Here is a 57671-nt window from a genome sequence, read left to right on the forward strand (position 1 = left end):
AGAACGCCAATCAGGCCCTGGCGCAGCAGATTGCCGACGCCTACAACGAGTATCAACGCTGGGCGCGCCTCAATGCGTTGATCGGCTCCGCCACCGGCGACACCTTCCGCAAGATCGCCCAGGCCTACAACCTTGACCTGCTGGTACACCACGCCAACGTGCAATTGCGCCAACTGGTGCGCCGCTACCGCCTCAAGCGCGGCGGCAGCATGCTCGGGTTGCTGGTGATGGACACCGAAATGGGCGACGAACTGCGTTCGGTGCATTCGCTGTCCGGTGGCGAGACCTTCCTGGTCTCGCTGGCACTGGCCCTCGGTCTGGCGTCGATGGCCTCGAGCACGCTGAAAATCGAGTCGCTGTTCATCGACGAAGGCTTCGGCAGCCTCGATCCCGAATCCCTGCAACTGGCCATGGACGCCCTCGATGGCTTGCAGGCCCAGGGCCGCAAGGTCGCGGTGATTTCCCACGTACAGGAAATGCATGAACGGATTCCGGTGCAGATTCAAGTCCAGCGCCAGGGCAACGGCCTGAGCACCCTGGAGGTGAAATGAACACCCTGTATTCCTTCCGCCGCTGCCCGTACGCCATGCGCGCACGCATGGCCCTGCGCTACTCGGGCGTGGCCGTGGACATCGTCGAAGTCAGCCTGAAGGCCAAGCCCGCCGAAATGCTCGCGCTGTCGGGCAAAGGCACGGTGCCGGTGCTGAGCGCCGATGGCCGGGTGATCGACGAAAGCCTCGACATCATGCGCTGGGCCCTGGCACAGAACGATCCCCAGGACTGGCTGCTCAAGGACGATCCTGACGCAGCGGCGCAAATCGCCCCCCTGATCGAACAGAACGATCAGGTGTTCAAGGTGCACTTGAATCGCTACAAGTACGCCGAGCGTTATCCCGAGCAGCCGATGGAGGTTTATCGCGGCGAGGGCGAGGTGTTTTTGCAAAGGCTGGAGACGTTGCTGGAGGAACGCGACTACTTGCTCGCCAACCATCCAAGCCTGGCCGATGTGGCGTTGATGCCCTTCGTGCGCCAGTTCGCCCACGTCGACCGCGACTGGTTCGCGCAGACGCCCTATCGGCGTTTGCAGGACTGGTTGCAGCGGTTTCTGGAGTCGGATTTGTTTACCGGTGTGATGCGCAAGTAAGCCACCGCACACTGTGGCGAAGGGCTTGCCCTAATGCCAGTCAGTCAAGGAGCAAAACCTGTGGGAGCGAGCTTGCTCGCGATAGCGGACTGTCAGGCAACGCAGATGTTGACTATGCGATCGTCATCGTCGGAACGCCGCCCGGAGCAAGCTCGCTCCCACAGGGGGTGTGGTGTTCGAAACGTTAACTGATCGGCATTAGGGCAAACCCCCTCACCACAAAAGCCCTTCATCGACAGCAGGCTTCAGGCCAACACCTCACACATCCCGATCGCCGAGCAATCCACCAGGAACGGCCCGAACACCACCCCTTCATTCCTGATCGGTGGATTGCCGGCCATTTTCGCAATTCTGACGCGTGGCTTTCAGTCGATTCTTGTATCGCCAGACGTGTACTCTCTCCAGCTTCTTTTCAGATCAAGACGAATTCCGGGCACAGGCTCTCGGGTCCGCACGATAACTCAACACTCGGTCGACCCCAAGGAAACGGGACGCCTCTGCCCCAGAGTCGGCCACGAATCTAACGACGTCCAATCGATGCCTTTTTTTAGTTCAAATCGACAGACGGGGCGGCTCATCAAAATCTGCGTCTGGATGGCCTGCTCAGCGTCAGCGGTACATCCCCACGGAACAGTGTCCAAGTCCCGTAGGAGTCCCGTCAATATATCCTGATCAAGGCAGTCGCCGAATCGAGCGACCAAAAGGTGTTTCGCGCGGCGAAATCGCATTCCGGTGCCGACCAGTTGCGCAGCCAAGTGCGATGCGCCATGGGCCGCCATAGCAATTTCGGGTGCATGCCGCACGATCATCCCCGGCATTCCCGATAGCATTGATCCCGCCGCCGCGACTTGCCGCAAGTCATCCGCCAGGTCCGAGCGTTTGAATAGGCAGGCTGCGATCAGGTCATCGCCGACATTGAAGACGCCCCGCCCGGCGAGTTCAGAAAGCGCCTCCTTTGGCCACTTGGCCGCCAGGAAAAGGGTGGCCTGCCGGAGCGATTCATAGCGACCGAACCACCGTCCGTTGTCCTCGGCCTCCTCATTCAGCCAGTGCGCATACCCGTCAATCAAGGTCCGACAATAATCGAATCCCCTGCGCAGACAACGTAACAGCAGACCGCGAACGATTCGGCTGCACGCCATCGCGGCGACCGTCGACGACATTGGCAGGGCGTGCAAGGCGACGTACTGCGCCCTGTCCTCGATCACCGCTCGATACCGTATCAGTGTGGTAAATATCTCCTTCCATTCCAATCCGTCGAAACGTTCGGCGAAGCCGTCCACGGCTTCGTTGGCGACATACGAAAAATCGTAAGAGGCGTCGAATAGAAAGCGCGTAGCGGCCACAAAGTGCCAGAGATGCTCGTAATCCCAGGGATCTGATCCTTGCGCGTTAAGGCGGATGAACAGTGTCCAGGTACCCAGCACTTGCTCGCGCCGGACCGTCAGTGCCGGGAACATCCAAATTTGGAAACGATCCAGAAATACCTCAAACGCCAGGATCCTCGCGATTTCGCCCCCGGGGCAATCAGGCGGCTCCGTCCACTCTACCGAGATCTGCCGCGGCGTGAACACGTAGCTCGCCTTGTGCGTTCCCATCGGAATCTGAATCTCGAGCAACTCTCGCTCGAAACGCAGAACCTTCGTCGAGCGACTGCTGAACGTCGAACAGAAGTGTTCTAGCGCTTGTACGCGCCGTGGTAGCCCCTGCGCGTCAAGCCGCAGCCCCGCCAGGGAGTATTGATGAAGGAGATTGTGAAGAACGTGCGGATTCTCGTACCGCAGCGGTGTTTCATGGGAAACCACAATGGCGTCAAACTCGAATCGCCAATTGCGGTCCTGTATCTCGAATGACTCGGGCATCTCGTCATCAGCCCATTGACGCAGCCAAATTTGAAAGCGCTGAAGCACTGCGGCATCGCGCTCAGACAGCGATCCTATGTTCAGGAATTCGATCCACCATTGCATCACTATGAGGTAGCGGCGGTAGCTGCCAGCGTCGCCCTCCTCCACCGAGCGCCATAGCAGCCCTTTCAATGAGGCGTCATACGCTTCGACCAGCGATCCTCTAATCTGCTCAGCGACGTTTTCCAGACCGGCTTCGTACAGCGCACCCCGGAGTGTCAAGTAAGTATCGTTGAGCTGCAGAGGAAGCCGCGCGGTCGTGCTGCCACCCGACACCATAGCTCTAAACAACGCTACTGACTGTCGGAATGCGTCCACTGGTTCGAGGACGGCGGGATTAACGAGAGCCTGCCGCGCAAGCAGGATCCCACTTGCGATCGGCAACTCCAAAGAGCGGATGGATACCATCGATTCGACAAACAAGCCATCTTCAAGATCGTGTGCCAGTGCATCGAGGTAGGAGACGGCGTCGTCCGGCTCATAAACCGGCAGTCGCTTACATTCCGTCCTGACGAAGGCCACGCTTTCAAGAATCAACACGGCGTTATCGCGCTGAAGCGCCTTCAAATGCACGGCAGCCGAATCGACCAGGCGCCGCAACGTTTGCGACGGTAGCCAGGACGTCGCCGCCTCACAGTCGAGCAGTGCCAGGACAATTCGAAGGTCACCACTCGCGACCAACGTGCGTGTCACGGACGACAGCGCGAACAGCGTGCGCAGTTCGCCCTGCGGCTCATTCCGTGACACCCGGAACGCACGTTCGTAGTCCCTCGCAAATTCAGTGAGCGCGCAGCATTCGCCGGCATACCCTGGATTCTTTGACCGCCAGATTGCCGCGAGCAGTGAGGGTGACTCCACTACTCCGTCGTCGCGTTGCATCCAGCTCGCCGACATCGGCTGCTCGCTACGTGCGAACAGCCGCTCCTTGACTTCACGCGCGACCGGCAAACGACGCAGCTGGGAAAGGACTTCGACGCAGTCTCGCGCCAGCTCGCCGCCAGGTGCCAGCACCTCATCGGTGAAAACAAGAGCGCAGTCGTCGGGCAACACCAACTCTCGGCGACGCTCACTCTGAATTGATCGCAGCAGCGTCGAGTCACCGAAAATGCAGGTGCCGCGGTCAAATACAACGCAGTCTGCTCCGGCTGACATGCGTCGAGTGTCCATCCTGACGCATGTAGTTTTCTGCTGGCGGAACATGATACCCGCGTGCTCCTCCGCACTGCCTTCGTCTACTAATACCACCGCCACGTCGGCCTGCTCGTGCGCGTTGAGTGCAAGATATCGGCGCCAGGCGCTCATGAGATCAGGTGCCACCAATGCGCGGCCCGAAGATTGTGCACCCAGCATCAACAAGCCGGCTTCCACGACATCGTAGCGACCGATCAATGTTTCACGGCATGCATCGGTCAACACATCACGATCGCGAAAGGCATCATCAGAATACGCCGGCCGCGCCTGCAGCAGATGCAACCGTTGCACCGTCGTCGCGCGCAGATGGCGTGCGCGCCATAACCTCAGGTCTGAGCAAGCAGGACGCAGCACCAAGGCCGTCGCCTGCGAGCCGGTATTCTGAGCGCTGGCGAAACCGAAACCGATCGTATGCGCGACGTTCATCAGTTGTGGGTTTCGCGGCATGACGGTGGTCACGGACACGAAGCCAAGTGTCGTCTCCAGGCCCCATTCGCAATCGATCGCAATGAAGTCGAACGTCTGCATCAGTTCATTACATACCGCCTCCATGTGATCAAGAACAGCTGTGTCCAGATACGGCGAATGATCGCGACCGACATCGCCACAGACATCGATCTTCAGTAGCTGTTGCACAAAGCATGGAATTGCCTCGACATGATCGTAACGCCCCGAGAGCGCAAGTTGGCGTCGTGCATGCTCGGTCGATCCACTCATGGCCACAGTGGCAATACACCGTATCAGCGCTTGTGGCTCGGGACATATCAGGCTTTCGTAGCCGCCGGCATTGACGTGATCCGTCAGGTCCTCGTTACCTGCACTACGCACGATCCAGGGCGCTGAACCACAAACGTCCTCCACGCTTCGCGCCAGCAGCGGAAAAGCCTCCTCCAAAGCGGCTGCGTAGATCGCTACCGCTTCATCCGCCTGTGCCAGGCCGCCCGCCACTGCGGTTGGCAATGGGGCAATCGGAAAGATAGGCAGGACAAGATTCCCCAGGGATTCGATCTTCCGGATGCGCAGGAGCCGATCCGCCTTGGGTCCGTAGAGTTGTTCTTCGTCTGTAGTCATGGTTTAGCACGCAAGATCCGATGATTGTGGTGGTGCGGCATGTAGCTGGGCCAGCAGTCTAAGCAGCCGATGATGAAGATTCTGATCTGCTCCACTCAGTCGCCCTAGGCGACTGGCAACTTCCGCCGCCACGATCATTCCGAGGCCGACAATTTCACTATGCGGTACACGAACCTCCGCCCCATAGGTTGGCAAGAACTTGAGTTGAAAGCTGCTCGTACAATACGTCCGCATGCAATTGACTGACTTTTTTATCGCTAATCAAGTGATAGCTTGAGGCCCTGCTCTGAAACAAGGTATGCAATAGCGCTGCTAACAAGTTGGCGCTTTTCGATACTCCCACGGCCAACACGGCTACGGGATACAACGGTATCTTGTGCGTCGTACCGAACAAAGCGTGAACACTGCGAATATAATTCGCGACCATGGCTGCTATTCCATCAAAATTTTTTATTCAATATGCAATATCTGAAAAGCACTACAAAGTCCTGGGAAGCGTACTACATCCAATCCTTACACAAACAATATTTAAAGTTTTAAATTTTCAGAGCTCAGTTTCTCTGCTACGGTAATTCAACTTGGACGAACAGAAGGCATCTCTTATCGATGGCAATTAGTTGTTATTCAGCAATTATCCAAGTGCAATGTTTGCCAGGATCGCACTACTCCCAGAGAGGGCAACTACGCGACTACAGTTGATTCGATGTAATGCGCGGATATAACTGATGATCAATTAAAAAGTGACCACACTCATGAAACCCACCTTCATTCGCCAACTTGTCATTCACACAATCTGCAATGTGATTGGCGCGCCGCCTGAAGAGGTTACGGCCCTCGACAGGGTTGAACTGAATACACGCGATTGGGAGCAGGTCTTCAGCCGGCTGGAAGCAACGCTCGACATCCAGACCGGTATGTTGACCTCGGCCGAGCGATCGTTTTCCATCTACGCGTTGACGTGTGTGCTACACACCAAGCTGACAGACGACATGATTACCTAACCGACACGTGATCGGAATCGTCGTGAGTCCTGACGCGCAACGTGACCTCATCCGGCCGGATCGCTGTTTACCGGTGTGATACGCAAGTAAGAACACCGATACTGTAGCGAGAGAGCTTCAGGCCAACACCTCACACATCCCGATCGCCGAGCAATCCACCAGGAACGGCCCGAACACCACCCCTTCATTCCTGATCGGTGGATTGCCGGCCATTTCGATGTTGCGGGCGATGTTGTGATTGGCTTCGATGGCCCGTGCCACCGAGCCCGCCGAGCCCTGGCCGATCCCCAACAGGGAGGATCCGTTGGTCATGAACGCCAGGAAGGCGATGACCCAGAGTCTGTGCCCTTTCATGCGCCGACGACTCCCGCGAGTTCCGCCTGATCAACGCTCGCGTTTTGCCCACGGTGTTCAAACTGGATGCCGGGATGAGCGACCTGGATCGGCGCTTCGAAGGTGACTTGCGACTGCGCTGAAAGACTGACCACCAGCACCATGGCAAGGTAAAGACTGATCGCCACATAGGCGCCGTGTTTGGCAGAAGTGAGAATTGCGCTGGCCATGATGTTCTCCGCAGGCATGTTTCAATGCCTACAGAATCGATCAAAAAAGCCTGGGTAACCACTCAGGGTTATCCATAGTGACCATCAGCTTCATTGATCATTAAGCCAGGCTATTTCAGCCTTCAATAGAACTAATCAGGGGATTCGCGGGCAGCATGCGTTATGCAGGAGCGACACCACTCTGATCGTTTTCAACACCTGCTATTCAACATCAGGCGCTTCGATCATCAGTGACTTCGCTCCTGCATAAAGGCAGGGCTGAACGTTCAGGCTTGGGTTTTGTGATCCAGCGCGGCGTAGAAGTTGGCGCTCTGTTGCAGGTATTTCTGGGTGTAGCTCTGGGTGTGGGCTTTTTTGTCGCTGATTTCAACGTTGGCGCTGGCTGGCAACGCAACGGTGGCGGAAATGGCGGAAGCGGCGATGACAGAGAAGATGTTGAAGTTCATGGCGGTATTCCTCGGATTCAGTTGGCTTGCTTGCCCGGTGGGGCCGTGAAGCAAACTTAACCCTCGAGGGTTCGTGCCTTGAAATGCTTTGTAGCAGTACCAGATATCAGCGTCATTGATAAAAGCAGGCAGGCCCCATCAACCGGGGCCTGCGGCTTATTGACGCAGCAGAAACCTGAGGTCGCTCGGCGCGTCCATCGGTAGTTTTTGCACGGTCTTGCCCAGCAGACCGGTCCTGGCGTCGCGCTCGACGACGACAATCTGGTTGCTCTTCTGATTGGCGATCAACAGGAATTTACCGCTCGGATCAAGGCTGAATTCCCGCGGATGATCGCCCTCCACCGCCCGGCGTTGCAGTTCACTGAGGTGACCGGTCGCCGGATCGATGGCAAACACCAACAGTTGATTGGCGGTGCCACGGTTGCTGACGTAGAGGAACTTGCCGTCAGCCGAGGCATGCAACGCCGCCGCAGCCTTGTCTGAAACTGGCTGTCCGGCAGCCAGATCGACCATTTGCGTCTGTTCGAGTTGGCCTTCGTGGTAGTCGAACACCGCCACTTGCGCGCTCATTTCCATGGTCAGCCAGGCGTGTTTGCCATCGGCGCTGAACAGCAGGTGGCGCGGCCCGCTACCCGGCGGCAGCTGCACGAATGCCGGGGTGGCCGGGGTCAACGGCAGTTCCGGATTGGCCCTGGGGTCGAAGCGGTAGGCAAACACCTTGTCGGCGCCCAGGTCATTGGCGAACACGTATTTGCCGTCCGGTGACGGGATGGTCGAATGCACATGGGCCGAGGCCTGGCGCTCGGGATTGACCCGGCTCGCCGGGTGGCTGCTCATCTGCACCACCGGTTTGAGCTTGCCGTCGGCCGTCACTGGCAATACCGCCAGGGTGCCGCCCGGATCTTCGGCCACCGAGTAATTGCTGACAAACAGATGGCTGCCATCGATGCTGAGACTGGAATGGGTTGGCTCGCTGCCCAGGCTTTGCACCTGGCTGATCAGGCTCAGCGCGTGGGTCTTGGGATCAATCGCAAAACTGCTGACGCGCCCTACCGGATCGGTTTGGCCCGGGCCGTTTTCATTGACCACGAACAGGTGTCGCCGATCCTTCGACAGGGTCAGCCACGACGGGTTTTCGCTCTTGATCACTTGCAGTGGGCTGGCATCGATCTGCCCGGTGCCGCTGTCGAACACCAGGCGGTAGATGCCCTGGCTTTGACCTGCAGTGTAGGAGCCCACCAGCAGCTGATAGTCATCGGCGGATGCCACCTGGACGCCCATGGCGCCGATGCTGCCGGCCATCAACAATGGCCAGAGGTTACGCATCGCCTTGGTCGTCATCTTCGTTGTCACCGCTGACGACATCGCCCAGGCACACCAAACGGTGTTCACCCGAGTCACCGGTGATCAACCAGCTTTGCAGCGAGGTATCGAAGGTCGCGGCCTGAATCTGCGCCGGGGTGAACTCCCAGTGTTTGGCCGCACGGCCATCCATGCATTCAATGTGCAGGTTATCATCCTCGTCGAGGGCGAATTCGAAGGCATGCAGCCCGTCGATCTCCACCATTCCGCAGTGTTCGAGGGCATTGAGCAAGGTGTCGGTTGGGGCAGTCATGGCAATCAGTCTTTGAATGGGAAAGACGCAATGATAGCTCATGCACCACCTCCCCTGTAGGAGCTAGCTCGCTCCCACAGGGATTGTGACTGGCAGTTAAAGTGCCTCGCGGGACGACTGCCCATCCACCAGTCGCTGGATGCGCAACGGATTGCCGTTCTTCAGCGCATCCGGCAGCAAGCTGTCCGGGTAGTTCTGGAAGCACACCGGGCGCAGGAAACGATCGATGGCCAGTGTGCCCACCGACGTACCGCGCGCATCGGACGTGGCCGGGTAAGGCCCGCCGTGAACCATCGAATCGCAGACTTCCACGCCCGTCGGATAACCATTGAGCAGGATGCGTCCGACTTTCTGTTCCAGCAATGCCGTCAGCCCGGCGAACTGCTCGAAGTCTTCCGGCTCGCCAATGACGGTAGCGGTCAACTGGCCGTGCAGGCCATTCAAGGCCGCCATCAGTTGCGCAGGATCCGTCACTTCAACCACCACCGTGGTCGGGCCGAACACTTCCTCCTGCAACACTTCATCGCCATCGAGCAGCAGACTGACATCGGCCTTGAACAGCTGCGGTTGCGCCTGATTGCCCTGCTGCGGATTGCCGGCCAGGTGCTCGATCCCCGGATGCGCGAGCAGTTTTTGCAAGCCCTGGCCATAGCTGCTCAGGGTTCCGGCATTGAGCATGGTTTGCGCCGGCTGGTCACCCATCAACCCGGCCACTTGCTGCACAAAGGCACTGAATGGCGCTGAGCGAATGCCGATCACCAGACCCGGATTGGTGCAGAACTGGCCGCAGCCCTGGACCACCGACGCCGTGAGTTCCCGAGCAACGGTATCGGCTCGCGCCTGCAACGCCTGGGGCAAGACGATCACCGGGTTGATGCTCGACATTTCGGCGAACACCGGTATCGGTTGCGCACGGGCCGCCGCCATGTCGCACAAGGCACGACCGCCCTTGAGCGAACCGGTGAAGCCCACCGCCTGAATCGCCGGATGCTTGACCAGTGCCGCGCCAACGCCCCCGCCATGGATCATGTTGAACACGCCGGCCGGCATCCCGGTTTTCTCGGCGGCGCGGATGATCGCGTCAGCCACCCATTCAGCGGTGGCCATGTGACCGCTGTGGGCCTTGAACACCACCGGGCACCCGGCGGCCAGCGCCGAGGCGGTATCGCCGCCGGCGGTGGAGAACGCCAGCGGAAAGTTGCTGGCACCGAACACGGCCACTGGTCCCAGACCGATCCGGTATTGACGCAGGTCCGGGCGCGGCAACGGTTGACGCTCCGGCAATGCCCGGTCGATCCGTGCACCGTAGAAGTCACCGCGACGCAGTACTTTGGCAAACAGACGCATCTGCCCGCTGGTGCGTCCACGCTCGCCTTGAATCCGGCCGGCCGGCAGCGCCGTTTCGCGGCAGACCACTGCGACAAAATCATCACCGAGGGCATCCAGTTCATCGGCGATGGCCTCGAGAAACTGCGCCCGCCGCTCCGCGCTCAGGCTGCGATAGGCCGGATACGCGGCCGCCGCCGCGCTGGCCGCCGCATCGACTTCCTGCGGGGTCGCCTGATAGAAATCATGGGGCAATGCCTCACCGGTGGTGGCATCGACACTCTGCAATTTGACGCTGCCGGCGGCGCTGCGTTGGCCGCCGATGTAGTTGTGTCCAAGAATCCGGGTCATGGGTAACTCCTCAAAGTGTGCCGACGGTGCCGGGTTCAAAAGCCGCTGCGACCGGAGCGATGCCATTGATCAATGGCGCGCCGAATTCGGCCTGGGTGATCTCGAACACGTCACCCGGTTGCGTGCGAACGCCGTCGGCAAAGGACAGGGTCGCCGTGCCGAAGAAGTGAATGTGCACATCCCCCGGTCGCAGGAACTGGCTGTATTTGAAATGATGGAATTCGAGGTTGGCGAGGCTGTGGCACATGTTCGCCTCGCCACTGAGAAACTCGTTCTGCCACAGCACTTCGCCGTCCCGCAGGATGCGGCTGGTGCCCGCCAGATGCTGCGGCAGTTCGCCGACCCGCAGTTCCGGGCCATAGCTGCAGCTGCGCAGTTTCGAGTGGGCCAGGTACAGGTAGTTCTTGCGCTCCATGACGTGATCGGAGAACTCGTTGCCCACGGCGAACCCCAGGCGATACGGCTTGCCGTCCTGACCAATCACGTACAGGCCGGCGATCTCCGGCTCTTCACCGGCATCTTCGGCAAACGGTGGCAGGGGAAACGGCTGGCCGGGCCTGACGACGATGCTGCCATCGCCTTTGTAGAACCACTCCGGTTGCACACCGGCTTCATCCACTGCTGGCTTACCGCCCTCCACGCCCCACTTGAAGATGCGCATGGTGTCGGTCAGCGCGGATTCGTCGCCGTTCTGCTGATGCATCTTGTCCCGGGCCGACGCACTGCCCAGATGGGTCAGGCCCGTACCGCTGACCAGCATGTGCGCCGGGTCCGCATGGTCCAGCGGCGGCAGGATGCGCCGTTGCGTCAGCAGTTCGGCATAGTCGTGGCTGATGCCCAGCCCCAGGCTTTGCACCTGTTGCTCAAGGCTTGCGCCCGCCTCGATCGCCGCCAATGCCAGATCGCGAACGGTGCGCGCGTCCTGCACTTCACGGACCAGGCCTGCCTCGACCACGCCGACACGGCGTACGCCGTTACTCAATTCGAACTGAACCAAACGCATGAATTTTTCTCCTGTTAACAATTCTTCAAAACACCTCAGAACCAATGTGGGAGCGGGCTTGCTCGCGAAGAGGCCGTCATACCCGACATCATCGGTGACTGACACTCCGCTTTCGCGAGCAAGCCCGCTCCCACATTTGGTCGGTGTGAACCCTCAAAATCAGGTTCGGGAAGCCCCACGTGCACTTGCTGCAAATTGATCGGCTGGCAGGACGTGCTTGCGTTCCAGCAGGCGATAGACGATGCCTGTCAGAATCAGGCCGAACACCATCACCCCCGACAGGAAGTACAGGCCCGACGCCAGGTTGCCGGTGTATTCCTTGAGCGCACCGATCACGAACGGACCGATGTAGCCGCCGAGGTTGCCCACCGAGTTGATCAGCGCAATTCCCGCCGCCGCACTGGCACCGGCAAAGAAACGGCCCGGCAACGTCCAGAACACCGCCGTGCAGGAAAACAGTGCGAACGCCACCAGACACAGTGCGGCCAGCTGCAGCACCGGCACCGACAGCCAGGCACTCAGGAACAAACCGATGGCGCCCAATACATAAAGCACTGCCAGATGGCCGTAACGATCATTCAAACGGTCAGAGCTGCGCGGAATGATCAACAGACCGACGATCCCGAAAATGTAGGGCACCGAAGACACGAACCCGGTCACCAGATCGCTGCCGCCGAACTGCTTGATCAGGGTCGGCAGCCAAAGACCCAGGCCATAGATGCTCAGGGTCACCGGCAGGTAGAACAGCGCCAGCAGCAGGACGCGCTTGTCCTTGAGCGCATGCAAGGGATTGCCGTGGCGGGTCTGGCCGTAGGCTTCGAGGTCCTTTTTCAGCTCGCCGCTCAGCCAGTCTTTTTCCGCCTGGTCCATCCACTTCACTTGCTGCGGGCCGTCGGGCAACCAGCGCAACACCGGCCAGGTCAGCAGGATCGCCGGGGTGCCGATGACGATGAACAACCACTGCCAGCCGTGCAGGCCGAGCACGCCGTCCATGCCCAGCAAGCCGCCAGACACGGGGCCGGTGATCATCATGGCAATGGGTTGCGACAGGATGAACAGCCCGAGGATCTTGCCGCGATGGCGAACCGGGAACCATTGGGTAATGTAGTACAGAACGCCCGGGAAGAACCCGGCCTCGGCGGCGCCGAGCAGAAAGCGCATCACATAGAAGCTGTTCGGCCCCTGGACGAAGGCCATGCCGATGGTGATGGCGCCCCAGGTGACCATGATCCGCGCAAACCAGCGTCGTGCGCCGAAGCGGTCGAGCATCAGGTTGCTGGGGATTTCCAGCAGGAAGTAGCCAATGAAGAACAACCCTGCGCCAAGGCCGTAGGCCGCATCACCCAGGCCAATGTCGGCGCCCATGTGCAGTTTGGCGAAGCCCACCGCGGAGCGGTCCACATAGGCGATCAGGTACAGCAGGATCAGGAAAGGAATCAGTTTCAGCGTGATGCGACGGATAAGCCGCAGTTCCTGGCTCATGAGATCGGTCTCCGATTGTTGTTGTTATAGAACCTCGGGGGACGCCTCTCGCGAACAATTCGCCAGGGCCATCCCTCCGTTTGAGCGGACTATATAGTAATACTATTTACGCAACAACACTTCCAAAGCGCAGAATTTGCGCTTATGTTACGCCTCAGCTCAAACAATATAGTCATACAATAAGAGAACCGATCATGTCTGATAAGAAACCCACCCTGCGTTCCGCCCAATGGTTTGGCACCGCCGACAAGAACGGCTTCATGTACCGCAGCTGGATGAAGAATCAGGGCATCGCCGACCACCAGTTCCATGGCAAGCCGATCATCGGCATCTGCAACACCTGGTCGGAACTGACCCCGTGCAACGCGCATTTCCGCCAGATTGCCGAGCACGTCAAACGCGGTGTGATCGAGGCCGGCGGCTTCCCGGTGGAGTTTCCGGTGTTCTCCAACGGCGAATCGAACCTGCGCCCCACCGCCATGCTCACCCGCAACCTGGCGAGCATGGATGTCGAAGAAGCCATTCGCGGCAACCCGATCGATGGCGTGGTGCTGCTGACCGGCTGCGACAAAACCACCCCGGCCTTGCTGATGGGCGCCGCCAGTTGCGACGTGCCAGCCATCGTTGTCACCGGCGGGCCAATGCTCAACGGCAAGCACAAGGGCAAGGACATCGGCTCCGGCACCGTGGTCTGGCAGCTCAGCGAACAGGTCAAGGCCGGCACCATCAGCATCGACGATTTCCTCGCGGCCGAGGGCGGCATGTCCCGCTCGGCCGGCACCTGCAACACCATGGGCACGGCCTCGACCATGGCTTGCATGGCCGAAGCACTGGGTACCTCCCTGCCCCACAACGCGGCGATTCCAGCGGTAGATGCGCGCCGTTATGTGTTGGCGCACATGTCCGGCATGCGTGCCGTGGAGATGGTGCGCGAAGACTTGAAGCTATCGAAGATCCTCACCAAGGAAGCCTTCGAAAACGCCATTCGCGTCAATGCCGCCATCGGCGGTTCGACCAACGCAGTGATCCACCTGAAAGCCATTGCCGGGCGCATTGGCGTGGAGTTGGATCTGGATGACTGGACCCGTATCGGTCGCGGCATGCCGACCATCGTCGACCTGCAACCGTCCGGGCGCTTCCTGATGGAAGAGTTCTATTACGCCGGTGGCTTGCCCGCCGTGCTGCGTCGCCTCGGTGAAGCCAACCTGATCCCGAACCCGAATGCCTTGACCGTCAATGGCAAGTCCATCGGCGAGAACACCAGGGACGCGCCGATCTATGGCGAAGACGAAGTGATCCGCACCCTCGACAACCCGATCCGCGCCGACGGCGGCATCTGTGTCTTGCGCGGCAACCTGGCACCGCTGGGCGCCGTGCTAAAGCCGTCCGCCGCCACGCCCGAACTGATGCAGCATCGCGGCCGCGCAGTGGTATTCGAGAACTTCGACATGTACAAGGCGCGGATCAACGATCCGGAACTGGACGTGGATGCCAACTCGATACTGGTGATGAAGAACTGCGGGCCGAAGGGTTATCCGGGCATGGCCGAGGTCGGCAACATGGGCCTGCCGGCCAAGCTGCTGGCCCAGGGCGTGACCGACATGGTACGTATTTCCGACGCGCGCATGAGCGGCACCGCGTACGGCACTGTTGTCCTGCACGTCGCCCCGGAAGCCGCTGCCGGCGGACCGCTGGCCGCCGTGAAAGAAGGCGACTGGATCGAACTCGATTGCGCCAGCGGCCGTTTGCACCTGGACATCCCGGACGCCGAACTGGCCGCGCGCATGGCTGACCTGCAACCGCCGCAGAACCTGATCGTCGGTGGCTATCGTCAGCTCTACATCGACCACGTGCTGCAAGCGGACCAGGGCTGCGACTTCGACTTCCTGGTCGGTTGCCGCGGGGCTGAAGTGCCGCGTCATTCCCACTAAAAAAAAGATCGCAGCCTCCGGCAGCTCCTACGGGATTCAGGTCAGACACATTCATTGTGGTGAACCGGATCTCTGTAGGAGCTGCCGAAGGCTGCGATCTTTTCAAGGGCTGGATCGCCTACCGTCCGCGCCTGCTATCATGCGCGACACCTATTCGCACAGGACCGCGCCGTTTCCCATGGATTACCGCAAACCCTCCGACCGCAAAAGCATGCACTCGCGCATCGTCCAGGAGCTGGGCATGCAGATCGTCTCGGGACGTTTCCTGCCGGACGACAAGCTGCCCGCCGAAGCGCTGTTGTGCGAAGAATATGCGGTCAGCCGACCGGTGTTGCGTGAGGCCACCCGGGTCCTGGTCGCCAAGGGCCTGGTGTATTCCCGCCCGCGGGTCGGCACCGTGGTCAAGCCGCGCAAGGACTGGCACATGCTCGATCCGGACGTGCTGCACTGGTTGATGCAAAGCAGTCCGCAGAATCAGTTTTTCGACCTGCTGACCAGCGTGCGCAGCATCATCGAACCGGCCGCTGCCGCCCTCGCCGCGCAATTCGCCACGGAAGCGGACATTGCCTCCATCGGTGAGGCCTACCAGCGCATGGAAGCCGCGCCGACGCCGGAGGCTCTGTTGCAGCCGGACCTGGACTTCCACAGTCGCATCGCCGATGCCACGCACAACGACCTGCTGGCCAACCTGTGCAACATGCTCTCGGTGGCCATCGCCGAAGCCTTGAAGCATTCCAACCAGCGGCCGAACCTGCATGAACTGGCGCTGCCCCGGCACAAGGCGATCCTGACCGCCATCGAAAACCGCGATGCCCTAGGCGCGCGGCATGCGACGCTGGTGCAACTCGATGATGCGCGCAGTGCGTTGAATGTGGTTTTGGGTAGCGATCCTTCGTAATGGCAAAGTCAAAAGATCGCAGCCTTCGGCAGCTCCTACGTGGGATTGCCTACACCGATTAATTGTGGGTGTATTCGATCAATGTAGGAGCTGCCGAAGGCTGCGATCTTTTGATCTTCGCCCAAATAAAAAAGCCGCAACCCTGAGGTTGCGGCTTTTTCATTTCAGCATGGATCAGTGGGCAAACAACGAATTGCCCTTCTGCCCCGCCAGTTTCTCGGGCTTGATCAGGAATCGCGCCAGTGCCGGCAACAGCCACAGCGCACCGAACATGTTCCACAGCAACATGAAGGTCAGCATCAGGCCCATGTCGGCCTGGAACTTGATGGCCGAGAAGATCCAGGTGCACACGCCGATGGCCAGGCACAGGCCGGTGAACAGCACCGCCTTACCGGTGGACTTCAGCGTCTGGTAGTACGCCTCTTGCAGCGGCAGGCCGGCACGCAGGAAGCTTTCCAGGCGACTGTAGATGTAGATGCCGTAGTCCACGCCAATCCCCACCCCGAGCGCCACGACCGGCAGGGTCGCGACTTTCACGCCGATGCCCATGAAGGCCATCAGGGCGTTGCCGAGTACCGAGGTCAGCACCAGCGGCAGCACGATGCACAATGTCGCCGCCCACGAACGGAAGGTGATCATGCACATGACCGCCACACAGATGTACACCAGGATCAGGATGGTCAGCTCGGACTTCTTGATTACCTCGTTGGTGGCCGCCTCGATCCCGGCGTTACCGGCGGCGAGGATGAACTCCAGGCCTTCCTTGTTGTTTTCCTTGGCGAACTCCTGCACCGCATGCACCGCGCGATCCAGGGTCTCGGCCTTGTGATCGTTGAGGAACACCAGCACCGGCGCCAGGGAACAGCTGTTGTTGTACAGGCCGTCGGCGCGGGCAATGGAGTTGTTCAGCACATCAGGATTGCGCGACAGGGTTTCCCATTTCAGGTTGCCCTCGTTCATGCCCTTGATCATTTGCTTGGACACGGTCACCAGGGAAATCGCCGACTGCACGCCCTCGGTGTTCTGCATCTTCCACATCAGCTCGTCGATCGGCGCCATGGCTTCATAGCGCGAGCAGCCTTCGGACTTGGTCTTGACCATCACCACCAACACATCGGAGCTGGTGGAGTAGTTGTTGATGATGAAGTTGTTGTCCTTGTTGTAGCGCGAGTCCGGACGCAGTTCCGGTGCACCCTGGTCGAGGTCGCCGATTTTCAGGTTCTGGCTGTACCACAGGCCGCCGCCAAAGGCGATCAATGCCAGCAGAATGGAAACCGGGGCAACCTTGGCGCTGGCGAAGTTCGACAGCAGGCGCCAGAACGGATGCTCGCGCACCGCGTCTTTCTTGCTGCGCTCGACCGCACGCTTGCTGATGCCGACATAGGAAATCGCCACCGGCAGCAGGATCAGGTTGGTGAACACGATCACCGCCACACCGATGGATGCGCCGATGGCCAGTTCACGGATCACACCGATATCGATGATCAACAGCGTGATAAAACCCACGGCATCGGCGAGGATCGCGATCATCCCCGGCAGGAACAATTGACGGAACGTACGGCGCGCCGCCGTGAGGGCGTTGTCCGCCTCGCTCGATTGCAGGGCGATCCCGTTGATCTTCTGTACGCCGTGGGAAATACCGATGGCGAAAATCAGGAACGGCACCAGCATCGAATAGGGGTCGAGCCCGAAGCCGAAGAAGTGCATCAAGCCCAGTTGCCAGACCACTGCCACCAGCGTCGTGCTCAACACGGCGACGGTACTGCGCAGGCAGTTGGTGAACCACAGCAGGAGGATCAGGGTGATGACGAAGGCGATGCCGAAGAACATGACCACCATCACCAGGCCATCGATCAGGTCACCGACTTTCTTGGCAAAACCGACAATGTGGATCTTCACGTTCGGGTTCTGTGCTTCGAACTTGGTGCGGATCTTGTCTTCAAGCTCGTGAGAGAACTGGCGATAGTCCAGCGCCAGCAGCTTGCCCTGGTCCTGCGGGTCCGGGTAGGACTCCAGCAATGGAATGTCGACGATGCTCGACTTGAAATCGTTGGACACCAACCGTCCGACCTGACCGGACTTGAGCACGTTGTTGCGCAGCAAGTCGAGGCTGGCCTGGGAGCCATTGTAGCTCTGCGGAATCACTTCACCGCCGGCGAAGCCCTCTTCAGTCACTTCGGTCCAGCGAATGCTCGGGCTCCACAGCGACTTGAGGCCGGAACGGTCGACACCGGAGATGTAGAACACTTCGTCGTTGATCTGACGCAAGGTCTCCATGTACTCCTTGGAGAAGATGTCGCCATCGGTGGCTTCCACCGAGATCCGCACGGTGTTGCCCAGGTTCGCCAGATCGTTGCGGTGCTCCATCATCTTCTGGATGAAGGGATGCTCCAGCGGGATCATTTTTTCGAAGCTGGTGGACGGACGGATCAGCGTCGCCTGCCAGAACAGGAAAATACTGACCAGCAGGCAGATCGTGATCACTGCCGGGCGGTTGTTGAAGATCAGGCGCTCGAGGAACGTCGCCTTGTCCTGGTGATGAGTACTCAAGGAAGTCATAGCTCCGCCTTCTTATTATTAACCCGGCTCATTTGCCCGACTCGGTGCCGCTCGGCGAGGTGACGCGAACGCCGCCCTGCCCGGCCAGAACCAGATTGCCATTGCCTGCCGCCGTCACTGCCGAAACCGAAATACGGTCCGGACGGTTGACCACCTTGAAGGTTTCGCCATTGTCGCTGCTGCGAATCACCGAGCCGCCGTTGCCGACGATCACGATGGAACCGTCGTCGAGCAGCGTACCGCCGGACAGCCCGAACTCCAGGTCGCCACGTTCAGCCTTGAGCTCGACCTGCTCCCAGTTGCTGCCAAAGTCCGTGGAACGGTAAAGGTTACCGCGCAGACCGTAGGCCAGCAGCGTATTGGGCTGCGCCGTGCCGATCACGCCGAACAGCGAGCCTTCGTACGGACCTTCGAGTTTCTCCCAGGTCTGGCCCCAGTCCGCGGAACGGAACATGCTGCCCTGCTCGCCGACGATGAACAGCCCGGCGTCCTTGACCGCAGCGATCGAATTCAGGTGGTACTGGTCTTCGTTGTCCAGGCGATCGCTGGCGTCTTCCCAATGCTTGCCACCGTCGGTGGTTTCCATCAGAGAGCCGTAGGCGCCCACGGCAAAGCCACTGTCAACGTCCTTGAACCAGACATCGAGCAGCGGCGATTCGCGTGTCAGATCTTCGAATTGCTTGGTCCAGGTCGCGCCGCCGTCCTCGCTGGCGAGGATCTGCGCGTCATGACCGACGGCCCAGCCGTGCTTGTCATCGACGAAAAACACCGACGTCAGCAGGGCCCGGGTCGGGACCTTGGCCTGGGTCCAGGTAGCGCCCTGGTCATCGGAATACAGGATGTGCCCACGATCCCCGACCGCCACCAGGCGCTTGCCGGCGTGGACGACATCGAGCATCAGGCTTTTGGCAGCCTTGGCGGATTCAATGGAATAAACAACATCGGATGCTGGCGCCGCCGCGGCCAGCGCAGGCGCCGACAGCATGGCAGAGCCCAACAGCGAGAGCGCTGTGGCCAGCAACGCGAATTTGCGTAGTGCCGGCGGGCGGCAGATACCCACACCCATGACAGGCTCACTCATAGACCTTCTCCCATTATTATTGTTAGGTCGTTCAACCTTTCTGGGCGCCGCAAGGGTGCGTGTCTGGTCCGGCTGTTTCAGAGCATAGTCCTGAAACCCGCAATCCAGAGCCCCTTCGGAAGCTGGCTTATCCTATCGGTGTTTTTTCATGTCTGACAATCGACGCCACGTTATGTTTTGTTAACCGGGGGGATGGGGGGTTGTTCTGAATGGTTGGGTATCAGGTGGGGTGATTGCGGTTTTGGGGTTTGGGGTTTGGGGTTTGGGGTTTGGGGTACATATCCGTTGCTGCGGTTACGGCCGCTATTGGTTCCGCCCTTACGGCGGGTCACTTTCGAAAAGCGCGAAAGTAACCAAAGCGCTTTGCCCCTTACGTTCGGTGCCTCGCTTAGGCTCGGCATGCCCTCGCTCCGGTCCTGCTCCGTGGACCCGCCGCCATCGGCCATCCATGGCCGGCGGCGGCTAACCCGGCATCCATGCCGGGTTGCCCACTGCGCAGAACCTGCGCTCGGCCTCTCGAGGGGGCAAGAAGATCAAGATCAAAAGCCAAAGCGAGGCGGCCTACCGGCCGGCCTGTTTGCGGGGTTCGTTCGCCTTTGAGAGTTGAGTTGGCTGACAGGCCGTCATCGCGAGCAAGCTCGCTCCCACAGGGGACGTGGTTGTACACGGATTTTGCGCCTGACACTGGTCAACTGTGGGATCGCCGCACCGCCGCTCCCACAAAAAAGCAAAGGCAGAACAGCCCACACCGCGCCGCCTCTCACCACTCATCAGGCCGAGCGTTAGCTCGCCTGCAGCTTTTGATCTTGATCCACCCGCCCCCTCGGCAGGCTGAGCGGAGGCGTTCATCCGGGGGTGGGCGCGCAGCGCCGTTCGGCGCAGCCGAACACATCGAGAGGAGGTCGAGCGAAGCCGACCGGAGGCGATGCCCCCGGATGAATGCCGGAGCGAAGGAACCCCGAGCCTTAGCGAGGGGCCGTACGTTCGGGGCGAGCGTTTTTTTTCTTACTTTTTTTNCGCCGTTCGGCGCAGCCGAACACATCGAGAGGAGGTCGAGCGAAGCCGACCGGAGGCGATGCCCCCGGATGAATGCCGGAGCGAAGGAACCCCGAGCCCAAGCGAGGGGCCGTACGTTCGGGGCGAGCGTTTTTTGGGTTACTTTTTTAGGCGCTTGTAAAAAAAGTGACTCGCCGTCAGGGCGAAACCATAAGCCGCCGTTACCGCAGCAACGGATATGTACTCAATCAACCCACAACCCTGGTCGGCCCGAAGGCCGCCAAGGTCACGAACAGACTCAGACCAAACTCTTGCTGACCACTTCAAACACATCACTGGACAACTGCCCCGAAGCCCGAATCCGCTCCAACTCCCCCTTCATCAAAGCCTGACGAGCACTGTCGTACTTGCGCCAGCGAGTCAAAGGCGCCAACTGCCGAGAAGCAATCTGCGGATTAAAGCCATTCAACTCGATCACCAGATCCGCCAGGAAGCGATACCCCGAACCGTCGGCCGCGTGGAAGTTGATCAGGTTCTGCCCGGCAAACGCACCGACCAGCGCCCGCACCTTGTTCGGGTTCTTGATGTTGAACGCCGGGTGCTGCATCAGCGCTTTCACACGCTCCAGACCGCCCGGCAATACACTGCCGGCCTGCACGCTGAACCACTGATCCATGACCAGCGGGTTGTCCTTGAAGTGCTCGGCGAAGCTGGCCAGCGCCTTGGCCTTCTCGGCTTCAAAGGGTGAGTTGACCAGCACGGCCAGCGCGGTCAGGCGCTCGGTCATGTTGTCGCACGCATCGAACTGCTCCAGGGTTGCCGCCAGAACTTCCGGCTTGCCGCTGAGCATCAGGTAGGACAATGCGATGTTCTGCAACGCGCGGCGAGCGAAGTGCTCGGCCTCGGCCACGTACGGAGTCTGCTTCGACAACTCGCGGTTGGCCTGGTAACGCAGCCACAGGCCTTCGAACAACGCATCGGCCAATTGCTTGCGGGCAAACTCGCGGGCGGTGTGAATCGCTTCGACGTCCGCCACGTCGCTGATTTCGGTCAAGTAGGCTTCGCTTGGCAGCGAGAGCATTTCGGCGACCATGGCCTGATCCAGCGACTCGTCCGAGAGCACCGTGCGCAGCGCCGACACCAGACGCTGATCGAGTACCAGCGCTTCGCCCTTCTGCTGTTGGCCGATCAACTCTTGCAGCACCTGCACCGACAATTGCTGGCCAGCATCCCAGCGGTTGAAGCCGTCGCTGTCGTGCTGCATCAGGAACATCAACTGGTCGCGGTTGTACGGGAAGCTCAGCTTCACCGGTGCCGAGAAGCCGCGCAGCAACGACGGTAGCGGTTGTCCGGCGATGTCGACGAAGGTGAAGGTCTGCTCGGCTTCAGTCACCGAAATGACCCGCGAGGTGCCTTGGGCGGTAGCTTCACCGGACAGACGCAGGGCAATAGCCGCGCCTTTGGAATCCAGCAGGCCCAGTTCGACCGGGATCACGAACGGCAGTTTTTCAACCTTGTCCGGGGTTTGCGGACAGCTCTGGCGGAACGTCAGGCTGTAGGTTTTCGCGGCGGCGTCGTAGGACTCGGTTACCGCCAGCCGCGGTGTACCGGCCTGGCTGTACCAACGCTTGAACTGGGACAGGTCAACGCCATTGGCATCTTCCATGGCCTTGATGAAGTCATCGCAGGTCACGGCCTGGCCGTCGTGGCGTTCGAAGTACAGGTCGCTGCCTTTGCGAAAGCCTTCGGCGCCGAGCAAGGTGTGGATCATGCCGACCACTTCCGAGCCCTTTTCGTACACGGTCAGGGTGTAGAAGTTGGAAATCTCGATAAAGCTGTCCGGGCGCACGGCGTGGGCCATGGGGCCGGCGTCTTCGGCGAACTGGTGGGTGCGCAGGTACGCCACGTCCTGGATGCGCTTGACCGTGGCCGAGTTCATGTCCGAGGAGAAACCGGCATCGCGGAACACCGTGAAGCCTTCCTTGAGCGACAACTGGAACCAGTCGCGGCAGGTCACGCGGTTGCCCGACCAGTTGTGAAAGTATTCGTGGGCGACGATCGCCTCGACCCGCTGGTGCGCGGCATCGGTGGCGGTTTCAGCCTTGGCCAGCACGGCGCTGGAGTTGAAGATGTTGAGGCCCTTGTTCTCCATGGCACCCATGTTGAAGTCATTCACGGCGACGATCATGAAGATATCCAGGTCGTACTCGCGACCGTAGACCTCTTCGTCCCAGCGCATGGACTTCTTCAGGCTGTTCATGGCGTGCTGGCACTTGTCGATGTTTTCCGGCTCGACATAAATGCGCAGCGCCACATTACGCTCGCTCATGGTGGTGAAGCTGTCTTCGACGCACCACAGGTCACCGGCCACCAGCGCGAACAGGTACGCCGGCTTCTTGAACGGGTCTTCCCAGGTTGCCCAGTGCCGGCCTTCTTCACCGGGACCGGAAGCGATCGGGTTGCCGTTGGACAGCAGCACCGGATAGCTGTGTTGTTCGGCGACGACCGTGGTGGTGAAGGTGCTCATCACGTCCGGGCGGTCGAGGTAATAGGTGATCTTGCGAAAGCCTTCGGCCTCGCACTGGGTGCAGAACATCGTGCCGGACTTGTACAGGCCTTCGAGCGCAGTGTTGGTTTCCGGGTGGATCCGGACGCTGGTGTCGACCGTGAAAGTGGTGCTGGTCGGGTGCAGGGTCAGGTGATTCTCGGTCAGCTGATACTGCGCCTCTGAAAGCGCCTGGTCGGCCAGGGTGACCGACAGCAGTTCCAGCTGCTGGCCGTCCAGCACCAGCGGCGGCAGGCCCGGACCACGCTCGGGGTTGCGGCGCATCACCAGTTGCGCATGGACCAGGCTGTGGTCCTCGTACAACTCGAAGGTCAGGTGTGTTTCGTCGATCAGGTACTCGGGCGCCTGATAGTCCTTGAGGTAGATCATCTTCGGTTGTTCGGTGCGCATGCTGGAGTCCTTACTGATGCACGGCGAGCTGATAAGCCGTGTATTTACGAATGTTGATCACGCCGGTATCGAAGATCAGGTATTGGCCCTTGACCCCCATCAGCGTGCCTTCGGCAATCGGGTTCTTGTCCAGGTTGAAGCTGACGATCTTCGCCGGGTACTGCTCGACCGGGTAGCGGATTTCCAACGGTTCGACGTCGGTCACCGGCTGGATCGCTTGCAAGCCAAATCGCTGCTGCAACCCGAGCAAGCCTTCAGCGCAGCTCTCGAACAGTCGATCGCGGACTTCGGCCAGGTTCACCGCCGCCGCATCGCCCTTGAGCAAAGCACGCCAGTTGGTCTTGTCGGCCACCTGACTGCGGAACAGGTCTTCGACGAAGCCGGACTGCTGGCGGGTCGAGACGCGCATGATCGGCAAGGCCTGGCTCGCACCCTGGTCGAGCCAGCGGGTCGGCAACTGGGTGGCGCGGGTAATCCCGACTTTCACCCCCGACGAGTTGGCCAGGTACACCACGTGATCGGTCATGCAGAACTTCTCGCCCCACTCAGGTTCCCGGCAAGTGCCGGCCTCGAAGTGGCAGCGCTCCGGGCTCATGATGCACACGTCGCACTGGGCCAGCTTGGTCATGCACGGGTAGCAGTAACCCTGGCTGAAACTGGTCTTGGTCTTGCGTCCGCAATGGGTGCAGTGGATCGCCCCCAGGTATTCCAGGCGCACCGTGGTGCCGATCAACGGATTGACCGGAACCTCGGTTTCGCCCAGACGGAAAGCGTATTGCACGTTCGGCCCGTCCAGGCGCGCCGACATTTTGCTGATTGCACCGCGGCCAATCTCGATCAATGGATGGCATCCGACTTGAACAGGATATTGGGCACTTGAATCGACTTCGAGCTGCATTCCTGCGGGCCCATGTAACCGGTGCGCTGGTCCTCGGGCAGGTTCTGGATTTCCCAGGCGATCATCGCCTGCAGCGACAGCTCGCGTTGTTCGGCGGTGAGCTTGCCACCGTCGGACCATTTGCCGATTTCCACGGCCAGTTTCAGGCTCTCGTAGATATCGGGAGTGATGTTGTTGATCATTTCGTTAAAAGAGGACATTGGGTCTCCGTCTCTTTATTGCATGTTCTTAAATTAGGCGGCCAGTTTACGGCGGTTATACAAACCGCCCAACAAACCGGTGAAGCATCCGATGAGTAACCCGCTGACGTGGGCCGCGTTGGCGATTTCGCCGAAGCCGATCATCGACACCAGCCCGGACAGGCACAGCAGCAACCACACCAGCATCATCACCAGCACGCCACGCGGCAGGCGATAGGCCGGGTTCGGCGCCAGCAGCTGGAAGATCCAGCAATGCCCGAGCAGGCCGTACAGTACGCCGGACAAACCGCCGAACAGGGTCGGGCCGCTGAACAAATACTGGGCGAAGTTGGACACCAGGCTGAACAGCAAGGTCAGGCCGATCAGGTTGATACTGCCCTGGCGCGACTCGATGCGCCGCCCCAGTTCCCAGTACCACATGCCGTTCATCGCCAGGTGCAGGATGCCGAAGTGGATCAGCATCGGCGTGACCAGGCGCCACCATTGCCCCGCCGCCAGGCTGTCGGCCAGTGGCGTGAAATGGATGTACTCGCCGACCACGCGGAATTCGAGGAAGGTCAGCCAGCGCAGCGTTTCAAGGTTGTCGCCGAGCAAGGTGACCGCGCCGACGATCATGCTCAGCAGCAATACCAGCGCAGTGGCCCTGGCGTATTTCAACTGCTCGACGAAGCCCGGGCGCTTGACGGTTTGCGCCACCGGAATGTCCAGTTGCTGGTCGGGATCGCCCGCCGGAAAACGTTCGTACAACGCACGCACGTCTTCGCTGATGTTGTCCGGCACCCACAGCACCTGCTCGCCAGCTTCTTCGCTGACCCGGTGGGGCACTTGCATGCGCTTGAGCAGGGTGACGAACCCGCTCAAGTCCACCGCCAGGGGCAGACGCAATACCGCTACAGCACTCATTGCAGCACCTCCGGCCGCTCGACATCGACCCAGACGAATTTTTGCGGATCCAGGCGGGTTTCCTGATCCAGTCGGTAGGCAACCAGTTTGCCGTACAGCACCGCGCTGTAATCCAGGCAGGCCAGGTTCGGCCGGATCGGTGCCGGCTTGCCGCTGCGCCAGTAATGGCCGACGAACAACAGCGGCTCATCGATGCCGTAGCGCAGCAAACTGTTCTTTTCAGTGGACGTCAACGGGGTCCGGGCCACGGGTTCGGGCAGTGCATCCGGCTGGAACACGATATCGCCGTAGGTTTTCGGATCGTCTTCCCAGAACTTGGTCCGGAAGAACGAGCGCACCAGGCCGTCGCCGCTGGTCATGGTCAGGCCATGGGGCAAGCGCATGTCCGTACCGCGCAACAGCCGGTCGAATACGGTGCAGGCAAAAGAGCCCGACTCCGCCGACGCCTGGACAAAATGCTCGTCGACGCAACCGTTGGGGAACAATGCCCGCAGCGGCTCGATCAACCCGGCGTCCCAGCAGGCGTGGACCACGCGAAAACGCCTGGCATCGACGAACAATGGCAACTGGTAGAACCATTGCTGGAAGTCGTGCCAGTCGCCCGGATGGTTTTCGAACTGGGTCAGGGTTTCGTGCAGCAAGCGGGCATGGCGCGGCGTGTGCTCGCGCACGAACTGCTTGCCGCTGCCGGGCAACGCCGGCGTCGCCCAGCCCAGCGCATTGAACTCGTGGTTGCCCATGATGCACAGCGCCTGACCGGCCTCGACCATGTCGTGGACGATGTGCAGTGCCTCGCGAATCCGCGGGCCGCGGTCGATGATATCGCCGACGAACACCGCCATGCGCGAGGCATGCCGCCAGACGCCACCCTGTTTGTGATAACCGAGTCGGTCGAGCAAGTGCTCCAGGGTCAGGGCGCAACCGTGCACGTCACCGATCAGGTCGTAGCTACGCGCGGGATCGAGCATCAGTCGCCTCCCCCCCCCAACTTGCTGCCCCAGCCGAGCTTGGTCCGGCAGACTTCGTAGTAATTGTGGTCCAGCGGGTGAATCAGCCGCAGTTTCTGGGCTTTCTTGCTGACGGTGATGGTGTCGCCCGGCGCGCAGGTGAAGTGGTTCTGCCCGTCGCACGAGACTTGCGGGTAAATCTGCATATCCTTGGACACGACGATTTTCAGCTCACTGTTGCCATCGACCACGATCGGTCTACCCGACAAGGTATGGGGGTACATCGGCACAATCACAATAGCGTCGAGCTTGGGATGCATGATCGGCCCGCCGGCGGACAACGCGTAGGCGGTGGATCCGGTCGGCGTCGCAACGATCAGGCCGTCGGCCTTCTGGCTGCAGACGAACTGTCCGTCGATGTACAGCTCGAACTCGATCATTCGCGTGGATTTGCCGGGGTGCAGCACCACATCATTGAGTGCATCGCCCTGGCCGATGGCCTCGCCGTGGCGACGGACTTCGGCCTGCAACAGGAAGCGGTTTTCCACCAGATAGTGGCCGTCCAGCACTTCGGCGACCTTGGTTTCCAGCTCATCGGGACGGATGTCGGTGAGAAAGCCCAGGCTGCCGCGGTTGATACCGAGCACCGGAATATTGTGCTTGGCCAGCGCACGGGCGGCACCGAGCAGGCTGCCGTCACCACCGACCACAATGACCATGTCGCAGACTTCGCCGAGCATCTTGCGCGACGAAGTTTGCAAGCCGTGCCCTGGCAGCACTTCGGCGATGGTGTCTTCGAGGATCACGTGCAGATGACGATCGAGCAGAAACCGTTTCAGTCGGCGGACGGTATCCAGCACCTGGGAACTGCCCAGGCGACCGATGATGCCGATATTGCGAAATTGCTCCATGGGGCTCCTGCGGGGATCTGCGTGGCGGCGAAAACCACGATTATGGGCGAAAGCCGCCCGTAGACAAAATCCTTTCAGCTTCAAGGGTGTGCCCGGGTTTCGGGCTATGCTCGCAAGATGATGCTATTTCCCGATTTGCTCCACCTGCCCCATCAGTTACGCCATCCCGAAGTGCGTGACCTGGCGTGGGTTATCCTCGCGCCGCCCATGCTGGACGATACCCCGTGGCCGCAGCGCCACCCGCTGGCCGGCAGCGACTGGGTGCAGGCTCCGGATCGGCTGGAACATTGGCTGCGGCAGCTGGACCGGGACAGTTATGGCCTGCTGCACTGGCTCGCCCAGGCCCGAACCCGGCGCCTGGGCCTGTACTACGAACGCCTCTGGCAATTCGCCGTGGAGCATGCTCCAGGCATTGAACTGATTGCCGCCAACCTGCCGATTCGCCGCGAGGGGCACACCCTGGGTGAACTGGACATGCTGCTGCGCGACCGCGACGGCGTGCACCACCTGGAACTTGCGATCAAGCTCTACCTCGGCCCGCAATCCGGCGACGGACACGACACCTCCCAATGGCTGGGCCCGGGCTGCCACGACCGGCTCGACCGCAAACTGGCCCACCTGAGCCAGCATCAATTGCCGATTTCCGCGCGCCCCGAGAGCCGTGAAGTGCTGGCGGCGCTGGATATCCAGGCCTTCAGTGCGCATTTGTGGCTGGGCGGGTACTTGCTGTATCCGTGGCCCGGTCAGGCCGCCCCGCCATCGGGTGCCCATCCGCAGCATTTGCGCGGTCGCTGGTTGCATCAAAAGGATTGGCCGGCGTTGTTGGCCCAGAGTCCGCCCGGTCGCTGGCAACCCCTGCCCCGCCACGCCTGGCTGGCGCCAGCGCATTATTCGGCCGAGCACACCTGGAACCCCGGACAGATGCAGGCGTGGCTGGATGAACTGGACCCCTTGGCGCCAGCACAGTTGCTGGTGCGCCTGACCGAGAATGCCAGCGGCGACTGGGAAGAGGCTGAACGTCTGTTTTTGGTGGCGGACCTTTGGCCGAATGTGCCGGGACAGGGTTGAGTCTTGCATTGCCTGATCCGGCCTCTTCGCGAGCAAGCCCGCTCCCACATTTGGGCCCCAGTCGAACACAAGTCTTGTATCCACCGAAGATCCCTGTGGGAGCGGGCTTGCTCGCGAAGGGCCCAACCCGACCTAAAGAGATAACCACCCGGCGCTTCGCAGGACAAAGCACCGGCCAATGACCATCAGACTTTCTTGTGCTGCTCGACCCATTGCCCATAGGCATTGATGAAACTTTGCAAGAACGGCTTGACTGATTCGGACAACTTGCCCGCCTCATCGAACGCCGAACCGGCGCCACCCAGATAGGCTTCCGGCTGCTGCATCATCGGCACATTCAGAAACACCATGGATTGACGCAGGTTGTGATTGGCACCAAACCCGCCGACGGCCCCCGGCGAAACACTGATAACAGCGCCGGGCTTGCCACTCCACGAACTCTTGCCATAAGGGCGAGAACCGACGTCAATCGCATTTTTCAACGGCGCCGGTACCGAACGGTTGTATTCCGGGGTCACGAACAACACCGCGTCGGATGAGCTCACCTGTTGTCGGAAAGTGCTGTAGGCTGCCGGCGGTGAAGCGCCATCGATGTCTTCGTTATAGAGCGGCAGATCGCCAATTTCGACGATGTTGAGCTTGAGATTGGCCGGCGCCAGCTCTATCAGGGCCCGTGCGACCTTGCGGTTGATCGATTCCTTTCTCAAGCTGCCGACCACGACGGCGATCGTATAGACGTTGCTCATAAGAGTTTCTCGACTGTCCGATAGGAAGAGCTTGTAGTTATAGATGACGATTCAAGCAGCGGGCGAGCGAAAACACCGTCCCTGACTATTTTTTTCCCGTAGGAAAACTTACCTCGCCCAAGCACGGTCTACAGTGCCGCAAATTGAGTGATTTATCTCCAGAGGTTCTAAGCAGATGGCAGCAGTACTCGTCGGTCAGTTCCATGCAAGAGACGCGCAAGGCCGTATTTATTCGGTGCACGAGTTCCAGGACTCCACCCCGGCGGTAGACGGTTCAGGCCCTGTCACCACCTACAAGCTGGCCATTGGCGACCGTGTCAACAAGGTCGACGACAATGAATTCATGCTGGTGCAAACCGGCGTGACCATTACCCGCGAACCGCAAACCGTCAGCGTTTCATAACCCGTCGTTATGAGCAGAAGTCATATGCGCGGACTTGGGGTAGGATTCAGCCACTGACTCCTCCACCTGCTGAACATGGACTTCACGCATGCGCTTACGCCATATCGAAGTGATCCAGGCGCTCTTGCAGACCGGTCACCTGGGCACCGCCGCCGAATGGCTGCAGTTGCCAGTGGCCGAAGTCGAGCGCTTGCTGCGCGACGCCGAGGATCAGTTGGGTTTCATGCTGTTCGCCAGCGTGCGCGGGCGATTGCAGGCCACCCGCGAAGCACGGGAACTGCAGGTGGAAATTGTCCGGGTCTACGACGCGCTCGAACCGGTGCAGCGCCTGGCCAACAGCCTCAGGCAATACCTGGCGCCGCCGCTGCGCATCATCTGCACCCCGCCCCTGGCCAACCAATTGCTGCCACACAGTATCGCAGCCCTGCGCCGACGCCTGCCCGACGCGCCTTGCACTCTGCTGAGCCAGCCCACCCGCGACATCGTCAGAAGCCTGCTGCTGCGTGAAAGCGATCTGGGCCTGAGCCTGCATGACCCCGATCACGCCGACCTCGATTGCCAGGTGATTGCCCAAGGCAAACTCCAGCTGCTCGCCCCCCATGGCTGGCTGCAACCGAAACAGAAATACATTTCACTGCAGGATCTGGCCGGTCAATCGATGATTGGCCTGGAGGGGCACGACCCGTTGAGCCCGGCGCTGGAAAACAAACTGCATGGCTTGCGGCCTGCCCCGGTGATCCAGACCCGGGTCCAGACGCATCAGATGATGCGCAGTATGGTCGAGGCCGGCGAAGGGCTGGCCATCGTCGACCCCTTCACCGCCCTCGGCGCCAAAGCCTCGGGCCTGGACGCCTGCCCGCTGGCACCAGCGATCCCGGTCAGTCTCTACGCCCTGACCCTGAAAAACGCCGAACCCTCTCCGGCGGTTCAGGCACTGTTGGCCATCGTCACGGAACAAGCCGCGGCGATGCTGACGAACTGAACGGGTTTTCCAGCGGATTTTCGAACAATCGATACCAGAACAGCGCCACTTCGGCGGTGTTCGGATCGATGCCGCGATAGCGCAGGTGGTCGATCCCGCCGATCACGTAACCGCAGCGCTCATAGAGCCTGCAGGCCCCCAGGTTGTTGTTCTGGGTTTCGAGCATGATGCCCGGGAGTTTCTTCTTGCGGCTCCAGAATTGCGCCACATCCAGCAGGGCCTTGGCCACACCATGTCGCCGGGCCGGTGCGTGCACCGCCAGTTCGTCGATATGGGCAAAGCCGTTCCAGTTGGTACTGACCACCAGGTGCCCCACGGGCTGGTCATCCAGATACGCCATGAAAATCGCGCTATCGGCGGCATCGCGATAGCTGCTGAATTCCTCGGGATCGATGCCGTAGCACTTGCGATAAGGCGTGATCGGGGTGACCTGCCACTGGGCCACCGGCGCTCCTATTTGTGCCGCACCGTAGGCCGCGACTTCAAAACTGAAATCACTGCCCCAGATATAGGCGGCAAAACCTTCGTCGGCAACCCGTACCGACAACCCTGGATAATTCGGATTTATTACCGGTTGCATGCTGGGAAAGGTCCTCATTCCTTGATGCAATCGACGGTGTAGCACCGTCCACTGCCCTGATCTTCATGTTGCAATCCGTGCACATCAGCGACGAACCCCGGAAAACTGCTATCAAACGTGCGGGCAAACGCCAGGTAATCGATGATCGAGCGGGTCGACTCGGTAAAACGCTCGCCCGGCATGATCAGCGGAATGCCGGGCGGGTACGGCACCAGCATCACCGCGGCGATCCGCCCGTCCAGCGCATCGATCGACACGGCTTCGACTTCACCTCGCACCAATTGATCATAGGCGTCCGCCGGCTTCATCGCGACTTCCGGCAGTACGGTGTACATGCGCTTGAGGTGCCTGGCGGTGGCATTGCTGCGATAACAGGCATGCAACTGATCACACAGATCACGCAGCCCCATGCCCTGATAGCGAGCGACATTCTCTTGCGCCACGCAAGGCAGGCAGTTGGCCAGACTGACGTTGGCGTCGTAGCTGCGCTTGAACTCCAGCAGCTCGGTGAGCAGCGTACTCCACTTGCCCTTGGTGATGCCCATGGAGAACAACACCAGGAACGAATACAGCCCGGTCTTCTCGACCACCAGGCCGCGCTCCCAAAGGAACTTGCTGACCACCGCCGCCGGAATCCCGCGCTCGCTGAGGGCGCCACCGGCGGTCAACCCCGGCATCACCAGCGTGACCTTGATCGGGTCGAGCAGCACATAATCGTCGGTCACGCCGCCAAAGCCGTGCCAGTCGGCATCGGGTTGCAGCAACCAGTCCTCGGTGACGACCCGCTCGATGCCTTGCGCCGTCGGCGGTTGCCAGATCGAGAACCACCAGTCATCCGCGGCAATGTGCTGGCGCAAATTGGCCAGCGCCCGGCGAAAACTCAGGGCTTCGTCGAACATTTCCTGCAACAGCGAACGCCCGGCCGGCCCTTCCATCATCGCCGACGCCACATCCAGCGAGGCGATGATGCCGTACTGCGGCGAGGTCGAGATGTGCATCATGAACGCTTCGTTGAAGCGATCCCGGTCCAGTTGCCGCGCACCGCCATCGCGCACGTGAATCATCGATGCCTGACTGAAGGCCGCCAGCAACTTGTGGGTCGAATGGGTGGTGAACACCAGTGGGCTGTCCTCATCACGGGAGGTGCCCATACCGTAGCGCCCGGCAAAGAACTCATGAAACGCCGCATAGGCGTACCAGGCCTCGTCGAAGTGCAACACCTCAACGCTATTGCCCAGTTGCTGCCTGATCAGCTCGGCGTTGTAGCAGAGGCCGTCATAGGTCGAATTGGTCACCACCGCGAGCTTGACCTTCGGTGAACGGCCCTTGGTCAGCGGGCTGGCGTCGATCTTGGCCTGGATCGATTCGCGACTGAACTCACTCAGGGGAATCGGGCCGATGATCCCCAGTTCATTACGCTCCGGACACAGGTACAGCGGGATCGCGCCGGTCATGATGATCGAGTGCAGCACCGACTTGTGGCAATTGCGATCCACCAGCACCAGGTCATCGCGGGCGACCACCGAGTGCCAGACAATCTTGTTGGCCGTGGAGGTGCCATTGATCACGAAAAAGGTGTGATCGGCGCCAAAATTGCGTGCCGCGCGGGCCTCGGCTTCAGCCAGGGGACCCGTGTGATCGAGCAAGGAGCCGAGCTCCGGCACCGACACCGAAAGATCCGAGCGCAGGGTGTTTTCCCCGAAAAACTGGTGAAACGCCTGCCCGACCGGACTTTTGTGATACGCCACGCCACCGCCGTGACCAGGGGTGTGCCAGGAGTAATTGGAATCGGCCGTGTGTTGCACCAGCGCCTTGAAAAACGGCGGCAGCAAGCCATCGAGGTATTTGCGCGCGGCGCGGGCCACCTGCCGGGCGAGAAAGGGCACGGTGTCCTCAAACAGATAAAGAATGCCGCGCAACTGATTGAGCTCGGCCATTGCATCGGCGGGCGCGTTTTCCAGGGTCACCTTTTCGCCCAGGGCGAAGATCGGCAGATCCGGCGCACGCACCCGCGCCAGACCGATCAGTTCGGCCATGTTTTGTAACAAATGGGAGTGGGTACTGGCGTCCTCGGAGGCAATCAACATGCAGGACAGGCCATGGTAAGTCGATGCCACCAAACGTCCTTCGGTGTAGTCCACCGCCGAAACGACGCTGAACCCTTCCTGCTCCAGCTCCCGGGCAATCCCCCGCACGCGGTCGCCGGCGACGCTGTCGGCCTTGATGTCGCGATGGACAATCAGCACCGGGAATTTCAAGTCTTTGTACATGAGGCTCAGTGTCCCGAGGCGGCAGACCAGAGCCTGCCAATCACCTCAGGGTAGAGTGTTGCAGAGAATGTGGCGAGTGTGATGCCCATGTTCGGTCACCGCACGCACCATTCTGTGGCAACGGAGAGCTTCCCTGTGGCGAGGGAGCTTGCTCCCGCTGGGTCGCGAAGCGGCCCCCGGCGTACTTTCTGACATACTTTGCATGCAGGTTTCACGTCGGCTTCGCCGCCGAGCGGGAGCAAGCTCCCTCGCCACAAAGAGTGTGCGTTTGAAAATGTGGGATTACGCCTGCGCTTCAGCCTCGGCCAGTTGCACCCACAACGCCGGGGCACCCGCGGATTTGCCGATGACTTCCAGGCGGGCCGCGTGGCGGGCCAGGTCGTCTTCGCTGGCGCGGATGATGCGCGTCGGCTGGCGGTTCGCCGGCAAACGGCGAATCTCGGTAGCCGAGTTGTCCGCCCCTTCACCGGAGCCATTGCCATCGGAGGCGTTGCCGGCCAGGGACAGACTGGTCTGCCCCCCGGTCATGGTCAGGTAGACGTCGGCGAGAATCTCGGAGTCGAGCAAGGCGCCGTGCAGTTCACGGCCGGAGTTGTCGACGCCATAGCGCTTGCACAGGGCATCGAGGCTGTTGCGCTGCCCCGGGTGACGTTCCCGGGCCATCATCAGGGTGTCGAGGATCGAGCAGTGCTGCGTGATGTCCGCGCGGTCCTGCTGGCCCATCAGAGCGAATTCGTTGTTGATGAAGCCAACGTCGAACGCCGCGTTATGGATGATCAGCTGCGCGCCCTTGATGAACTCGAAGAACTCTTCGGCCACCTCGGCAAAACGCGGCTTGCCCACGAGGAATTCGTTGGTGATGCCGTGGACGCCGATGGCGCCTTCGTCACTTTCGCGATCCGGTTGCAGGTACACGTGAAAGTGCCGGCCCGTCAGGCGTCGGCCGATCAACTCGACACAACCGATTTCGATAATCCGGTGGCCGTCGGTCACCGGCATGCCGGTGGTTTCGGTGTCGAGTACAACGGATCTGGTGGCCATCAGTGCTCAGCTCTCAATCGGTATTCGGGCAAAAGCCGCGATATTAACACGGTCCCTGTAGGAGCTGCCGCAGGCTGCGATCTTTTGAGCTGGCTTTTGATTTTCTGCGGCCTAAAAAAGATCAAGATCAAAAGATCGTCCGATCGCGGCCCGAGCTTTCGGCAGCTCCTACATGAGGTTGATCAGCCCTGCTTGTACCCACGCACTTCATCCACGCCACGGTTGGCCAACTGGTCGGCCCGTTCGTTGCCGTGATGGCCAATGTGTCCGCGCACCCATTTCCAGGTGACCTTGTGGCGGTTGACCTGCTCGTCGAGCAGCTTCCACAGGTCAGCGTTTTTCACCGGTTCCTTCGCCGCGGTTTTCCAGCCGCGCTTCTTCCAGTTGTCCATCCACTCGTTGATGCCTTTCATCACGTACTGGGAGTCGGTCACCAGCAGCACCTCGCAGGGACGCTTGAGCTCTTCCAGGCCACGAATCGCGCCCATCAGTTCCATGCGGTTGTTGGTGGTGTTGGCTTCGCCGCCCCAGAGTTCCTTTTCGACGCCCTTGCATACCAGCAGTGCGCCCCAGCCGCCAGGGCCCGGGTTGCCTTTGCAGGCGCCGTCGGTGAACAGTTCTACGCTATCGCTCATGCCAATCTATCCAGGAAAATGCGCTGGCCCGCCGATCGCTGATCGACGACGCCCGAAGCCGGGACAGGCCCGGCTGCAAATGAAAAGTGTGTATTACGGTTCGATGTTGCGCCGGTTGACCTTGGCCATCGGCAACGGGATCAGCTTGCCCATCGGTTCGCGCCGCTCCTGGCGGACAGGTCGCAGGCCCACCACGATCTTGCGCGCCACCAATAAATAGAAGCCGCCGCCCGACAGTTGCCAGTCACCGGCCTTGCGCTCCCAACCGGCCAGACGGGTCTGCCACGCCGGCGACGCAAGCGGCGGACGATAGCACCCGAAGCGGCGTTTCTCCAGTGCGAAGCCCAGCAGGTTAAGCCAGTCCGCGACCCGTGACGGCGAAATGCAGCGCGCCTTGCGCAGCGCATCCTGGGCAAACACATGCCGCAGTCCCCAACTGCTCCAGGGATTGATGCCAATGATCAGCAAATGCCCGCCAGGGCGTACGCTGCTGGCCGCCTCGCGCAGCAGGCCGTGGGGCGACAGGCAGAAATCCAGGCCATGTTGCAGCACCACCACATCGGCGGCATGCTCGCTCAATGGCCAGGCCTGTTCCTCACAAACGATCTCGACCCCCGGCAACGGCGCGCCAAGGCGCACATTGCGCTGCACCTGCGGGGCCGACGGCGGGGTCTGGGCCGAGGGACCGTAATGCACCAGATAGCCACCAAAGAACCGCCCGAGCTCGTCTTCGAGCATGCGCCGCTCTTCGTCCAGCAGAAATTGCCCGAGGGGACCGGCCAGCCACTCGCGGGCCGCGCTGATCAACGCCAGCCAGTCAGGATCGGCTTGTGCGAACGCTTTATCAGTCATTGCATTCTCCAACGCGCCAGGAAGTTCTAAGATGCGCCAATGTTTTCCGCTTGGCGAATCCGACGATGATACAGATCACTGCCCTGCCCGCCTTCACCGACAACTACATCTGGTTGTTACAAGACCACGGCAGCAAGCGCTGCGCGGTCGTCGACCCGGGTGATGCCGCCCCCGTGCAAGCCTGGCTCGCGGCCAATCCGGGCTGGGTACTGAGTGATATTTTGATCACTCATCACCATCATGACCACGTCGGCGGCGTCGAACAGCTGAAAAAAGCGACGGACGCGAAAGTCTATGGTCCGGCCAGCGAAACGATCCCGGCGCGGGACGTTGCACTCAAGGACAACGACAAGGTCAGCGTGCTCGGCTGGGACTTCGACGTCCTCGCGGTCCCTGGTCACACCCTGGGGCACATCGCCTATTACCATCACGGCTTGCTGTTCTGCGGCGACACACTGTTTGCCGCCGGCTGCGGACGCTTGTTCGAAGGCACGCCACAGCAAATGTACAGCTCGCTGACACGCCTTGCCGGCTTGCCTGACGACACGCTGGTCTACTGCACCCACGAATACACCCTCGGCAACCTGAAGTTTGCAGCGGCCGTCGAACCGAACAACCCGGACACCGCCGAGCGCCTGGCCAAAGTCACCCGCCAACGGGAATCAGGGATCATGACGCTGCCCTCGACACTGGCACTGGAAAAGCTCACAAACCCGTTTTTGCGCTCTGGCGAAACATCCGTTAAAGAAAAAGCGGACGAACGGACCAGCACCGATAACTCGGCGCCCGATATGGTTTTTGCTGCGCTTCGAGCGTGGAAAGACAGGTTCTAAAGGGGCTTCTCGAGATTGCAACAATTCTGAAAGGTTGACCGCACAGGGTGCGCTTTCTAGAATCGCCCGACATTTTTGCCCGGAACTTACTTCCAGCCAATGTCGTCACCTATTCGCAAAGCCATCAGTTCAGACGCATTGACCCGCTTGGCTCAAGCCATAGCGGTGGCTGTGTCCGCCACCCTGGCGGGCTGTTCCAGCCATGCGCCGCAGACCGATGCGGCGCACGCGCAGAACATCGCCGCGCGCGCCAAGCAGAAGCCGATCTGGCTCAGCGAAAAACCCAGCCCGCAAATTCCCCAGGACGTCTGGGAGCGCATGCGCCAGGGCTTCCAGCTGCAGGACGGACTGGGCGTCAACCCGCGCATCGAGCAACAGCGCCTGTGGTTCGCCAGCAATCCATCTTTCCTCGAAAACGCTGGCGAGCGTGGCAGCCTCTACATTCACTACATCGTCGAGCGCCTTGAAGAACGCAACATGCCGCTGGAACTGGCCCTGCTGCCAGTGATTGAAAGTGCCTACAACCCGATGGCCTATTCCCGGGCCAACGCGGTGGGTCTTTGGCAGTTCATCCCATCCACCGGGCGTTACTTCAACCTGCGTCAAACCCGTTTCTATGATGGTCGTCGCGATATCACCGCGTCGACCACCGCAGCGCTGGATTACCTGACCCGCCTGCACGACATGTTCAACGGCGACTGGATGCTTGCCCTGGCGGCCTACAACGCCGGCGAAGGCACCGTCAGCCGGGCCATCGAGCGCAACGAGCGCCTCGGCCTGCCAACCGACTACTGGAACCTGCCGCTGCCCGCCGAAACCCAGGCCTACGTGCCCAAGTTGCTGGCACTGTCGCAGGTGGTGATGGCGCCGGATGCCTATGGCGTGAACCTCAATCCGATCGCCAACGAACCTTATTTCAAGGTCGTCGAAATCAACCAGCGCATGGACCTATCCAAGGTTGCTGAAGTTGCCAACATCGACGAAGACGAACTGTTCCAGCTCAACCCGGCCTTCAAGCAACGCACCACCATCGACGGCCCGCAACACCTGCTGGTCCCGACCTCCAAGGCGCAACTGCTGACCAGCAGCCTGCAGACCATGCGCCCTGAAGAACTGATCAGCAAGAAATCGCTCAAGCCGGTCTTCGAAGGCGCCGACGCTCCCCAGGTCGCCAGCGTCAAGCGTTCCTACCGGGTCAAGCGGGGTGACAACCTGGGCTCCATCGCCAAGGCCAACAACGTCGACGTGAAGGACCTGCAACGCTGGAACAAACTGACCGGCAAGAACCTCAAGCCCGGCCAGACCCTGGTCATGCAGGACACCAGCAAGCGCAACTCCGGGCGCGTCAACACCGTGGTTGCAGCCAATACCAAGAAGCAGCAGACCAAGTACAAGGTCCAGCAAGGCGACTCGTTGTACATCGTGGCCAAGCGCTTCAACGTTGAGATGCAGCACCTCAAGCGCTGGAACCCGCGTGTCGGCCAGGCGCTCAAGCCTGGTCAGATGTTGACGGTGGCCAATCCGCATTAAAAAAACAGCCCCTCAATCCAGGGGCTTTTTCATACCTTCACAGTTTTGTGGGCAGCACAAAAACCTGTGGGGATTGTTGCTTGGCCAATACTGCGCATTAAGCCCCTGTCTTTTTCCTGTCCATACAAGCTGTTACTGTACGGTCCACAAAGCCCAAGCCGCCTGGATCGGATCCCCTATTTGAAGCGTCCCCTCCTCTTCCTGATCAGCCTGGCCTTGAGCTCCACCGCAAGCGCGACGATCAGCGAAAGCCATGGTTATGCGCAGTTCGGCACGCTCAAGTACCCGGCCCGATTTACCCACTTCGACTGGGTCAACCCGCAAGCGCCCAAGGGCGGTACGTTGCGGGTCATGGCGTTCGGCACCTTCGATACACTCAACCCCTACACCTTCAAGGGCACCAGCCCGGTCACCACACCGAGTTTCCTGCAATACGGCATCAACGAACTCAACGAGCCGCTGATGGTCGGCACCGGGCAATACGCGCCGTCGGGCGACGAGCCCGCGTCCAGCTATGGCCTGATCGCCCAGTCGGTGGAGTACAACGAGAACCGCAGTTGGGTGGTGTTCAACCTGCGTCCCGAAGCACGCTTCCATGATGGCACGCCGATCACCGCCTACGACGTCGCGTTCTCCTATCGCGTGCTGCTCAAGGAGGGCCATCCGCTGTACCGCACCAGCCTTCAGGAAGTGTCGCGGGTCGACATCCTCAACCCCCGGCGCATCCGTTTCGTGTTCAAGCGTGCCGGCAATCCGCTGCTGATCCTGCGCCTGGGTGAAATGCCGGTGCTGGCGCAGCATTACTGGAAAGGCCGCGATTTCAAGGCCACCACCTTCGAGCCGCCGCTGGGCAGCGGGCCGTATCGCATCACCTCGGTCACGCCAGGGCGGCAGATCGCCTTTGAACGGGTGAAGGATTACTGGGGCAAGGACCTGCCGGTCAATCGCGGCAAGTACAACTTCGACCGCATGGAGGTCGAGTTCTACCGCGACAGCGACGTCGCGTTCGAGGCATTCAAGGCCGGTGAATTCGATATCTATATCGAGCATCAGGCGAAGAACTGGGGCAGCGGCTACAACTTCCCCGCCATACGCCGCGGCGAGGTGATCAAGGCACAGATTCCCCATCAGATCCCGACCCAGACCCAAGGCTTGTTCATGAACAGTCGCCGTCCGGCTTTCTCGGACGCCAAGGTCCGCGAAGCCCTGGGGCTGATGTTCAACTTTGAGTGGACCAACCGCACGCTGTTCGGCGGCGCCTACCAACGCGCCATGAGCTACTACCCCAATAGCGAGTTCTCGGCCAGCGGTTTGCCGGTCGGGCATGAATGGCTGTTACTCAAGCCCTATCGCGAGCAACTGCCGGCCAGGCTCTTTACCGAACCGTTCAGCCTGCCGCAGACCGACGGCCGCAGCATCCCCCGGGAGACCTTGCGCAAGGCCCTCGGTTTGCTCGCCGAAGCCGGCTGGAAGCTCAATGGCCAGCATCTGCAAAACGCCGCAGGACAGCCGTTGCGACTGGAGCTGCTGCTGGTCAACCCGAACCTGGAACGCATCCTCCAGCCTTACGTCGAGACCCTGGCCAGTATCGGTATCGATGCGCGGCTGCGCACAGTCGACCGTGCGCAATACAAGCAGCGCCTCGACCAGTTCGATTTCGACATGATTCTGATGACCCTCAACCAGACGCTCAGCCCCGGCCTGGAACAATGGCAGTACTTTCACTCCAGCCAGGCCGGGGTCAAGGGCAGCAAGAACTTCGCCGGCATATCCAACCCGGTGGTCGACCACTTGCTCGAGCAGTTGCTGGCCGCCCGGACCCGCGATGAGCAAGTCGCCGCCGGCAAGGCCCTCGACCGCGTGCTGCTGTGGCAGCACTACATCGTTCCCAACTGGTACCTCAATTATCACCGTCTGGCGTACCGCAATCGGCTCGCCTTCGTCACCACGCCGCCCTACACCCTGGGTCTGAACGCGTGGTGGCTGAAATCTTCGGAGAAAGATCAATGAGACCCATCCGTGCCCTGCTCCTGCAGGCCAGCGGCCTGCTGTTCGCCGGGCTGGCCTGCGCAGCCCCGCAACATGCCGTGACCCTGTACAACGAGCCGCCGAAATACCCGGCCGATTTCAAACACTTCGACTACGTGAATCCGGACGCGCCCAAGGGCGGGATTTTCCGTCAAGCCGGTTTCGGTGGCTTCGACAGTCTCAACCCTTTCATCAGCAAAGGCGTGCCCGCGGACGATATCGGCAACATCTACGACACCCTGGCCAAACAAGGCCTGGACGAGCCGTTTACCGAGTACGGCTTGATCGCCCGCCTGATCGAGAAAGCTCCGGACAACGCCTGGGTGCGCTTCTACCTGCGCCCGGAGGCACGCTTCCATGACGGCCATCCGATTCGCGCCGAAGACGTGGTGTTCAGCTTCCAGATGCTGACCAAGGACGGCGCGCCGATGTACCGCGGCTACTACAACGACGTGGCCGAAGTGGTCGCCGAAGACCCGCTGACCGTACTGTTCAAGTTCAAGCACACCAACAACCGCGAGCTGCCGCTGATCCTCGGCCAGTTGCCGGTGCTGCCCAAGCACTGGTGGGCCGACCGCGACTTCAACAAGGGCAATCTGGAAATTCCGCTGGGCAGCGGCCCGTACAAGGTCAGCGAAGTGAAGGCCGGACGCTCGGTGCGTTACGAACGGGTCAAGGACTACTGGGGCAAGGACCTGCCGGTCAATCGGGGCTTCTACAACTTCGACGTGATGACCACCGATTACTACCGCGACAACACCGTGGCCCTGGAAGCACTCAAGGCCGGACAGTTCGACTACTGGCTGGAAATGACCGCGAAGAACTGGGCCAATGCCTACAACGTTGCGGCGGTCACTGAAGGACGACTGGTCAAGGAACAGATTCCCAACGGCAATCCCACCGGCATGCAAGGCTTCGTGTTCAACATGCGCCGCCCGGTGTTCCAGGATGTGCGTGTGCGCCAGGCCCTGTCACTGTTGCTGGATTTCGAATGGACCAACAAGCAACTGTTCAACGGTGCCTACGCGCGCACCCGCAGTTACTTCGAGAACTCGGAAATGGCCGCCACCGGACTGCCTGACGCCGATCAACTGGCGATCCTCGAACCGTTGCGCGCCAAGCTGGCGCCGCAAGTGTTCAACGAAGCGTTCCAGAACCCGACCACCGACGGCAGCGGCATGATCCGCGCCCAGCAACGGCAAGCCTATCAACTGTTGCAGGAGGCCGGCTGGCGCATCGTCGATGACAAGATGGTCGACGCCACCGGCAAGCCCGTGGTCATCGAGTTCCTGTTGGCCCAGACCGAATTCGAACGGGTGCTGCTGCCGTTCAAGCGCAACCTGAGCGACCTGGGCATCGACCTGGTGATTCGCCGGGTCGACGTCTCGCAGTACATCAACCGTGTGCGCTCCCGGGACTTCGACATGATCGTCGGCAGCTTCCCGCAGTCCAACTCGCCGGGTAACGAACAGCGGGAATTCTGGATGTCGGACGCCGCCGACAAGCCCGGCAGCCGCAACTCCATGGGCCTGAAAGATCCGGTGGTCGATCAACTGGTCGAGCAACTGATCAACGCCGATTCGCGCAACAGCCTGGTGGCCCACGCCCGTGCGCTGGACCGGGTGCTGCAATGGGGCTATTACGTAATACCCAACTGGCACATCAAGACCTGGCGCGTGGCGTACTGGAACCACATCGGCCATCCCAAGGTCTCGCCCAAGTACGACATCGGCACGGCCACCTGGTGGGTCAAGCCCGATATCAAGCCGGCAATAGAAGTCGAAACCACACTGCAGGCCGATCCTGCGGGCACGGAGTAATCAGATGCTGGCGTACATTTTTCGGCGACTGTTGCTGATCATTCCGACCCTGTTCGGCATTTTGCTGATCAACTTCGTGATCATTCAGGCCGCCCCGGGCGGGCCGGTGGAGCAGATGATCGCCAAGCTCGAAGGCTTCGAAGGCGCCACCAGCCGCATCGCCGGCGGGGGTGCCGAAGTCTCGGTGGCAGGCTCGGCCTATCGCGGCGCCCAAGGCCTGGACCCGGCGCTGATCAAGGAAATCGAGCACATGTACGGCTTCGACAAATCGGCGCCGGAACGCTTGTGGATCATGGTCAAGAACTATGCGTCCCTGGATTTCGGCGACAGCTTCTTCCGCGACGCCAAGGTCATCGACCTGATCAAGGAAAAGATGCCGGTGTCGATCTCTCTCGGGCTGTGGAGCACGCTGATCATGTACCTGGTGTCGATCCCGCTGGGGATCGCCAAGGCCACGCGACACGGCAGCCACTTCGACGTCTGGACCAGTTCGGCGATCATCGTCGGCTACGCGATCCCGGCGTTCCTGTTCGCCATCCTTTTGATCGTGGTATTCGCCGGTGGCAGTTATCTGGACTGGTTCCCCTTGCGCGGGCTGACCTCGAACAACTTCGATGAACTGAGCATGGGCGGCAAGATCCTCGATTACTTCTGGCACCTGGCGCTGCCGGTGACCGCGCTGGTGATCGGCAACTTCGCGACCATGACCCTGCTGACCAAGAACAGCTTCCTCGACGAAATCAACAAGCAGTACGTGATTACCGCCCGGGCCAAAGGCCTGACCAACCACCGCGTGCTGTACGGCCACGTGTTCCGCAATGCCATGCTGCTGGTGATCGCCGGATTTCCCTCGGCCTTCATCGGCATATTTTTCACCGGCTCGTTGCTGGTGGAGGTGATCTTCTCCCTCGACGGCCTCGGCCTGATGAGTTTCGAGGCAGCGATCAACCGCGATTACCCGGTGGTGTTCGGCACGCTGTTCATCTTCACCCTGCTCGGGCTGGTGGTAAAACTGATCGGCGACCTCACCTACACCTTTGTCGATCCGCGCATCGACTTCGAAAGCCGGGAGCATTGAGATGAACCTGTCCCCTCTCAATCGCCGACGCTTCGAACTGTTCAAGGCCAACAAGCGTGGCTGGTGGTCGCTGTGGCTGTTCCTGGTCCTGTTCGGCGCCAGCCTGGGCGCCGAGTTGATCGCCAACGACAAGCCGCTGGTGGTGCACTACGACAACAACTGGTACTTCCCGGCGCTCAAGCGCTACCCGGAAACCACCTTCGGCGGCGAATTTCCGCTGGAGGCCAATTACAAGAGCCCGTACATCCGCGAACTGCTCAAGGCCAAGGACGCCTGGGTGCTGTGGGCGCCGATCCCCTACAGCTACCAGAGCATCAACTACGACCTGAAAGTCCCGGCCCCGGCCCCGCCCTCGGCGGACAATCTGCTGGGCACCGACGATCAGGGCCGCGACGTGTTGGCCCGGGTGATCTACGGCTTCCGCATTTCGGTGCTGTTCGCCCTGACCCTGACCGTGTTCAGCTCGATCATCGGCGTGATCGCCGGCGCCTTGCAGGGCTTCTACGGGGGCTGGGTGGACCTGGCCGGACAGCGCTTCCTGGAGATCTGGTCCGGACTACCGGTGCTGTACCTGCTGATCATCCTTGCCAGTTTCGTGCAGCCCAACTTCTGGTGGTTGCTGGGGATCATGCTGCTGTTCTCGTGGATGAGCCTGGTGGACGTGGTGCGCGCCGAGTTCCTGCGCGGGCGCAACCTGGAATACGTGCGCGCCGCCCGCGCCCTGGGCATGCAAAACGGCGCGATCATGTTCCGCCACATTTTGCCCAACGCGATGGTCTCGACCATGACCTTCATGCCGTTCATCCTCACCGGCGCCATCGGTACACTGACCGCCCTGGACTTCCTTGGCTTCGGTTTGCCGGCGGGCAGCCCGTCTTTGGGTGAACTGGTGGCCCAGGGCAAATCCAACCTGCAGGCGCCGTGGCTGGGTATCAGCGCCTTTGCTGTGCTGGCCTTGATGTTGAGTCTGCTGGTGTTCATCGGCGAGTCCGCTCGCGATGCCTTCGACCCGAGGAAGTGAAATGAATCAGGACAATCTGATCGAAGTGCGCGACCTGTCCGTCGAATTCGTCGTCGGCAATCGCTGCCAACGGGCGGTCGAAGGCGTCAGCTTCGACATCAAGCGCGGCGAAACCCTGGCCCTGGTCGGCGAGAGCGGTTCCGGCAAGTCGGTCACCGCACACTCGATCCTGCGCCTGCTGCCCTACCCGCTCGCCCGGCATCCGTCCGGCACCATCGAATATTCCGGGCAGAACCTGCTGGACCTGAAAGAAAAAACCATCCGCCACATTCGCGGCAACCGGATTGCGATGATCTTCCAGGAGCCGATGACCTCGCTCAACCCGCTGCACTCGATCGAGAAGCAGATCAACGAGGTGCTGGGCATCCACAAGGGCCTGACCGGCAAGGTCGCGACCAAGCGCACCCTGGAACTGCTGGAGATGGTCGGCATCCCCGAGCCGCACAAGCGCCTCAAGGCCCTGCCCCACGAATTGTCCGGCGGCCAGCGCCAACGGGTGATGATCGCCATGGCCCTGGCCAACGAGCCGGAACTGCTGATTGCCGACGAGCCGACCACCGCGCTGGACGTGACCGTCCAGCTGAAAATCCTCGAATTGCTCAAGCAATTGCAGGCCCGTTTGGGCATGGCGCTGCTACTGATCAGCCATGATTTGAACCTTGTGCGAAGAATTGCGCATCGCGTATGTGTCATGCAGCAAGGTTGCATCGTCGAACAGGCATCGTGCGAAGAACTGTTCCGCGCGCCGCAGCATCCGTACACTCGGGAACTGCTGGCAGCGGAGCCCGACGGCAAGCCTGCAAGCAACGTGATCGGCCCGCCCTTGCTGGCGGTCGAAGACCTGAAAGTCTGGTTTCCGATCAAGAAAGGCCTGTTCAAGCGCACGGTGGATTACGTCAAGGCGGTCGACGGCATCAATTTCAGCCTGCCCCAGGGCCAGACCCTGGGGATCGTGGGAGAAAGCGGTTCCGGCAAATCGACCCTGGGCCTGGCGATTTTGCGGTTGATCGCCAGCAAAGGCGCCATCCGCTTTGAAGGCCAGCCGCTAGACTGCCTGACGCAGCAACAGGTACGGCCGCTGCGGCGGGAGATGCAAGTGGTGTTTCAGGACCCGTTCGGCAGCCTGAGCCCGCGGATGTGCGTGAGCCAGATCGTTGGCGAGGGCCTGCGGATCCACAAGATGGGCACCGAGGCGCAACAGGAACAAGCGATTATTGCGGCACTCAAGGAGGTAGGTCTGGATCCGGAAACCCGGCACCGCTACCCCCACGAATTTTCCGGCGGGCAACGGCAGAGAATCGCCATTGCCCGGGCATTGGTGTTAAAACCGGCGTTGATTTTGCTGGACGAGCCGACTTCGGCCCTCGACCGCACGGTACAACGCCAGGTAGTGGAGCTTTTGCGTTCACTGCAAAGCAAGTACAACCTGACGTATCTGTTTATCAGCCATGACCTGGCTGTGGTGAAAGCGCTGAGCCACCAGTTGATGGTGGTCAAGCATGGCCAAGTGGTCGAACAGGGAGACGCGCAAAGCATTTTTGCCGCCCCCCAACATCCGTATACACAGCAGTTGCTGGAAGCCGCTTTTTTGGCTCCGGCCACTGCGCAATAACCTGAAAGAGGAGCAACACATGGGTTTTCTCGCCGGTAAGCGCGTACTGATCGTCGGTGTCGCCAGCAAGCTGTCCATCGCATCCGGCATCGCTGCCGCCATGCATCGCGAGGGCGCTGAGCTTGCCTTCACTTATCAGAACGACAAACTCAAGGGTCGTGTCGAAGAGTTCGCACAAGGCTGGGGTTCGAACCCTGAGCTGTGCTTCCCGTGCGACGTGGCCAGCGATGAAGAAATCGCCAAGGTCTTCGAAGCACTGAGCAAGAAGTGGGACGGCCTGGACTGCATCGTGCACTCCGTCGGCTTCGCCCCGGGCGACCAACTGGACGGCGACTTCACCGAAGCCACCACCCGCGAAGGTTTCCGCATCGCTCACGACATCAGCGCCTACAGCTTCGTGGCCCTGGCCAAGGCCGGCCGCGAAATGATGAAAGGCCGCAACGGCAGCCTGCTGACCCTGTCGTACCTGGGCGCCGAGCGCACCATGCCGAACTACAACGTCATGGGCATGGCCAAGGCTTCCCTGGAAGCTGGCGTACGCTACCTGGCCGGCTCCCTGGGCCCGGACGGTACTCGCGTCAACTGCGTATCGGCAGGTCCGATCCGCACCCTCGCCGCTTCCGGCATCAAGAACTTCCGCAAGATGCTGGCCGCCAACGAAGCGCAAACCCCACTGCGCCGCAACGTCACCATCGAAGAAGTCGGCAACGCCGGCGCCTTCCTGTGCTCGGACCTGGCGTCCGGCATCAGCGGTGAAATCATGTACGTGGACGGTGGTTTCAACACCACGGCCATGGGCAGCATCGAAGAGTAATCTTCGGTCAGCCCATAAAAAACCCGCCTGTTTTGGCGGGTTTTTTATGGGCACCACAATCAAAAGATCGCAGCCTTCGGCAGCTCCTACAGAGATCTGTGTAGGAGCTGCCGAAGGCTGCGATCTTTTAACCTTCAGAGCAAGCAGTTCGCAAACAACCGCTGAATCGGCTGATTACGCTGGCTGTAACGCTGCAACAAGACAATCTCTCGAAAGAAGGTCAGCTCGCCCAATCGGATCACCCTGACCTTCGCCCCATGCTCAAGCCACAACCCGGCCTCCGGCAACAGGGAAACCCCCAAGCCACACTCGACCATTTTCACGATGGCCTCCAGTTCATCCAGTTCCAGCGCCACCTTTACCTCGATCTGCCGCTCCCGCAGAAACCGCGTCACCAGCCGCCCGCCGAATGAATTGCGGTCGTAGCGCACATGAGGGTGCTCGGCGAGCAGTTGCAGCGGATCACCTGGGGCAGGAGCCCGGTCTGGGCGGTGGCCACTGCGCCGACTTTCAGTTCGCCACGGTACTCGCTGACATCGTCACTGACGGCCATGCGGCTGAAGGTCTCGAGCATTTCCCTGGCCATCGGCAACGCTCGCTGCCCCGCCGCATTGAGCAGCGCCTGGCGGCCGGTGCGGTCGAACAGACGGATGCCAAGAGCCTGTTCCAGATTGCGAATCTGCGCGCTCACCGCCGACTGTGTCAGGCCGATGTGCATGCCGGCGGCGGCGAAGGTTCCGTAACGCGCCACGGCGATAAAGGTTTTCAGTTCTCGCAGCATGGCGACCTCGATTGATCGAAATAATTTGAGCTCGATGCAAAAATTATCGTCTTTCAATCAAGAATCACAGGACTAAACTCGACACATTCCCAGCCACACCGAGGTAAGCCTGATGCAACTGTCCCCTTTTCACTTGGCCATCCCGGTCTACGACTTGGCGGCCGCCCGACAATTCTACGGTTCAGTGTTTGGCCTGGAAGAAGGTCGTTCAAGCGAGCATTGGGTGGATTTCAATTTTTTCGGCCATCAACTGGTGATTCACCTGGCACCGAAAAACCCCGCGCAAGAAGCCGCGCACACCAATGCCGTGGATGGTCACGATGTACCGGTGCCGCATTTTGGCGTGGTGCTCGGGATGGCCGAGTGGGAGGTGCTGGCCGAGCGGTTGAAGTCACTGGGGACGCGCTTCGTGATCGAACCGGGGATTCGTTTTCAGGGGCTGGTGGGCGAACAGGCGACGATGTTTCTGTTTGATCCTTGCGGGAATGCGCTGGAGTTCAAGGCGTTCAAGGACATTGGGCAGTTGTTTGCCAAGTGAAAGTTGTGGTGCCTGTTCGGGCCTCTTCGCGGGCAAGCCCGCTCCCACAGGGATTGAGTGAACAATACTGGCCTGTGTGGGAGCGAGCCTGCTCGCGAAGAGGCCCGCTAATACAACACCGCCCTAACGGCTCATCACCCGCTCGGCCTCCTCAAGCAGTTCCTCGATTGAGTCATGAACAATGGGGTCATATTCGACCTGGGTAACGCTGAACCGAATGTCATAGCTGCGATGCGCCGTGGCGTTGCGCTCATCGAGCATCTCAGCGAGCCGTGCCTTGATCGCCGCAATCTCCACGGCGCTGGACCCGGTCAGCAGCGCCACGAACCGGTCGCCGTCGAGTCGGCCGACCACATCGTTTTCACGAAAGCCGATCCGCAGGACATCGGCGAACGTCCTGAGTGCGTCGTCACCTTTGTCCCGGCCATACAGATAGCAGATGAGCTTGAATTCATCGAGGCTGAAGTACAGCAGCGTCGCCGGGGTCTCCAGCTGTCGACAGACGTCCAGCCCGAGTTGGGCCAGAGCGATGAAACCATGGCGATTGGACAGCAGCGTCAACTCGTCCATGCTCGCCATCTGCACCCCTGCCAGTTCTTGTTCTGCCTGGCGAGCCAGTTCGCGCAAGCGTTCACGCTCTTGCTGTGGCGTGAGCAGCGGGTTGGCTGGTCGGCCCGATTTGCCTGTTTTGCCTGAGATCAACATCGTTCACTCCCTTGGCGGGTATGTACGTTAGAGTCGCCCATACCCACATTGACTCCCTGTAAGCGTGCCGCTGGTCAGCTACCCGCCACCGGACACGGTCCTCCCGCATCGGCCCAGCGCTTGAACCGGGTGACGAAAATATCGTGAGGGACCGGCACCGGCGCGCGATTGCCGCCGGGGTTCCAGCCCCACAGCACCAGCTTGTCGTCGCTGACATGCTTGATCAGCGCGGCAAAATCCCGATCGCCGTTGCTGGAGCGATCCTTGATCATCGCGCACAGCCGGTCGGCGGGCAGGCCGATCCAGGCCATGCGGTGCGCGGCCGGAGGCAAACTCCAGTGCGGCGCACCCGGTGGCGCGTGAGGTCCGTAACTGGCCGGCGGATTGCTTTCGGCATGACATGTGGCACAAGGCAACCCGGCCGAGCCTTTGCCGTCCATGCCCCGCACGACATTCATGGCATGGGGAACGCCGGCATCGAATTGCAGCGGCGATTCCCCGGGAATGTGGCAGTTCTGGCAACGGGGGCTCTGGAAGACCTTCTGCACAGTATCGAACGCCTGCAAGGCCTCGCGGTCATCGGCGAACACGTGGGAGGCGTAGGCGACGAGAACGATCAGGATCACCGTCCCAACCAACCAGTGATGTCGTTTCATTTCACACCCCCGACAGCTGCAAGGGCAGCTCCCGCAGGCGCTGCCCGGTCAAGGCAAACACCGCGTTGGCCACCGCCGGCGCCATGGGTGGCACACCGGCCTCGCCGATACCGCCGGGTTTGTCACTGCTGGGCACGATATGCACTTCGACCACCGGCATTTCGTTGAGCCGCAGCACCTGATAGTCGTGATAGTTGGACTGCACCACCTGCCCGTCCTTGAGCGTCAGCTTGCTGTGCAAGGCGAAGCTGAGGCCAAAGGTAATGCACGACTCCATCTGCGCGGCGATGCTCTGCGGATTGACTGCAATACCGCAGTCCACCGCACAGATCACCCGGTGCACGCGGATGGCGAGGTTGTCCTGGGACACCTCGGCCACCTGGGCCACGTAGCTGCCGAACGACTCATGCACCGCCACACCCAGGGCATGGCCGTCCGGCAGCGGCGCGGTCCAGTTGGCCTTCTCCACCGCGAGGTTCAGCACACCGAGGTGGCGCGGATGGTCCTTGAGCAAGGTGCGCCGATATTCCACCGGATCCTTGCCGGCCGCCGTGGCCAGCTCATCGATCAGCGATTCCATGACGAACGCGGTGTGGGTGTGCCCCACCGAACGCAGCCACAACACGCTGATGCCGGTTTGCGGGGAGTGCAGTTCGATCTGGTGATTGGCCAGTCCTTCGAAGTAAGGGCTGTCGGCCACGCCTTCGACGGAGGTCTTGTCGATCCCGTCCTTGACCATGGTCGCTTCAAGCGAGGTCCCGGCCATGATCGACTGTCCGACCATCACATGTTTCCAGGCCAGTGGCAGACCGTCGGCGCCCACCCCGATAAGCGCATGGTGCAGGAACGCCGAGCGGTAATAGCCGCCCCGGATGTCGTCCTCCCGCGCCCACACGGTTTTCACCGGCGCACCGGCGGCCTTGGCGACATACACCGCTTCACTGACGAAGTCCGACGTCGGATTGGCCCGGCGCCCGAAGCCGCCGCCGAGAAACTCGGTATGGATCACCACCTGTTCCGGTTTGAGACCGGTGATTTTCCCGGCGACTATCTGGTCCAGGGTCTGGAACTGGGTGCCGGTCCAGATTTCGCATTTGTCCTGGGTAATGCTCACCGTGCAGTTCAGCGGTTCCATCGGCGCGTGGGCCAGATACGGCACACTGTATTCAACGTCGATCCTCCTGGTCGCTTTCGCCAGCGCAGCCTGGGTATCCCCCGCCTGACCGGCGTTGGTGCCTGAGGTGGTGGCGAGTTTGCGGAAGCTTTCCAGCAGCGCCTGGCTATTGAGCCCGGCGTTCGGTCCCGGATCCCACTCGATTTTCAGCGCATCGCGCCCCAGCTTCGCCGCCCAGAAATGATCGGCAATCACCGCAATACCCGTCGGTACTTGCACCACTTTGTGCACCCCCGGAATCGCCAGCGCTTCGGCGCCCTCAAAGGATTTGACGCTGCCGCCGAAGGTGGGTGAGCGGGCGACCATCGCAGTCATCAGCCCGTCAAACTGCACGTCCATGCCGAATTTCGCACGGCCAGTGATTTTTTCCGGTGTGTCCAGACGCTTGGTGGGCTTGCCGATCAGCCGCCAGTCTTTCGCGTCCTTGAGCTTGATCGAAGCCGGATCTGGCCGTGGCAACTGCCCGGCGTCATCGGCCAATTCGCCATAGGTGGCACGGTGTTCACCGGCAATAACCACCCCCGATTCGGTATGAATCTCGGATGGCGCGACGTTGAAACGCTTGGCCGCCGCTTCGATCAACATCAAGCGCGCCGCCGCGCCGGCCTGGCGATAGCGGTCGAACTCCATCCAGGTGGACGTCGAGCCGCCGGTGATTTGCATCCCGCCAAAGCCTGGCAGGCCGTAGTCGGCGGCCGAGGCCGGGGAATGCTCGACGCGGATTTTCGTCCAGTCGGCGTCCAGTTCTTCAGCGATCAGCATGGTCAGGCCGGTCCAGATGCCCTGGCCCATTTCCGAGTGGCCGAGCAACACGGTGACACTGTTGTCGTTGCCAATGCGCAGGAAGGCGTTGGGCGCAAACACGTTGCCCTGGTTCTCCGCGCCCATGGCGAAACGGTGCGCACCGGGCATGGCAAACGCGACCACCAGTCCACCGCCCAGCACGGCACTGCCCTTGAGAAAACCACGACGGGATAATGCGTTGATGATGTTCATGGCCACCTCAACCCAGCTCGGCGGCGCGTTTGACCGCCGCACGGATCCGCGGGTAAGTGCCGCAACGGCAGATGTTGCCGGACAGCGCCTGATCGATGTCGTTGTCGGTTGGCTTCGGAATCTTCGCCAGCAATGCCGCCGCCGACATGATCTGCCCGGACTGGCAGTAACCACACTGAACCACGTCAAGCTCCGCCCAGGCCTGTTGCACCGGGTGCGAGCCGTCCGCGGAAAGGCCTTCGATGGTGAGAATTTTTTGCCCATGGGCCACGGCCGTGGCCGGTGTGATGCACGAGCGCAGCGGCGCGCCATCGACGTGTACGGTGCAAGCCCCGCATTGGGCGATGCCACAGCCGAACTTGGTGCCGGTGAGGTGGGCAACATCGCGCAAGACCCAGAGCAGCGGCATGTCGGCGGGGACATCCAGCTCCTGATCCTGGCCATTGATGTTCAGGGTCAGCATGGCGCAGTTCCTCAGACTCAGGGTGATCTGAAGGGGCGTCGCTGCGGCCTTGTAAAACCTGCGCGCGCCTCAGGCTATCCCTTCAGCTAAGCGCAAATTTGCCGGCAGGCCGTGGCGCATCGACCACCGGTCATGAAAAAGCCGCCTCGAAAGGCGGCCCTGAAGGTCTTGGCTAGAGCCTCGGCCCCAATAAAATGCCGGTGTAGCGCCAGACAAAAACACCGAAAGCGCTACACCACAGCAACGCCGACAGCGCCAGGCCATGACTGGAAAACGGCACCAACCACACTCGAAATACACCCGCCAGCAGCAACAGGGAAAACCCCGCGACGATCGCTTTGGACGGCTGCAACAAGCGCCCGGTATGCCCCAGGCTGACCCGGGCGATCATCGCCAGAACCAGCCCGCCGATGCCGCCGACGGCCAGCGCATGGGTGGCCAGGCTTTGTTGCGGCATCCAGCCCAGGTGCCACAGCGCCATGGCCAGCGTCGCCACCGCTAGCCAGGCGTAAGCCAGGTACAGCGACCACAGCAGCGGCACGCGCCACAGGCCGCGATCATGCCAGCGCCACAATCGCAGCAGATGCAAACCGCTGATCAACGCAAACATCAGCGCCAGCCACACCCGTGGGACGTCATTCAAACCGGCGGCAAAGGACACCGCTGCCAGCATGGCGCTGATCAGCAACACCTTGCCCGGCAATGGATGGGCAGCAGGCGTTGCGGGACGGTTCAAGCCGCGCTGGATAAAAAAAGGAATCACCCGCCCGCCGATCACGCTCATCAGCGCACCCACCAGCCACAAGGCAGCCAGCACGCCATGACGTTGCAGATTGGCGTCTTCAACGGCGAGCCCCAGCAACGTCAACGCCTGACACCCGGCCAGCAGCGTCACCATCAACAGAATCGGATAATTCTCGCGCTTGCCCGCCGCCAGCAGATCGCGCCCCAACGCCCACGCCAGCAACGGCAGAAACGGAACCTGCAAGGCCAGCAGCCAGGGCGCAGGTATCGGCAGGCACCAGGCCAGCCGTGCCAGCAGCCACACCAGCACCAGGCCGATCAGCGGCCAACCCTTGAGCCCTGGCCGGCCGGTCCAGTTGGGCACCGCCGTGAGCAGGAACCCGGCAATGATGGCCGTGGCAAATCCGAAAGGCATTTCATGTCGATGCCAGGCGAGCATGCCGCCCACCGGCTGCGCAGCGGGCAAGCGGCCGTACAGCCACAAGGCCCAGATCGCGATGGCGATGGCCGCGAACCCGGCCCCCGCCAGAAAGAAGGGGCGAAAGCCCAGGCTGAAGACTGGTGCAACGGCAAGCCGACGCATCAAGCCACCACTCGAGCCGGGAACTGGCTCAGGCGATACGCGCCGAGCATACGGCTCGACCATTGAAGAACGTTCCGAGGGTTGCTGAAGAAGTTGAACATTGTGCGTACTCCTGAAGGCGTTCAGTTGCACCTTTACCTCTTCAAGTCCCGTGCCAGCTTTTTGCCCCTTTAAATCCAGGCACTTGCGCATATACGAGTCATAACGACCCACGGCAAAAATAGTCTGTTTGACTCCACTTAAAGTCATTTTGACTACCGTCACGCTACCCTGCGGCAATTTTCTCGATCTACGGTACGGCCAGACGACCAGAGGCTGACTACGCTGAAAGTCCGGAACATGCGTTACCTGCAGAGGAGCTGGCGCCATGCTACGCGTACAAAAACTCACGCCCTGCCTGTGGTTCGACGATCAGGCCGAAGAGGCGGCGAAATTCTATTGCTCGATCTTCGACCACTCGAAAATCACTGCCATCACCCATTACGGCCACGCCGGATTCGAGTTCCACGGCCGGCCCGTGGGTTCGGTCATGACCGTCAGCTTCGAGCTCGACGGGCAGAGTTTCACCGGCCTCAACGGCGGGCCTTTATTCAAGTTCAGCGAAGCGGTTTCGTTTCAGGTCAATTGCCTGACACAGGATGAAGTCGATCATTACTGGGGCAACCTGTCGGCCGGTGGCGCGCCCGAAGCCCAGCAATGCGGTTGGCTCAAGGACAAGTTCGGGCTGTCGTGGCAGATCGTCCCCGTCGCGATGATGGACATGATCAAGGACCCCGACACGAAGAAATCCCAGCGGGCCATGCAGGCGATGATGCAGATGAAAAAACTCGATATCGCCACACTGCAACGAGCCTTTGACGGCGAGAGCTAATACACTCGGGCGCTGACCTGCCGAGGAGTGAGCATGAAGCACGCCGTTGCCAAGAACGCCGACAAGGCCCCGCGCTTCTGGCGTGATGATGCCCTGCCCTTCATCGAAGCCCGCTCCATCGCCGACGGGCGCGAAGTCTGCTACACCCGGCACGCCCACGAGCACTTTTCCATCGGGGCGATCACCGCCGGGCGCAGTACTTATCTGCATGAGCAGTCGGCGTTCGAGGTCGGCGTCGGCACGGTGGTGCTGATGAACCCCGGCGACGTCCACGCCTGCAACCCGATCGAAGACCAACCCTGGTCGTACCTGATGCTGTACGTCGATACGCCGTGGCTGACCGATTTGCAGCATCAGCTCGGGCTCAGCGATGACGCGGCGTTTCGCCGCTTTTCCCTGACCCATACCCGCGACGCCCACCTGTTTGCCGGCCTCGCGGGTTTGTATGAGGTGCTGGTCGATCCACAGCAAGACGTGCTGCGCAAACACAGCGTGGCCGTGGAGTTCTTTACCGAGGTTCAACTACGACTCAACCCGGCAGCCCAGCCGCTGCGCGAACCCAACTTCAAGCTGGAGCGCGCGGCCGATTACATCCGTGACCACTGCACGCAAACCCTCAGGCTCGAAGACATTTGCCAGGCGGCGCAACTGTCGCCGTCCTACCTGATCCGCGCCTTCAAGCAGCATTACGGCATGACGCCCCACGCGTTCCTGGTGAACCGGCGCATCCAGTTCGCCCAGGATCAATTGCGCAGCGGCAAGCTGATCGCGGACGTGGCACTGGAAGCGGGGTTCGCCGATCAGGCGCATTTTCAACGGGCATTCAAACAACACCTGGCGGCGACGCCGGGGCAGTATCGGGGGTGAGCCATCTGATCACCACGCCCGCTCGGGAAACTCGGCCTTGCGCAGCGGATGCGCACTGACAGGCAATAGTGCTGTCCGTCCATTGGGTTCGGTGCGGCCCTGAAATACCTCACCGCTTTGGCCAACCAATCGATAGGAATACGACGGCAGCTTGTTGCCCCATTCGTCGACTAGGAGGTAGCGCCCAAATCCTNCGGCCCTGAAATACCTCACCGCTTTGGCCAACCAATCGATAGGAATACGACGGCAGCTTGTTGCCCCATTCGTCGACTAGGAGGTAGCGCCCAAATCCTGCCTGGTCAGGCTCGGGCAGCCAATCGGGCAATAGCTGTGGACGGCGGCCTTGGCAGTTGGCGTAACGCCAAACATCGAAACAATCGCGATCACGCCCGGTCCGAATAGTTTGTAGCTTCAAGAAAACAGGATGCCATTTACCATCCGCCACGACGGTACCGTCGGGATAGGTAAAGGTGGTGTGGTTACCTTTTTTCTTTACTTTTGGTCCCGCTGAATAGATTACAAAATCGGGATGCAGAACCGGTTCGAAATACACTTGCCGCGCCTGCGTTGCTTGATAGCTGAGATAGATATCACCCTCTCCCGCGAGGCTGATACGCTTGCTGTAGCCCCCTAGAAAGTTCTCTTTCAACCAAGGGTAATAATCCTTCTTGATCGTCAGGTCCCCATCCACTTTGATCCCTGTCCCCCCACGTGGCGAGTTATTGTGGTCAAAGACCACGACCACACCGCCTCCCCCCCCTGCGCTCACGTTCTCGCCAAAGCGACTCGGATCGGCATAAACGACACCAAACGTCACATTGGCCAGATGCCAGCGACAGGCACCGCCGCCACCCTTAGGCAACTTGACTTGATAGAGATCACTGCGCCCCTGGCGCAGGAATTCCTTGTACACGGAATGATGCCCGTCCCGTTCATCGCGTTGACCGCTGGCACCGCGGGTGATGCTTTTGCAGGTGGCCGAGCGATACATGACCCACATGGTTTCCGTTTTCAGTTCCTTGGGGACTTTGACCGTCACCGTGACCTGTTCACTGTCCGCAGGCGGAGACAGGCTGTAGTCCTGACCGCAACCACTGAGGCTGAACAACGCAACAAACAAACCAACGGAGATTTTTTGGTGCATGATTTTCCTTTACCGTTACGGCCTTATCCGAAGGTTTTTTCGTAAAAAGCCAGGGGGTGAGCAACAGCATCGAAGCGCTGTAGCGCCTCGGCGCCGCCCTCCGCCTGCCGCGTGACCTGCAAGGCCCGGTCGATCAGCTTCTGCAATTCGAGGAACACACTGTTTCGGGCGAATTCATCCTCGGGAGTCCTGCCGTAGTATTCCTGCCGCTCCAGCAACGGCTCGCGCTCGGAATTGATCGACTCCATTAGCTGATTGTGAATATAAGGCTGGTACTGCGACATGTAGTGGTCGCCGATGCGCAACATCCGGCCCACCGCCGGGTTGCTGGTCACCACGCCTGCTCGGGAAACTCGGCCTTGCGCAGCGGATGCGCACTGACAGGCAATAGTGCTGTCCGTCCATTGGGTTCGGTGCGGCCCTGAAATACCTCACCGCTTNCGCTCGGGAAACTCGGCCTTGCGCAGCGGATGCGCACTGACAGGCAATAGTGCTGTCCGTCCATTGGGTTCGGTGCGGCCCTGAAATACCTCACCGCTTTGGCCAACCAATCGATAGGAATACGACGGCAGCTTGTTGCCCCATTCGTCGACTAGGAGGTAGCGCCCAAATCCCGCCTGGTCAGGCTCGGGCAGCCAATCGGGCAATAGCTGTGGACGGCGGCCATGGCAGTTGGCGTAACGCCAAACATCGAAACAATCTCGATCACGCCCGGTTCGAATAGTTTGTAGCTTCAAGAAAACAGGATGCCATTTACCATCCGCAACGACGGTACCGTCGGGATAGGTAAAGGTGGTGTGGTTACCTTTTTTCTTTACTTTTGGTTCCGCTGAATAGACTACAAAGTCGGGATGCAGCACTGGTTCGAAATACACTTTCCGCGCCTGCGTTGCTTGATAGCTGAGATAGATATCGCCCTCTCCCACGAGGCTGATACGCTTGCTGTAGCCCCCTAGAAAGCTCTCTTTCAACCAAGGGTAATAATCCTTCTTGATCGTCAAATCTCCATCCACTTCAATATCCGCACCGCCTCGTGGCGAATTGTTGTGGTCAAATATCACGATCACTCCTCCCCCCCCTCCTGTAATCACGTTTTCGCCGAAGCGGGTTGGATCGACATAGACAACGCCAAAGGTCACATTGGCCAGATGCCAGTTGCAGGCACCCCCGCCATCCTTCGGCAGCTTGACTTGAAAGAGATCGCTTGATCCCTGACGTTGCAGTTGCACATCCAATCCGTGATGACCGTCTGACTCAAGACGCTGACCGCTGGCACCTCGAGAAATACGTTTACAAGTGAGCGAGCGGTACATGACCTGCATGGTCTCCGCTTTCAGTTCCTTGGGGACTTTGACCGTCACCGTGACCTGTTCACTGTCCGCAGGCGGAGACAGGCTGTAATCCTGACCGCAACCACTGAGGCTGAACAACGCAACAAACAAACCAACGGAGATTTTTT

Annotated in this window: 48 protein-coding genes and 1 pseudogene (1 of these 49 cut by a window edge); 19 read left to right on the forward strand and 30 right to left on the reverse strand. The window is 60.6% G+C overall.

The genetic code is table 11. From position 1 onward, the window contains the following. A protein-coding gene (locus ASD95_RS22885) for an AAA family ATPase (RefSeq protein WP_056727590.1) crosses the window boundary here: on the forward strand, nucleotides 1–551 show its final stretch. The gene continues 3091 nt to the left of window position 1, outside the view; 551 of the gene's 3642 nt are visible here — the last part of the coding sequence; its start codon lies off the left edge, out of view; the stop codon is at nucleotides 549–551. Next, nucleotides 548–1144 carry a glutathione S-transferase gene (locus tag ASD95_RS22890; RefSeq protein WP_056727591.1) on the forward strand — a complete coding sequence of 199 codons (597 nt, stop codon included), beginning with the start codon at nucleotides 548–550 and terminating at the stop codon, nucleotides 1142–1144. The genes ASD95_RS22885 and ASD95_RS22890 overlap by 4 nt, the downstream gene beginning before the upstream one ends. 461 nt (nucleotides 1145–1605) lie before the next feature. Here the strand turns inward: ASD95_RS22890 and ASD95_RS22895 are convergent, their stop codons facing one another. Next, the gene (locus ASD95_RS22895; RefSeq protein WP_056727594.1) at nucleotides 1606–5310 is read right to left on the reverse strand and encodes a hypothetical protein; all 3705 of its coding nucleotides are present in this window, start codon (nucleotides 5308–5310) and stop codon (nucleotides 1606–1608) included. Nucleotides 5311–6062: 752 nt separating this feature from the next. Here ASD95_RS22895 and ASD95_RS22905 point away from each other — a divergent pair. Further along, on the forward strand, nucleotides 6063–6311 hold the full coding sequence (locus ASD95_RS22905; protein WP_056727599.1) for a DUF6137 domain-containing protein: 249 nt from the start codon (nucleotides 6063–6065) through the stop codon (nucleotides 6309–6311). 117 nt (nucleotides 6312–6428) lie between these two features. On the opposite strand, the gene ASD95_RS22910 is transcribed toward ASD95_RS22905, so the two are convergent. The 8 genes from ASD95_RS22910 to ASD95_RS22945 all read right to left on the reverse strand — a co-directional run bounded on the left by ASD95_RS22910 (nucleotide 6429) and on the right by ASD95_RS22945 (nucleotide 13097). Continuing rightward, entirely contained in the window at nucleotides 6429–6665 is a 237-nt protein-coding gene (locus ASD95_RS22910; protein ID WP_056848071.1) for a hypothetical protein, read from the reverse strand. Beyond that, nucleotides 6662–6874 (reverse strand): hypothetical protein, encoded by a 213-nt coding sequence (locus ASD95_RS22915; protein WP_056728088.1) that lies wholly within the window; start codon nucleotides 6872–6874, stop codon nucleotides 6662–6664. Before ASD95_RS22915 ends, ASD95_RS22910 begins: the two co-directional genes overlap by 4 nt. Nucleotides 6875–7140: 266 nt before the next feature. After that, a complete protein-coding gene (locus ASD95_RS22920; protein WP_007979950.1) occupies nucleotides 7141–7320 on the reverse strand; it encodes a hypothetical protein in 180 nt (59 codons plus the stop codon). A gap of 156 nt (nucleotides 7321–7476) precedes the next feature. After that, nucleotides 7477–8646, reverse strand: a complete 1170-nt coding sequence (locus ASD95_RS22925) for a lactonase family protein (protein WP_056728090.1) — start codon at nucleotides 8644–8646, stop codon at nucleotides 7477–7479. Further along, on the reverse strand, nucleotides 8639–8977 hold the full coding sequence (locus tag ASD95_RS22930; protein WP_056727603.1) for a DUF5629 family protein: 339 nt from the start codon (nucleotides 8975–8977) through the stop codon (nucleotides 8639–8641). The genes ASD95_RS22925 and ASD95_RS22930 overlap by 8 nt, the downstream gene beginning before the upstream one ends. Before the next feature lie 54 nt (nucleotides 8978–9031). Further along, complete coding sequence (locus ASD95_RS22935; RefSeq protein ID WP_056727605.1) at nucleotides 9032–10612, reverse strand: aldehyde dehydrogenase (NADP(+)); 1581 nt, start codon at nucleotides 10610–10612, stop codon at nucleotides 9032–9034. 10 nt (nucleotides 10613–10622) lie between these two features. Then, nucleotides 10623–11615 carry an AraD1 family protein gene (araD1, locus tag ASD95_RS22940; RefSeq protein ID WP_056727608.1) on the reverse strand — a complete coding sequence of 331 codons (993 nt, stop codon included), beginning with the start codon at nucleotides 11613–11615 and terminating at the stop codon, nucleotides 10623–10625. A gap of 159 nt (nucleotides 11616–11774) precedes the next feature. Next, nucleotides 11775–13097, reverse strand: coding sequence for an MFS transporter (locus ASD95_RS22945; RefSeq protein WP_056727610.1), 1323 nt, complete (start codon nucleotides 13095–13097; stop codon nucleotides 11775–11777). Between the two features lie 194 nt (nucleotides 13098–13291). Between ASD95_RS22945 and ASD95_RS22950 the strand changes: the two genes are divergently transcribed. Together ASD95_RS22950 and ASD95_RS22955 are read left to right on the forward strand one after the other, a co-directional pair. After that, nucleotides 13292–15028: an IlvD/Edd family dehydratase gene (locus tag ASD95_RS22950; RefSeq protein WP_056727612.1), complete on the forward strand. Its 1737-nt coding sequence runs from the start codon at nucleotides 13292–13294 to the stop codon at nucleotides 15026–15028. Between the two features lie 178 nt (nucleotides 15029–15206). After that, entirely contained in the window at nucleotides 15207–15926 is a 720-nt protein-coding gene (locus ASD95_RS22955; protein ID WP_156385876.1) for a FadR/GntR family transcriptional regulator, read from the forward strand. Between the two features lie 174 nt (nucleotides 15927–16100). Here ASD95_RS22955 and ASD95_RS22960 read toward each other — a convergent pair whose 3' ends face one another. The 8 genes from ASD95_RS22960 to ASD95_RS22995 form a co-directional block, all read right to left on the reverse strand. After that, the gene (locus ASD95_RS22960) at nucleotides 16101–18485 is read right to left on the reverse strand and encodes an efflux RND transporter permease subunit (RefSeq protein WP_056727616.1); all 2385 of its coding nucleotides are present in this window, start codon (nucleotides 18483–18485) and stop codon (nucleotides 16101–16103) included. A 28-nt stretch (nucleotides 18486–18513) separates the two neighbouring features. Further along, nucleotides 18514–19566, reverse strand: a complete 1053-nt coding sequence (locus ASD95_RS22965; RefSeq protein ID WP_056727619.1) for a WD40/YVTN/BNR-like repeat-containing protein — start codon at nucleotides 19564–19566, stop codon at nucleotides 18514–18516. Nucleotides 19567–20860: 1294 nt separating this feature from the next. Beyond that, nucleotides 20861–23518 (reverse strand): aminopeptidase N, encoded by a 2658-nt coding sequence (gene pepN / locus ASD95_RS22970; protein WP_056727621.1) that lies wholly within the window; start codon nucleotides 23516–23518, stop codon nucleotides 20861–20863. A 10-nt stretch (nucleotides 23519–23528) separates the two neighbouring features. Further along, on the reverse strand, nucleotides 23529–24359 hold the full coding sequence (locus ASD95_RS22975) for a DUF2797 domain-containing protein (protein WP_056727622.1): 831 nt from the start codon (nucleotides 24357–24359) through the stop codon (nucleotides 23529–23531). Next, a complete protein-coding gene (locus tag ASD95_RS22980; protein ID WP_056727623.1) occupies nucleotides 24356–24616 on the reverse strand; it encodes a YeaC family protein in 261 nt (86 codons plus the stop codon). Before ASD95_RS22980 ends, ASD95_RS22975 begins: the two co-directional genes overlap by 4 nt. A gap of 33 nt (nucleotides 24617–24649) precedes the next feature. Continuing rightward, a complete protein-coding gene (locus ASD95_RS22985; protein ID WP_056727625.1) occupies nucleotides 24650–25519 on the reverse strand; it encodes a rhomboid family intramembrane serine protease in 870 nt (289 codons plus the stop codon). Next, nucleotides 25516–26487 (reverse strand): metallophosphoesterase, encoded by a 972-nt coding sequence (locus ASD95_RS22990; RefSeq protein ID WP_056727626.1) that lies wholly within the window; start codon nucleotides 26485–26487, stop codon nucleotides 25516–25518. Before ASD95_RS22990 ends, ASD95_RS22985 begins: the two co-directional genes overlap by 4 nt. Next, nucleotides 26487–27377: an NAD(+) kinase gene (locus tag ASD95_RS22995; protein ID WP_008016128.1), complete on the reverse strand. Its 891-nt coding sequence runs from the start codon at nucleotides 27375–27377 to the stop codon at nucleotides 26487–26489. Before ASD95_RS22995 ends, ASD95_RS22990 begins: the two co-directional genes overlap by 1 nt. 117 nt (nucleotides 27378–27494) lie before the next feature. On the opposite strand from ASD95_RS22995, the gene ASD95_RS23000 reads away from it, so the two are divergent. Next, entirely contained in the window at nucleotides 27495–28445 is a 951-nt protein-coding gene (locus ASD95_RS23000) for a DUF1853 family protein (RefSeq protein ID WP_056727630.1), read from the forward strand. A 185-nt stretch (nucleotides 28446–28630) separates the two neighbouring features. Here ASD95_RS23000 and ASD95_RS23005 read toward each other — a convergent pair whose 3' ends face one another. After that, nucleotides 28631–29191 carry an NADPH-dependent FMN reductase gene (locus ASD95_RS23005; RefSeq protein ID WP_056727632.1) on the reverse strand — a complete coding sequence of 187 codons (561 nt, stop codon included), beginning with the start codon at nucleotides 29189–29191 and terminating at the stop codon, nucleotides 28631–28633. A 175-nt stretch (nucleotides 29192–29366) separates the two neighbouring features. Between ASD95_RS23005 and ASD95_RS23010 the strand changes: the two genes are divergently transcribed. Then, nucleotides 29367–29594, forward strand: a complete 228-nt coding sequence (locus ASD95_RS23010) for a hypothetical protein (RefSeq protein WP_056727634.1) — start codon at nucleotides 29367–29369, stop codon at nucleotides 29592–29594. Between the two features lie 88 nt (nucleotides 29595–29682). Continuing rightward, nucleotides 29683–30576 carry a LysR substrate-binding domain-containing protein gene (locus ASD95_RS23015; protein WP_056727637.1) on the forward strand — a complete coding sequence of 298 codons (894 nt, stop codon included), beginning with the start codon at nucleotides 29683–29685 and terminating at the stop codon, nucleotides 30574–30576. Here ASD95_RS23015 and ASD95_RS23020 read toward each other — a convergent pair. The 5 genes from ASD95_RS23020 to ASD95_RS23040 form a co-directional block, all read right to left on the reverse strand. After that, nucleotides 30542–31156, reverse strand: coding sequence for a GNAT family N-acetyltransferase (locus ASD95_RS23020; protein ID WP_056727640.1), 615 nt, complete (start codon nucleotides 31154–31156; stop codon nucleotides 30542–30544). The genes ASD95_RS23015 and ASD95_RS23020 overlap by 35 nt on opposite strands. A 14-nt stretch (nucleotides 31157–31170) precedes the next feature. Next, nucleotides 31171–33426: an Orn/Lys/Arg decarboxylase N-terminal domain-containing protein gene (locus ASD95_RS23025; protein WP_056727642.1), complete on the reverse strand. Its 2256-nt coding sequence runs from the start codon at nucleotides 33424–33426 to the stop codon at nucleotides 31171–31173. 282 nt (nucleotides 33427–33708) lie between these two features. After that, nucleotides 33709–34467 carry a DNA polymerase III subunit epsilon gene (gene dnaQ, locus ASD95_RS23030; RefSeq protein WP_056727644.1) on the reverse strand — a complete coding sequence of 253 codons (759 nt, stop codon included), beginning with the start codon at nucleotides 34465–34467 and terminating at the stop codon, nucleotides 33709–33711. 182 nt (nucleotides 34468–34649) lie between these two features. Beyond that, nucleotides 34650–35102: a ribonuclease HI gene (gene rnhA / locus ASD95_RS23035; RefSeq protein WP_007979123.1), complete on the reverse strand. Its 453-nt coding sequence runs from the start codon at nucleotides 35100–35102 to the stop codon at nucleotides 34650–34652. 93 nt (nucleotides 35103–35195) lie between these two features. Then, nucleotides 35196–35954: a class I SAM-dependent methyltransferase gene (locus ASD95_RS23040; RefSeq protein WP_007988453.1), complete on the reverse strand. Its 759-nt coding sequence runs from the start codon at nucleotides 35952–35954 to the stop codon at nucleotides 35196–35198. Between the two features lie 65 nt (nucleotides 35955–36019). Between ASD95_RS23040 and gloB the strand changes: the two genes are divergently transcribed. From gloB to fabI, 8 genes are all read left to right on the forward strand, one after another. Beyond that, nucleotides 36020–36787, forward strand: a complete 768-nt coding sequence (gene gloB, locus ASD95_RS23045) for a hydroxyacylglutathione hydrolase (RefSeq protein WP_056727645.1) — start codon at nucleotides 36020–36022, stop codon at nucleotides 36785–36787. A 99-nt stretch (nucleotides 36788–36886) separates the two neighbouring features. Further along, the gene (locus ASD95_RS23050) at nucleotides 36887–38317 is read left to right on the forward strand and encodes a transglycosylase SLT domain-containing protein (RefSeq protein WP_056727647.1); all 1431 of its coding nucleotides are present in this window, start codon (nucleotides 36887–36889) and stop codon (nucleotides 38315–38317) included. Between the two features lie 180 nt (nucleotides 38318–38497). Continuing rightward, nucleotides 38498–40327, forward strand: coding sequence for an extracellular solute-binding protein (locus ASD95_RS23055; RefSeq protein ID WP_056727649.1), 1830 nt, complete (start codon nucleotides 38498–38500; stop codon nucleotides 40325–40327). Then, the gene (locus ASD95_RS23060; protein WP_056727651.1) at nucleotides 40324–42165 is read left to right on the forward strand and encodes an extracellular solute-binding protein; all 1842 of its coding nucleotides are present in this window, start codon (nucleotides 40324–40326) and stop codon (nucleotides 42163–42165) included. The genes ASD95_RS23055 and ASD95_RS23060 overlap by 4 nt, the downstream gene beginning before the upstream one ends. Nucleotides 42166–42169: 4 nt before the next feature. Further along, complete coding sequence (locus ASD95_RS23065; RefSeq protein WP_007979116.1) at nucleotides 42170–43243, forward strand: microcin C ABC transporter permease YejB; 1074 nt, start codon at nucleotides 42170–42172, stop codon at nucleotides 43241–43243. Between the two features lies 1 nt (nucleotide 43244). Then, nucleotides 43245–44264 carry an ABC transporter permease gene (locus ASD95_RS23070; RefSeq protein ID WP_056727653.1) on the forward strand — a complete coding sequence of 340 codons (1020 nt, stop codon included), beginning with the start codon at nucleotides 43245–43247 and terminating at the stop codon, nucleotides 44262–44264. A gap of 1 nt (nucleotide 44265) precedes the next feature. Further along, entirely contained in the window at nucleotides 44266–45876 is a 1611-nt protein-coding gene (locus tag ASD95_RS23075) for an ABC transporter ATP-binding protein (protein ID WP_056727655.1), read from the forward strand. Nucleotides 45877–45895: 19 nt separating this feature from the next. Next, nucleotides 45896–46690 (forward strand): enoyl-ACP reductase FabI, encoded by a 795-nt coding sequence (gene fabI, locus ASD95_RS23080; protein ID WP_056727657.1) that lies wholly within the window; start codon nucleotides 45896–45898, stop codon nucleotides 46688–46690. Between the two features lie 134 nt (nucleotides 46691–46824). On the opposite strand, the pseudogene ASD95_RS23085 reads toward fabI, so the two are convergent. Continuing rightward, a pseudogene (locus ASD95_RS23085) lies at nucleotides 46825–47471 on the reverse strand (LysR family transcriptional regulator). Between the two features lie 112 nt (nucleotides 47472–47583). Between ASD95_RS23085 and ASD95_RS23090 the strand changes: the two are divergent. Further along, a complete protein-coding gene (locus tag ASD95_RS23090) occupies nucleotides 47584–48009 on the forward strand; it encodes a VOC family protein (RefSeq protein ID WP_056727659.1) in 426 nt (141 codons plus the stop codon). Between the two features lie 123 nt (nucleotides 48010–48132). Here ASD95_RS23090 and ASD95_RS23095 read toward each other — a convergent pair whose 3' ends face one another. The 5 genes from ASD95_RS23095 to ASD95_RS23115 form a co-directional block, all read right to left on the reverse strand. After that, entirely contained in the window at nucleotides 48133–48714 is a 582-nt protein-coding gene (locus tag ASD95_RS23095; RefSeq protein ID WP_056727661.1) for a GGDEF domain-containing protein, read from the reverse strand. A 74-nt stretch (nucleotides 48715–48788) separates the two neighbouring features. Then, entirely contained in the window at nucleotides 48789–49370 is a 582-nt protein-coding gene (locus tag ASD95_RS23100; protein WP_056727663.1) for a hypothetical protein, read from the reverse strand. 1 nt (nucleotide 49371) lies between these two features. Next, nucleotides 49372–51540, reverse strand: a complete 2169-nt coding sequence (locus ASD95_RS23105) for a xanthine dehydrogenase family protein molybdopterin-binding subunit (RefSeq protein WP_056727665.1) — start codon at nucleotides 51538–51540, stop codon at nucleotides 49372–49374. A 7-nt stretch (nucleotides 51541–51547) separates the two neighbouring features. Then, entirely contained in the window at nucleotides 51548–52003 is a 456-nt protein-coding gene (locus ASD95_RS23110) for a (2Fe-2S)-binding protein (RefSeq protein WP_056727666.1), read from the reverse strand. Nucleotides 52004–52175: 172 nt separating this feature from the next. Further along, complete coding sequence (locus tag ASD95_RS23115) at nucleotides 52176–53330, reverse strand: NnrS family protein (RefSeq protein WP_056727668.1); 1155 nt, start codon at nucleotides 53328–53330, stop codon at nucleotides 52176–52178. 367 nt (nucleotides 53331–53697) lie between these two features. Between ASD95_RS23115 and ASD95_RS23120 the strand changes: the two genes are divergently transcribed. Beyond that, entirely contained in the window at nucleotides 53698–54201 is a 504-nt protein-coding gene (locus ASD95_RS23120; RefSeq protein ID WP_056727670.1) for a VOC family protein, read from the forward strand. A gap of 33 nt (nucleotides 54202–54234) precedes the next feature. Then, a complete protein-coding gene (locus ASD95_RS23125) occupies nucleotides 54235–55068 on the forward strand; it encodes a helix-turn-helix transcriptional regulator (protein ID WP_056727672.1) in 834 nt (277 codons plus the stop codon). 1167 nt (nucleotides 55069–56235) lie between these two features. Here the strand turns inward: ASD95_RS23125 and ASD95_RS23135 are convergent. Then, nucleotides 56236–56547: a hypothetical protein gene (locus ASD95_RS23135; RefSeq protein WP_223542577.1), complete on the reverse strand. Its 312-nt coding sequence runs from the start codon at nucleotides 56545–56547 to the stop codon at nucleotides 56236–56238. Nucleotides 56548–57671: the final 1124 nt, after the last annotated feature.

Source organism: Pseudomonas sp. Root71, from assembly GCF_001429045.1.
In the GTDB taxonomy this organism is placed as follows: domain Bacteria; phylum Pseudomonadota; class Gammaproteobacteria; order Pseudomonadales; family Pseudomonadaceae; genus Aquipseudomonas; species Aquipseudomonas monachiensis.

What these genes read in the sequence shown, in the direction of transcription:
- ASD95_RS23060 (WP_056727651.1), top strand. Translation starts at nt 40,324, where the DNA reads ATGAGACCCATCCGTGCCCTGCTCCTGCAGGCCAGCGGCCTGCTGTTC.
- ASD95_RS22990 (WP_056727626.1), bottom strand. Translation starts at nt 26,487, where the DNA reads ATGCTCGATCCCGCGCGTAGCTACGACCTGATCGGTGACGTGCACGGT.
- ASD95_RS23095 (WP_056727661.1), bottom strand. Translation starts at nt 48,714, where the DNA reads ATGTTGATCTCAGGCAAAACAGGCAAATCGGGCCGACCAGCCAACCCG.
- ASD95_RS23020 (WP_056727640.1), bottom strand. Translation starts at nt 31,156, where the DNA reads ATGCAACCGGTAATAAATCCGAATTATCCAGGGTTGTCGGTACGGGTT.
- ASD95_RS22960 (WP_056727616.1), bottom strand. Translation starts at nt 18,485, where the DNA reads ATGACTTCCTTGAGTACTCATCACCAGGACAAGGCGACGTTCCTCGAG.
- ASD95_RS22995 (WP_008016128.1), bottom strand. Translation starts at nt 27,377, where the DNA reads ATGGAGCAATTTCGCAATATCGGCATCATCGGTCGCCTGGGCAGTTCC.
- ASD95_RS23100 (WP_056727663.1), bottom strand. Translation starts at nt 49,370, where the DNA reads ATGAAACGACATCACTGGTTGGTTGGGACGGTGATCCTGATCGTTCTC.
- ASD95_RS23050 (WP_056727647.1), top strand. Translation starts at nt 36,887, where the DNA reads ATGTCGTCACCTATTCGCAAAGCCATCAGTTCAGACGCATTGACCCGC.
- ASD95_RS23105 (WP_056727665.1), bottom strand. Translation starts at nt 51,540, where the DNA reads ATGAACATCATCAACGCATTATCCCGTCGTGGTTTTCTCAAGGGCAGT.
- ASD95_RS23120 (WP_056727670.1), top strand. Translation starts at nt 53,698, where the DNA reads ATGCTACGCGTACAAAAACTCACGCCCTGCCTGTGGTTCGACGATCAG.
- ASD95_RS23090 (WP_056727659.1), top strand. Translation starts at nt 47,584, where the DNA reads ATGCAACTGTCCCCTTTTCACTTGGCCATCCCGGTCTACGACTTGGCG.
- ASD95_RS23010 (WP_056727634.1), top strand. Translation starts at nt 29,367, where the DNA reads ATGGCAGCAGTACTCGTCGGTCAGTTCCATGCAAGAGACGCGCAAGGC.
- ASD95_RS23015 (WP_056727637.1), top strand. Translation starts at nt 29,683, where the DNA reads ATGCGCTTACGCCATATCGAAGTGATCCAGGCGCTCTTGCAGACCGGT.
- ASD95_RS22955 (WP_156385876.1), top strand. Translation starts at nt 15,207, where the DNA reads ATGGATTACCGCAAACCCTCCGACCGCAAAAGCATGCACTCGCGCATC.
- gloB (WP_056727645.1), top strand. Translation starts at nt 36,020, where the DNA reads ATGATACAGATCACTGCCCTGCCCGCCTTCACCGACAACTACATCTGG.
- ASD95_RS23070 (WP_056727653.1), top strand. Translation starts at nt 43,245, where the DNA reads ATGAACCTGTCCCCTCTCAATCGCCGACGCTTCGAACTGTTCAAGGCC.
- ASD95_RS23025 (WP_056727642.1), bottom strand. Translation starts at nt 33,426, where the DNA reads ATGTACAAAGACTTGAAATTCCCGGTGCTGATTGTCCATCGCGACATC.
- ASD95_RS23040 (WP_007988453.1), bottom strand. Translation starts at nt 35,954, where the DNA reads ATGACTGATAAAGCGTTCGCACAAGCCGATCCTGACTGGCTGGCGTTG.
- ASD95_RS22910 (WP_056848071.1), bottom strand. Translation starts at nt 6,665, where the DNA reads ATGAAAGGGCACAGACTCTGGGTCATCGCCTTCCTGGCGTTCATGACC.
- pepN (WP_056727621.1), bottom strand. Translation starts at nt 23,518, where the DNA reads ATGCGCACCGAACAACCGAAGATGATCTACCTCAAGGACTATCAGGCG.
- araD1 (WP_056727608.1), bottom strand. Translation starts at nt 11,615, where the DNA reads ATGCGTTTGGTTCAGTTCGAATTGAGTAACGGCGTACGCCGTGTCGGC.
- rnhA (WP_007979123.1), bottom strand. Translation starts at nt 35,102, where the DNA reads ATGAGCGATAGCGTAGAACTGTTCACCGACGGCGCCTGCAAAGGCAAC.
- ASD95_RS23005 (WP_056727632.1), bottom strand. Translation starts at nt 29,191, where the DNA reads ATGAGCAACGTCTATACGATCGCCGTCGTGGTCGGCAGCTTGAGAAAG.
- ASD95_RS22930 (WP_056727603.1), bottom strand. Translation starts at nt 8,977, where the DNA reads ATGAGCTATCATTGCGTCTTTCCCATTCAAAGACTGATTGCCATGACT.
- ASD95_RS23115 (WP_056727668.1), bottom strand. Translation starts at nt 53,330, where the DNA reads ATGCGTCGGCTTGCCGTTGCACCAGTCTTCAGCCTGGGCTTTCGCCCC.
- ASD95_RS22915 (WP_056728088.1), bottom strand. Translation starts at nt 6,874, where the DNA reads ATGGCCAGCGCAATTCTCACTTCTGCCAAACACGGCGCCTATGTGGCG.
- ASD95_RS22905 (WP_056727599.1), top strand. Translation starts at nt 6,063, where the DNA reads ATGAAACCCACCTTCATTCGCCAACTTGTCATTCACACAATCTGCAAT.
- ASD95_RS22980 (WP_056727623.1), bottom strand. Translation starts at nt 24,616, where the DNA reads ATGTCCTCTTTTAACGAAATGATCAACAACATCACTCCCGATATCTAC.
- ASD95_RS22950 (WP_056727612.1), top strand. Translation starts at nt 13,292, where the DNA reads ATGTCTGATAAGAAACCCACCCTGCGTTCCGCCCAATGGTTTGGCACC.
- ASD95_RS23065 (WP_007979116.1), top strand. Translation starts at nt 42,170, where the DNA reads ATGCTGGCGTACATTTTTCGGCGACTGTTGCTGATCATTCCGACCCTG.
- fabI (WP_056727657.1), top strand. Translation starts at nt 45,896, where the DNA reads ATGGGTTTTCTCGCCGGTAAGCGCGTACTGATCGTCGGTGTCGCCAGC.
- ASD95_RS23110 (WP_056727666.1), bottom strand. Translation starts at nt 52,003, where the DNA reads ATGCTGACCCTGAACATCAATGGCCAGGATCAGGAGCTGGATGTCCCC.
- ASD95_RS23000 (WP_056727630.1), top strand. Translation starts at nt 27,495, where the DNA reads ATGATGCTATTTCCCGATTTGCTCCACCTGCCCCATCAGTTACGCCAT.
- ASD95_RS22925 (WP_056728090.1), bottom strand. Translation starts at nt 8,646, where the DNA reads ATGCGTAACCTCTGGCCATTGTTGATGGCCGGCAGCATCGGCGCCATG.
- ASD95_RS23075 (WP_056727655.1), top strand. Translation starts at nt 44,266, where the DNA reads ATGAATCAGGACAATCTGATCGAAGTGCGCGACCTGTCCGTCGAATTC.
- ASD95_RS22935 (WP_056727605.1), bottom strand. Translation starts at nt 10,612, where the DNA reads ATGACCCGGATTCTTGGACACAACTACATCGGCGGCCAACGCAGCGCC.
- ASD95_RS22985 (WP_056727625.1), bottom strand. Translation starts at nt 25,519, where the DNA reads ATGAGTGCTGTAGCGGTATTGCGTCTGCCCCTGGCGGTGGACTTGAGC.
- ASD95_RS22895 (WP_056727594.1), bottom strand. Translation starts at nt 5,310, where the DNA reads ATGACTACAGACGAAGAACAACTCTACGGACCCAAGGCGGATCGGCTC.
- ASD95_RS22945 (WP_056727610.1), bottom strand. Translation starts at nt 13,097, where the DNA reads ATGAGCCAGGAACTGCGGCTTATCCGTCGCATCACGCTGAAACTGATT.
- ASD95_RS22920 (WP_007979950.1), bottom strand. Translation starts at nt 7,320, where the DNA reads ATGAACTTCAACATCTTCTCTGTCATCGCCGCTTCCGCCATTTCCGCC.
- dnaQ (WP_056727644.1), bottom strand. Translation starts at nt 34,467, where the DNA reads ATGGCCACCAGATCCGTTGTACTCGACACCGAAACCACCGGCATGCCG.
- ASD95_RS23125 (WP_056727672.1), top strand. Translation starts at nt 54,235, where the DNA reads ATGAAGCACGCCGTTGCCAAGAACGCCGACAAGGCCCCGCGCTTCTGG.
- ASD95_RS22890 (WP_056727591.1), top strand. Translation starts at nt 548, where the DNA reads ATGAACACCCTGTATTCCTTCCGCCGCTGCCCGTACGCCATGCGCGCA.
- ASD95_RS22965 (WP_056727619.1), bottom strand. Translation starts at nt 19,566, where the DNA reads ATGAGTGAGCCTGTCATGGGTGTGGGTATCTGCCGCCCGCCGGCACTA.